At 48.3% G+C, this 57,671-nt stretch carries 48 protein-coding genes (2 of these 48 cut by a window edge); 18 read left to right on the top strand and 30 right to left on the bottom strand.

Annotation, left to right across the window (positions count from 1 at the left end; all coding sequences use genetic code 11):
- The 4 genes in view from cobA to BUB73_RS05210 are tightly spaced (at most 45 nt apart) and all read right to left on the bottom strand, a layout consistent with a single transcriptional unit that may run on beyond the window.
- Positions 1-834: the beginning of a uroporphyrinogen-III C-methyltransferase gene (cobA, locus tag BUB73_RS17645; RefSeq protein ID WP_254795004.1), read on the bottom strand. 909 nt of this gene lie to the left of the window's left edge; 834 of the gene's 1,743 nt are visible here — the first part of the coding sequence; its start codon is at positions 832-834; its stop codon lies beyond the left edge, outside the window.
- 45 nt (positions 835-879) lie between these two features.
- Positions 880-1,881, bottom strand: a complete 1,002-nt coding sequence (hemC, locus tag BUB73_RS05220; RefSeq protein WP_073159442.1) for a hydroxymethylbilane synthase — start codon at positions 1,879-1,881, stop codon at positions 880-882.
- A gap of 32 nt (positions 1,882-1,913) precedes the next feature.
- Positions 1,914-3,140, bottom strand: a complete 1,227-nt coding sequence (hemA, locus tag BUB73_RS05215) for a glutamyl-tRNA reductase (RefSeq protein WP_073159395.1) — start codon at positions 3,138-3,140, stop codon at positions 1,914-1,916.
- Between the two features lie 30 nt (positions 3,141-3,170).
- Positions 3,171-4,409 (bottom strand): CotH kinase family protein, encoded by a 1,239-nt coding sequence (locus tag BUB73_RS05210; RefSeq protein ID WP_158535417.1) that lies wholly within the window; start codon positions 4,407-4,409, stop codon positions 3,171-3,173.
- A 61-nt stretch (positions 4,410-4,470) separates the two neighbouring features.
- On the opposite strand from BUB73_RS05210, the gene BUB73_RS05205 reads away from it, so the two are divergent.
- The gene (locus BUB73_RS05205; protein WP_158535416.1) at positions 4,471-5,313 is read left to right on the top strand and encodes a hypothetical protein; all 843 of its coding nucleotides are present in this window, start codon (positions 4,471-4,473) and stop codon (positions 5,311-5,313) included.
- On the opposite strand, the gene BUB73_RS05200 is transcribed toward BUB73_RS05205, so the two are convergent.
- From BUB73_RS05200 to BUB73_RS05170, 7 genes are all read right to left on the bottom strand, one after another.
- Positions 5,310-6,374 carry an Lrp/AsnC family transcriptional regulator gene (locus tag BUB73_RS05200; RefSeq protein ID WP_073284133.1) on the bottom strand — a complete coding sequence of 355 codons (1,065 nt, stop codon included), beginning with the start codon at positions 6,372-6,374 and terminating at the stop codon, positions 5,310-5,312. The genes BUB73_RS05205 and BUB73_RS05200 overlap by 4 nt on opposite strands.
- A 73-nt stretch (positions 6,375-6,447) precedes the next feature.
- Positions 6,448-7,620, bottom strand: coding sequence for a putative heme d1 biosynthesis radical SAM protein NirJ1 (nirJ1, locus tag BUB73_RS05195; RefSeq protein WP_073235308.1), 1,173 nt, complete (start codon positions 7,618-7,620; stop codon positions 6,448-6,450).
- Between the two features lie 27 nt (positions 7,621-7,647).
- Positions 7,648-8,256 carry a penicillin-binding protein activator LpoB gene (locus tag BUB73_RS05190; RefSeq protein ID WP_073284131.1) on the bottom strand — a complete coding sequence of 203 codons (609 nt, stop codon included), beginning with the start codon at positions 8,254-8,256 and terminating at the stop codon, positions 7,648-7,650.
- Between the two features lie 95 nt (positions 8,257-8,351).
- The gene (locus tag BUB73_RS05185) at positions 8,352-8,684 is read right to left on the bottom strand and encodes a hypothetical protein (RefSeq protein ID WP_073284128.1); all 333 of its coding nucleotides are present in this window, start codon (positions 8,682-8,684) and stop codon (positions 8,352-8,354) included.
- A 90-nt stretch (positions 8,685-8,774) separates the two neighbouring features.
- Positions 8,775-10,691 (bottom strand): tRNA uridine-5-carboxymethylaminomethyl(34) synthesis enzyme MnmG, encoded by a 1,917-nt coding sequence (gene mnmG / locus BUB73_RS05180; RefSeq protein WP_073159409.1) that lies wholly within the window; start codon positions 10,689-10,691, stop codon positions 8,775-8,777.
- Between the two features lie 151 nt (positions 10,692-10,842).
- The gene (locus tag BUB73_RS05175) at positions 10,843-12,147 is read right to left on the bottom strand and encodes an FKBP-type peptidyl-prolyl cis-trans isomerase N-terminal domain-containing protein (protein ID WP_073159411.1); all 1,305 of its coding nucleotides are present in this window, start codon (positions 12,145-12,147) and stop codon (positions 10,843-10,845) included.
- Between the two features lie 15 nt (positions 12,148-12,162).
- The gene (locus BUB73_RS05170; protein WP_073235305.1) at positions 12,163-13,857 is read right to left on the bottom strand and encodes a proline--tRNA ligase; all 1,695 of its coding nucleotides are present in this window, start codon (positions 13,855-13,857) and stop codon (positions 12,163-12,165) included.
- A 123-nt stretch (positions 13,858-13,980) separates the two neighbouring features.
- Between BUB73_RS05170 and BUB73_RS05165 the strand changes: the two genes are divergently transcribed.
- Together BUB73_RS05165 and BUB73_RS05160 are read left to right on the top strand one after the other, a co-directional pair.
- On the top strand, positions 13,981-15,453 hold the full coding sequence (locus BUB73_RS05165) for a DUF2914 domain-containing protein (protein ID WP_073284125.1): 1,473 nt from the start codon (positions 13,981-13,983) through the stop codon (positions 15,451-15,453).
- A 322-nt stretch (positions 15,454-15,775) separates the two neighbouring features.
- Positions 15,776-16,912, top strand: a complete 1,137-nt coding sequence (locus tag BUB73_RS05160; RefSeq protein ID WP_073284122.1) for an FISUMP domain-containing protein — start codon at positions 15,776-15,778, stop codon at positions 16,910-16,912.
- Between the two features lie 422 nt (positions 16,913-17,334).
- Here the strand turns inward: BUB73_RS05160 and BUB73_RS05155 are convergent, their stop codons facing one another.
- Positions 17,335-18,735 (bottom strand): carboxylesterase family protein, encoded by a 1,401-nt coding sequence (locus BUB73_RS05155; RefSeq protein WP_112131790.1) that lies wholly within the window; start codon positions 18,733-18,735, stop codon positions 17,335-17,337.
- A 62-nt stretch (positions 18,736-18,797) separates the two neighbouring features.
- Between BUB73_RS05155 and BUB73_RS05150 the strand changes: the two genes are divergently transcribed.
- Together BUB73_RS05150 and BUB73_RS05145 are read left to right on the top strand one after the other, a co-directional pair.
- A complete protein-coding gene (locus BUB73_RS05150) occupies positions 18,798-19,661 on the top strand; it encodes a carbon-nitrogen hydrolase (RefSeq protein WP_073161616.1) in 864 nt (287 codons plus the stop codon).
- 79 nt (positions 19,662-19,740) lie between these two features.
- Complete coding sequence (locus tag BUB73_RS05145; RefSeq protein ID WP_073284119.1) at positions 19,741-20,766, top strand: agmatine deiminase family protein; 1,026 nt, start codon at positions 19,741-19,743, stop codon at positions 20,764-20,766.
- 195 nt (positions 20,767-20,961) lie between these two features.
- Here the strand turns inward: BUB73_RS05145 and murC are convergent, their stop codons facing one another.
- Genes murC through BUB73_RS05130 form a run of 3 tightly spaced genes read right to left on the bottom strand, consistent with a single transcriptional unit; the run spans position 20,962 to position 24,771 of the window.
- On the bottom strand, positions 20,962-22,398 hold the full coding sequence (murC, locus tag BUB73_RS05140) for a UDP-N-acetylmuramate--L-alanine ligase (RefSeq protein WP_073284116.1): 1,437 nt from the start codon (positions 22,396-22,398) through the stop codon (positions 20,962-20,964).
- Positions 22,398-23,450 carry a hypothetical protein gene (locus BUB73_RS05135; RefSeq protein WP_073284113.1) on the bottom strand — a complete coding sequence of 351 codons (1,053 nt, stop codon included), beginning with the start codon at positions 23,448-23,450 and terminating at the stop codon, positions 22,398-22,400. The genes murC and BUB73_RS05135 overlap by 1 nt, the downstream gene beginning before the upstream one ends.
- Before the next feature lie 34 nt (positions 23,451-23,484).
- Positions 23,485-24,771, bottom strand: coding sequence for an RluA family pseudouridine synthase (locus tag BUB73_RS05130; RefSeq protein WP_073161619.1), 1,287 nt, complete (start codon positions 24,769-24,771; stop codon positions 23,485-23,487).
- Positions 24,772-24,864: 93 nt separating this feature from the next.
- On the opposite strand from BUB73_RS05130, the gene BUB73_RS05125 reads away from it, so the two are divergent.
- Positions 24,865-25,431, top strand: coding sequence for an OB-fold protein (locus tag BUB73_RS05125; protein WP_073284111.1), 567 nt, complete (start codon positions 24,865-24,867; stop codon positions 25,429-25,431).
- Positions 25,432-25,434: 3 nt separating this feature from the next.
- Here the strand turns inward: BUB73_RS05125 and BUB73_RS17195 are convergent, their stop codons facing one another.
- The 7 genes from BUB73_RS17195 to BUB73_RS05095 all read right to left on the bottom strand — a co-directional run bounded on the left by BUB73_RS17195 (position 25,435) and on the right by BUB73_RS05095 (position 34,120).
- Positions 25,435-25,596, bottom strand: a complete 162-nt coding sequence (locus BUB73_RS17195) for a hypothetical protein (RefSeq protein ID WP_170932252.1) — start codon at positions 25,594-25,596, stop codon at positions 25,435-25,437.
- 137 nt (positions 25,597-25,733) lie between these two features.
- Positions 25,734-27,596, bottom strand: coding sequence for a DUF262 domain-containing protein (locus BUB73_RS05120; protein ID WP_073284108.1), 1,863 nt, complete (start codon positions 27,594-27,596; stop codon positions 25,734-25,736).
- Positions 27,597-28,907, bottom strand: a complete 1,311-nt coding sequence (locus tag BUB73_RS05115) for a DUF262 domain-containing protein (protein ID WP_073284107.1) — start codon at positions 28,905-28,907, stop codon at positions 27,597-27,599.
- Positions 28,904-30,160, bottom strand: coding sequence for a restriction endonuclease (locus BUB73_RS05110; RefSeq protein ID WP_073284104.1), 1,257 nt, complete (start codon positions 30,158-30,160; stop codon positions 28,904-28,906). Before BUB73_RS05110 ends, BUB73_RS05115 begins: the two co-directional genes overlap by 4 nt.
- A gap of 112 nt (positions 30,161-30,272) precedes the next feature.
- Positions 30,273-33,524, bottom strand: a complete 3,252-nt coding sequence (locus tag BUB73_RS05105; protein WP_083539649.1) for a type I restriction endonuclease subunit R — start codon at positions 33,522-33,524, stop codon at positions 30,273-30,275.
- A gap of 49 nt (positions 33,525-33,573) precedes the next feature.
- Positions 33,574-33,894 (bottom strand): CopG family antitoxin, encoded by a 321-nt coding sequence (locus BUB73_RS05100; RefSeq protein ID WP_249269271.1) that lies wholly within the window; start codon positions 33,892-33,894, stop codon positions 33,574-33,576.
- Positions 33,887-34,120 (bottom strand): hypothetical protein, encoded by a 234-nt coding sequence (locus tag BUB73_RS05095; RefSeq protein ID WP_073284099.1) that lies wholly within the window; start codon positions 34,118-34,120, stop codon positions 33,887-33,889. The genes BUB73_RS05100 and BUB73_RS05095 overlap by 8 nt, the downstream gene beginning before the upstream one ends.
- 423 nt (positions 34,121-34,543) lie before the next feature.
- On the opposite strand from BUB73_RS05095, the gene BUB73_RS05090 reads away from it, so the two are divergent.
- Together BUB73_RS05090 and BUB73_RS05085 are read left to right on the top strand one after the other, a co-directional pair.
- Positions 34,544-35,917, top strand: coding sequence for an AAA family ATPase (locus BUB73_RS05090; protein WP_073284359.1), 1,374 nt, complete (start codon positions 34,544-34,546; stop codon positions 35,915-35,917).
- Entirely contained in the window at positions 35,907-36,623 is a 717-nt protein-coding gene (locus BUB73_RS05085) for a hypothetical protein (protein ID WP_073284096.1), read from the top strand. The genes BUB73_RS05090 and BUB73_RS05085 overlap by 11 nt, the downstream gene beginning before the upstream one ends.
- Positions 36,624-36,625: 2 nt before the next feature.
- On the opposite strand, the gene BUB73_RS05080 is transcribed toward BUB73_RS05085, so the two are convergent.
- Positions 36,626-37,000, bottom strand: a complete 375-nt coding sequence (locus BUB73_RS05080) for an ASCH domain-containing protein (protein WP_073284093.1) — start codon at positions 36,998-37,000, stop codon at positions 36,626-36,628.
- 147 nt (positions 37,001-37,147) lie between these two features.
- On the opposite strand from BUB73_RS05080, the gene BUB73_RS05075 reads away from it, so the two are divergent.
- A complete protein-coding gene (locus tag BUB73_RS05075) occupies positions 37,148-38,227 on the top strand; it encodes a TIR domain-containing protein (protein ID WP_073284090.1) in 1,080 nt (359 codons plus the stop codon).
- Positions 38,228-38,736: 509 nt separating this feature from the next.
- Here BUB73_RS05075 and BUB73_RS05070 read toward each other — a convergent pair.
- A complete protein-coding gene (locus BUB73_RS05070) occupies positions 38,737-39,351 on the bottom strand; it encodes a restriction endonuclease subunit S (protein WP_073284087.1) in 615 nt (204 codons plus the stop codon).
- A gap of 110 nt (positions 39,352-39,461) precedes the next feature.
- Here BUB73_RS05070 and xerA point away from each other — a divergent pair, with 110 nt between their 5' ends.
- Both xerA and BUB73_RS05060 read left to right on the top strand, forming a co-directional pair.
- A complete protein-coding gene (xerA, locus tag BUB73_RS05065) occupies positions 39,462-40,457 on the top strand; it encodes a site-specific tyrosine recombinase/integron integrase (RefSeq protein ID WP_073284084.1) in 996 nt (331 codons plus the stop codon).
- 5 nt (positions 40,458-40,462) lie between these two features.
- Positions 40,463-41,005: a restriction endonuclease subunit S gene (locus BUB73_RS05060; protein WP_073284082.1), complete on the top strand. Its 543-nt coding sequence runs from the start codon at positions 40,463-40,465 to the stop codon at positions 41,003-41,005.
- Here BUB73_RS05060 and BUB73_RS05055 read toward each other — a convergent pair.
- The 5 genes from BUB73_RS05055 to BUB73_RS05035 all read right to left on the bottom strand — a co-directional run bounded on the left by BUB73_RS05055 (position 41,002) and on the right by BUB73_RS05035 (position 45,988).
- Entirely contained in the window at positions 41,002-42,123 is a 1,122-nt protein-coding gene (locus BUB73_RS05055; protein WP_073284079.1) for a restriction endonuclease subunit S, read from the bottom strand. The two genes, BUB73_RS05060 and BUB73_RS05055, sit on opposite strands and share 4 nt — an antisense overlap.
- Positions 42,124-42,257: 134 nt before the next feature.
- Entirely contained in the window at positions 42,258-43,616 is a 1,359-nt protein-coding gene (locus tag BUB73_RS05050; protein WP_073284076.1) for an ATP-binding protein, read from the bottom strand.
- Positions 43,617-43,827: 211 nt separating this feature from the next.
- The gene (locus BUB73_RS05045) at positions 43,828-45,354 is read right to left on the bottom strand and encodes a type I restriction-modification system subunit M (protein WP_073284073.1); all 1,527 of its coding nucleotides are present in this window, start codon (positions 45,352-45,354) and stop codon (positions 43,828-43,830) included.
- A 72-nt stretch (positions 45,355-45,426) separates the two neighbouring features.
- Entirely contained in the window at positions 45,427-45,750 is a 324-nt protein-coding gene (locus BUB73_RS05040) for a hypothetical protein (RefSeq protein ID WP_139259119.1), read from the bottom strand.
- Complete coding sequence (locus tag BUB73_RS05035) at positions 45,689-45,988, bottom strand: hypothetical protein (RefSeq protein WP_073284069.1); 300 nt, start codon at positions 45,986-45,988, stop codon at positions 45,689-45,691. Before BUB73_RS05035 ends, BUB73_RS05040 begins: the two co-directional genes overlap by 62 nt.
- 479 nt (positions 45,989-46,467) lie before the next feature.
- Between BUB73_RS05035 and BUB73_RS05030 the strand changes: the two genes are divergently transcribed.
- From BUB73_RS05030 to BUB73_RS05015, 4 genes are all read left to right on the top strand, one after another.
- Positions 46,468-47,238: a DUF6261 family protein gene (locus tag BUB73_RS05030; protein ID WP_088658511.1), complete on the top strand. Its 771-nt coding sequence runs from the start codon at positions 46,468-46,470 to the stop codon at positions 47,236-47,238.
- 264 nt (positions 47,239-47,502) lie between these two features.
- A complete protein-coding gene (locus tag BUB73_RS05025; protein ID WP_249269272.1) occupies positions 47,503-48,780 on the top strand; it encodes a CE1 family esterase in 1,278 nt (425 codons plus the stop codon).
- 17 nt (positions 48,781-48,797) lie between these two features.
- Positions 48,798-48,980 carry a hypothetical protein gene (locus BUB73_RS05020; protein ID WP_073160657.1) on the top strand — a complete coding sequence of 61 codons (183 nt, stop codon included), beginning with the start codon at positions 48,798-48,800 and terminating at the stop codon, positions 48,978-48,980.
- Between the two features lie 105 nt (positions 48,981-49,085).
- Positions 49,086-49,292: a hypothetical protein gene (locus BUB73_RS05015; RefSeq protein ID WP_073160655.1), complete on the top strand. Its 207-nt coding sequence runs from the start codon at positions 49,086-49,088 to the stop codon at positions 49,290-49,292.
- Between the two features lie 211 nt (positions 49,293-49,503).
- Here BUB73_RS05015 and gap read toward each other — a convergent pair whose 3' ends face one another.
- Positions 49,504-50,529, bottom strand: a complete 1,026-nt coding sequence (gap, locus tag BUB73_RS05010; RefSeq protein ID WP_073160653.1) for a type I glyceraldehyde-3-phosphate dehydrogenase — start codon at positions 50,527-50,529, stop codon at positions 49,504-49,506.
- A gap of 130 nt (positions 50,530-50,659) precedes the next feature.
- Here gap and BUB73_RS05005 point away from each other — a divergent pair, with 130 nt between their 5' ends.
- From BUB73_RS05005 to BUB73_RS04995, 3 genes are all read left to right on the top strand, one after another.
- Positions 50,660-54,541, top strand: coding sequence for a DUF3857 domain-containing protein (locus BUB73_RS05005; RefSeq protein ID WP_073284063.1), 3,882 nt, complete (start codon positions 50,660-50,662; stop codon positions 54,539-54,541).
- 83 nt (positions 54,542-54,624) lie between these two features.
- Positions 54,625-55,902, top strand: coding sequence for a histidine--tRNA ligase (hisS, locus tag BUB73_RS05000; protein ID WP_073284356.1), 1,278 nt, complete (start codon positions 54,625-54,627; stop codon positions 55,900-55,902).
- A 133-nt stretch (positions 55,903-56,035) separates the two neighbouring features.
- Positions 56,036-57,671: the 5' portion of an SGNH/GDSL hydrolase family protein gene (locus BUB73_RS04995; protein WP_139259118.1), read on the top strand. It continues 26 nt past the right edge of the window; 1,636 of the gene's 1,662 nt are visible here — the first part of the coding sequence; it begins with the start codon at positions 56,036-56,038; the stop codon falls past the right edge of the window.

The raw sequence follows: 57,671 nt of genomic DNA, 5'->3' as shown, positions 1-57,671 counted from the left end.
CTTGCCCAATTCCACTACGCCACCCATAATGGTAATGGCAGGAGCGGTTACGTTTTCACGAAGGATAGTCTCCCCTGCGGTTTCCAAGGTACACATAACGGTACGCTGGTAGGGGGTTGTTCCCTTTTCGATAAAAGCCAGAGGAGTCTTGGGATCCTTACCGCATTCAATCAGACGGCGAGAAATCATTTCCATATTGGAAATGCCCATCAAGAAAATCAGAGTGCCAGGGCACTTGGCAAGAGCGGGAAAATCGAGACCAGAAATGCTAGATTCTTCGACTCCGCCCTTCGTGCTTCTACCCAAAGGGCATAACTCAACTTGAGAACTAAAGTTCTTAGTTTCGTATAGCTCAGAATGACACGTCTGCATTTCCTGCTTCTCATGGCCGGTAACAATGTGGAAGCTGGTAGCAATTCCACGATGGCTTACAGGAATGCCTGCGTAGGCGGGCACAGAAATGGCACTTGTGATACCGGGAACCACTTCGAATTCCACACCGGCATCAATCAGTTCCAAAGCCTCTTCGCCACCACGACCGAACACAAAGGGATCACCACCTTTCAGGCGGGCGATTACGGCACCAGGCTTTTCCTGGGCAAACTTCACCAACAGTTTATTGATTTCGGATTGCTTAACCTTGTGATGTGTAGGCATCTTGCCTACATCCACCATTTCGGCACTTGCATTACAAAAAGACAAAATTGCCGGAGAAACCAAACGGTCGTACACAACAACATCGGCACGTTCCAAAATGGACTTGCCCTTCAAGGTAAACAGACCCGGATCACCGGGGCCTGCGCCAATCAAATAAACTTTACCAAAATTCTTCATTCCGTATTATAATTTAGAATTTATGGTAGGACGTAAAATCTTTTATTATTCAGCCAGCTGCTTTTTAATGAGTTCCGCAAGGGCAACGCCCAAAGCCTTGGATTCTTCGAGCGTATTGGATTCATTCATGTGGATTTCACGGGACGTTTCAGCACGAAGCAAACGAGAGGAAGATTCGTCCCAATAGATACCGCGAATTTTCAAAGTACGTACATCACCAATTGCGTCTTTTTCAAATTCTGCAAAACTTGCCACAGGGAATTGGCATCCTGCATCCAGAGCCTTCAAGAAAGCCATTTCGGCAACGGCAATACAGAAGGTGGGAACGTGGTTTACGCGGGAGAGGATCGTTTCGACACACAGCTCTTCGGGTTGGCGCAGGGTTTCAATGGCGAGGATGCCCTGGCCGCTGGCAGGGAGCATCTGTTCGGTGCTAAAATATTCAGTCACCTGATCCGTCAACCCCATTCGGTTCAAGCCGGCGGCAGCAAGGACAACACCGTCCAATTCGGCCAGCTTAGAAATGCGGGTCTGGATGTTTCCGCGAATGGGAACGTATTCCAAATCCGGGCGCAAGGCCTTCAGCTGAACGACACGTCGAATGCTACCCGTTCCAACCTTGGCTCCCGCAGGCAGGTCCATAAAGCGGATGCCAGCGACACCCCCGCGGGCCAAAAAAGCGTCACGGGGATCTTCGCGTTTTAACACGGCAGCCAACTTAAACTGGGGAAGCACTTCGGCAGGCATATCCTTCAGGCTATGAATCGCAATGTCAGCGCGCCCTTCCAGAAGAGCCACTTCAAGTTCCTTGATAAAAACGCCCTTGCCTCCAAAACTTGCCAGGGACTTGTCCAGACGACGGTCCCCTTCAGTAGTCATAGAAACCAGTTCGTATGAGAGGCCCGCGCAGTCCCCACCATCGGCGCAATTCCCACCGACCTTTTCGTCAGCGAAAAAACTGCGGTTGGCCGCAACGATTTCATCGGCAGCCTGGGTGGTCTGGGCAAGCGCCAAGGCGCTCTTACGGGTCGCGATTCTTAGCTTCATTACATAACCTTCTGCTAGATCCTTCGCTACGCTCAGGATGACACGTTGCAAAGGCATTCCAAATACTTCTGAACGTTTTCAGGAGAATTTTTGTCCTTTACCTTATAGAGGTACTCGCTGGCGATTTTCTTGGCGAACCGTTCAAACATCATCTGAATTTTTTCAGATTCCGCAGTTTCCAAATTCGGCAAGGAGCGGAGCAATTTCTCAGATTCCTCGGAAGCCATCCGCATCATCTTTTCGGCCTGGACATTAATAAGCTTGGCCACATCATCCATGCGGTACCACTGCAAAAATTCCTCGATACCTTCCTGAAGGATTTTCTGGGCGGCCTCCAGTTCGATAACGCGGAGGCGGCGGTTTTCATCCACAACTTTCTGCAGTTCATCGACGCAGACATAGGTAACGTCCGGAAGTTCGCCAATAGAGGCTTCACCATTACGGGGGCTTCCCAAGTCGATGACCAAGTGGGACTTTTCCTTTAAGGCGGCAGCGTACTCATCCCTGGTAATAATCGGGTCATGGCAAGCGCTACATAGAATGACCACATCGCACGTTCCAACCACATCGTAGCGGTTTTCAAACGGAACAGGAGTCAACACGTCGGCAAACTTTTCGGCATTAGAAAAAGTGCGGCTGCTGGCAAAAATGTGAGTCGTATATTCCTGAACATACTTCAACATCAGGGAACCCATTTCGCCAAGGCCGATAATGTAGACCGAACGGTTTTCAAGATCGTCAAAAGTCTTAAGGACCTGCTTCATGGCCAAAAAGGGAATGTTGCAGCTAAGCTTGCTCAAATTGGTTTCGGTCTTGATGCGCTTGGTGGTGTGAATGGCACTCTGAAAAAGCTTATTCAGGCTGTTGCCTGTAGCCCCAAGCTGGTGAGCCGTTTCGTAAGCACGATTAATCTGGTTAAGGATCTGGTCCTCCCCCACGGCCACGGAATCCAGGCCCGCACACACGTTCATCACATGATGGGCCACATCGTCACCACACTTCACATAGAAGAACTGTCCGAAGTCTTCAAACTTCTGTCCAACCAATCCGCAAATGTAGCGGACCAGTTCGCCTTCTTCAAGTTCCCTGTCGCTGGCCACGTAAAATTCAGTGCGGTTACAGGTGGCAAGAATCAAAAGTTCATCAAAAGGTTTGCGCTGGAGAGTTTCGGTCTTTATATCCATGGGGATATAGAACTTCTCGCGGACAGCAATATCCGCGACCTTATGACTCATTCCTGCCATGTAGATTTTTCGCATGGCCCAAATGTAGAAAAAACGTTCTGATCTTTAATGTTCTTCAATCCATTCGTACCGTTCTTTCATCCACTTCACCATGGCTTCAACCGCTTCATCGTAAGAATCATACGGTTCCTTCAAAGCCCAGTTTTCGGTATTGCGGATAATGGGCCAACGCTTGTATTCATTGGCAATAGCCTTCTCGATTCCCTTACGGTACAGGGGCACGCTATCGATCAAGTCATAAAAAAGTTCCTTGTGATCTTCCCAGAATTTTTGCGCTTCCAACAGAACGTAATAGTCATTGAAAATTAGACGGTTCCAGCGTTGAGAACGAATGTACCAACCATCGGCAGATTTATTCTGATCATAGGAAGCATTGCCGAAAGCCAGGTCAAAATCCCACAGGGGGCCAAAATGAATCAAGCCTCCCTTCGACCAAGTCATATAAACGCTGCGGGCAAAAGAGCCATCTTCATTCTTTGAATATTCCTGCACCCAATAGTAGCGCAGATAATCTTCCATATCAATCCATTTGCTCATGGTATCAGAATAACCATTGTGACCGCCATGAATAAAAATCTCAAATTCATTCAGGTGTTCCGTCAGCAGCGCTTCTGACTTTTCCGTCATATTCTTGGGCGACTTCACATGGAATGTGTATCCCAAATTCGTGGTCACATAAGGCGGATCCAATTTTTTACTGTCTTCCTTTTCAAACAAAAAGGTAGAATCGTTCTCTTCGATGTTCACCCGGTTCTTGCCCACCTTTACGGTTTCAGAAAAAAGGTAGAGGCCCATATATTTGCGATTTAGATAAAGCTCTACAAATTGCATCTTGGGAGTATATCTCGCCCCAAGCCATTCCGAAATTCTGGACATCATAAAATTCCGCAAATGAGTCTTGTCCCCATAATTGGCGATCAGGGCCCAGTCCCTATTCTTGGGCATGCCGAACATTTTTACCTTGTCTTCAAATTCCAGTTTCAGCCCGTACTTGGGCATCTTGGCGCTTGAATTTCCGCGGCCACGAACAGTCAGCTTATAGACACCGCTAACCGGAGCCGAGTCGCCATAAATCTGGAGCCGCGACGGGAATTCCGTTTCAACATCCCGGATCTGAGAAAAATTTTCGGTCTCGATAACCACACGGGGAATACCCGCATAAGGGTACTGCGAATCATCAATGGGCAAGTAATCCATTTCGTCATCCGTTCCATCATAAACACAACCGCCAAACAACAAGGCGATCAAAAGGAACATCAAACTTTTTACGAAAGACAACCGCATACGACATTTCAAAAATACAACATAAATCATCATTTGTTTAAATCTTTGATATATTTGGAGCATGATGCGAGGGACTTCCATTTTAATGTTGTTGGGCGCGGCCGCCATGGCCTACGCAACCGAAGTCCTGCACCCTATTTTACCCCCAAGCACCTGGGCCTCTGTAGAAGGAGCCGTCGATCTAGACGAAGACATCTACAGTGCCGACATGAATGTCTCTGCCGAGTTTGCCCTTCCTATGACCGGTGGCAAGGCCAGCCTTTATGTTGACGGAGCCTTCCGCTTCTTGAGCTTCAGCTACGAATATTCGACCAAGGGGTACGTCCACAATTACTGCAACCTTCACGTAAACGGTTTTAACGAAACCTACGTAGGCGCCAAGTTCATGCCCTTCGTCAACGAAGAAGCCGACATTCTGAAAGGTGCCGGCCTGAACGTCGGCTGGCGATTCCCTCCAGGAGAAGGTTCCCAGCGGAACCGATTCCACCGTCTGAACATAGAGCCCTTCTACGCGTTCAAGTTTACGCAAAGATTGATTTTGGGGACCGCATTCAGGTACAACAGATTTTTTGAAAAGAACGACTTCGCCCCAGGTGACGAAGTCGGCTTCAAGGCATCTCTGGCATGGAAATTCTGGTGGAACGAAAGCACACAGAGTGGCTGGATTTTTGACCAGGTGTTCCTATACCAGAACCGAATCCACGAATCCGAAAACCTGCACATGGACAAGCCCTACCGCAAAATGAAGGACGACTTCCATGGTTACAAGATGCGATTCGACCTTTCCAGAAGGTTCAGCGCCCTCCCCATTAGCCTAGGTCTCAATTACGAAATTCACGAAGGCACCCTCTTCGGTTTCGAGACGGGTCATCGCATCGGCATCTTCCTGAAAGCAGGAATCTAGAAGTACTTATAGCTGGTCTTCTTAAGTTCGCGTACAGAATGCAGTACCGCAAACTGAGGATTGCCAAGAGCCGCCACAGCCTCGTTCACAAAACGCAGAAGTTCTTCGCTTGTAGAAGCATGGAACATGGCATAAACATTATAGGGGAACCCCTCAAACGGAGGGCGTTCATAGCAATGGGACACGTGGGAATTCGCCGCGAGAACCGCACCGGCAGCAGACCCATCAGCCACATCAAAACAAACCATGGCATTGCACGGGAAGCCGGCATCCTGATGGCGAAGTACGGCCCCGAATCGGCGCATACGCCTGGACGTCAGGTCAGAACAAGCATCCTGTAAAAGATCCGCCAGAGACTTCGTCCCGCTAATGACATCCGCGAAAAGTTCGTTAAACGGAGTCAGGGAATGAGGCAAATCTCCACTCAGCAACCGGATGCGGGTTCGGTCAGAAACAGACAACGCCGAAACGTTCAAGGCATTCGCCGAACTTACCGAGTTCATCGCGCTAGCCGAAGGTTCGCCCTGCTTTGTCGAAGTCCTGGAACGCCGAGACATGACCGTGTTGATCTTGAACATCTTGCGGGCCGGCATGGAATGAACATCGTGCAGAGCGGTCTCCCCGCAAAGTTTATCGATTACAGCCTGCAAAGCCAATTCACTTTCGGCAATGACCGTAAACCACACATTATACTGGTGAGACCTGACGTAATTGTGGGTAATGGCAGGAATTTCCATAACCGCAGCAGCAAACTGTTCCAGGGCAGAATCGTCAGTGGCACCAGTCGCCACGCTAGGAACCTTGCCGGCACACAGGCGGCTTACCAGACCAAGTCGTTTTGTATCGTACACACCGCCAAGTCGACGGATAACGCCAGATGAACGAAGGGATTCAACCACATCAAATACAAGCTGTTCCGTAGTATGCAAATGTTGAGCATCATCCGCATGCTGCAACACGGCTTCGCGATTCAGCATATCGGCCAAGGCAGCATAAGGACGTTCCACAATGGGGAATCCGTCCTGGATGATGTCAAGGATTTGCTGTTCTAATTCAGTCATAATATAGTGGTTAATAAGCAGTGGTTAGTAAACAGGTTTATAATTCTAATCACTAACCACTAATCACTGTTGACTAGATAACCACTTCGTCGTCGTTCAGGTAGCAAGCCGGGTCCATTTCCCAGAAGTCACCTGTAACAGCTTCGGCGCGGGTACGGAAGTTACCGTTGCAAAGGTTCAGGAAGGCGCACTTGGGGCAGCGACCCTTAAGCAGCGGCTTACGGTTCTTGAGGCCCGCCATAATGGGATTGGATTCGTCGGTCCAGATATCGCCGAACTTGCGTTCGCGAACATTGCCCAGGGTAATGTACTGGGTGAACTGGTCGGGATGAACGTTACCGATACTGTCGATGTTACCGAAAGCCATACCGCTACGGTTACCGCCATTGCTCTGGATCAGTTCCAGAATCTTCTTGGCGCGTTCCGGATCTTCGCGCTTCATGCGCTGGTACAGATACACGGCGTCGGCGTGATTGTCGACAGTCAGAATTTCCTTATTGAGACCACGCTTCTTAAAATCAAGAACGCGGTCGATAATCAAGTCCATGACTTCACGGCTTTCTTCGTGGCTCAGGTCATGGTCAACAATGCCGCTGCCACGGCCGCTATAGACCAGGTGGTAGAAGCAGGCACGATCGATGTTTTCGGCTTCGATCAAATCGAAGATGGAATTCAGGTCGCGGAAATTGTCCTTGGTAATGGTAAAGCGGAGGCCCACCTTCTGACCGGTAGCCACACAGTTACGAATGCCGCGGATGGCAAGCTTATAGGCGCCCTCTTTACCGCGGAACTTGTCATGGGTAGACTCGTTACCATCAAGGCTAATACCAACATAGCCCACCCCCATGGCCTTCAGCTTTTCGGCCACTTCGGGAGTGATGCATGTACCGTTGGTAGAAATTGTAGGGCGAATGCCCTTGCTGGCCGCATAGTTGGCCAGTTCAAAAAAGTCGGGGCGAAGCAGAGGTTCGCCACCGCTGAACAAGATCACAGGAACCTTGAATTCAGCCAGCTGATCGATAAGTGCCAGACCTTCTTCGTGGGTCAGTTCGTTCTGATACTTGATGGCTTCAGAACGGGCATAGCAGTGTACGCACTTCAGGTTGCAGGTCTTGGTGCAGTTCCAAACCACCACCGGGCCGCGGCCTTCAGAAACTCCGTTCTTGGCTTCGTGAGCCTTGGGAGTATAGCGCAACTGGTCCCCATAATTTGGGGCATCCATCAAAAGCTTGGTAATACTGATCATCGTGAATTCTCGGTTCCTAAGGTCAAATTACATCTTCACAGAATCCTGGGAGACGAACTTCTTGATCTTCTTGTCGCCAATCCAGAGCTTCTTGTGAGACTGGAGGTCGGTAAGTTCCATATCAACCTGGTAGAAGATAACGGACTTGCCACCTTCCTGGTCGACGATGGTGTTGATGGTGCCGGTGAGCATCCAGTCGGCGCCCTGTTCCATGCCCAGTTCCTTGGCGGTTTCTTCGGTAGCGTTGCCGCGCTGGTCCATAACTTCCTGGCGGAGTTCTGCGCGTTCGTCGGAGTTGGCAACGAAGTCAACAGCACCGGAGTTCAGCAGGGCACGTTCCATGTCCTTGGTAAAGGTTTCGACACTGATATGTTCGTGGCTCTTGTTCTTGACCTTGCCGATTACGACAGTGGGAGTACGATCCATAGACTTGATGAGACGGTCGATCTTTGCGCTAGAAAGGCAGCTAGAGATCATTTCGTCAGCCACCAGGCGGGAATCGGTGTCGTTCCACTTGCCAGACAGGTCTGTAGTGGAATTTTCGTCGATACGGGTAACGGACTTGCCACCACCGCTGCTGCAAGCAACAAAGCAAAGGCAGCAACCAACGGCGAGAAGAGCGAACAGTTTACGCATAATTATCTCCTTTTAGATTTTATGACCCATATATAGAAAAAATACCCCCATCCGAGGACAGGGGCACTTTCAAGATTTTTTGAGATTCAGAAGAATTACTTATCAGCGAACTTCTTGGAAGCTTCAGCAACCTTCGGGTCCTTCTGAGCGTCCTTGATCTTCTGCTTGATACCATCTTCGATCTGCTTCTTCAGCTTTGCAGCGAGAGCCGGGAAACGATCTTCAAGAGAGTCGCTGAATACCTTGGGAGCCTTAGGAGCGGCCGGCTTGCCACCGAACTTACCACCCTTCTTGTTGAACGGGCGCTTGCCACCCTTACGGGGAGCCTTCTTCTTATCGGCAGCCTTAACTTCTTCCTTAGCTTCTACCTTAACTTCTGCAGTTTCTGCAGCTTCAACCTTAACTTCTTCGACTTTTTCTTCTGCCATGATATACCTCTTGAAAATATTGTTAATTGTCGGGCCAAATGTAGTAATTTTTTGATTTTTAGCAAAGATTGTAAAGCAAAAAATCCCTCTTTAGGCGTAGCGATTTTCCAACCAGTGGGCCAAAACCGTAATATCGGCCGGTCGGACCCCCGGAATTCGGCTTGCCTGGCCCAATGTGAGGGGCTTCTGGGCGTTCAGGCGCTGACGACTTTCGATACTGATGGCCGAAATCTGCATGAAATCCAGGTCCGGAGACAGCTTTACAGACTCCATCTTCTTCTGGTCGTCGATTTCTCGGGCCTGACGGTCGAAGAAACCGGCATAAATCTCTTCGGCATACATATACCACTGGTCGCGGCGGGAAATGTTCAAATCGGGAGTAGCCACCTTGAAAAACACTTCAGGGTCGATGCCGGGGCGGCGCAAAACGTTAATCCAGCGGGTACGTTCCGTTGCCAGGGCCTGACCACCTTCGGCCAGAATGCTGTTTGCCTCTTCGGGGAGGGCGCTGGTAGTTGCAAGACGTTCCTTTACAGTAGCCATCAGTTCCTGACGGCGGACCCAGTCGGCAAAGTCGGATTCCGACAGCATGCCGATCTTGCGGGCCTTTTCCTTGAGGCGGGCTTCGGCGTTATCGCTGCGGAGGAACAGACGGTATTCGGCACGGCTGGTAAACATACGGTAGGGTTCGTCCAGCAGAACGTTCACCAGGTCATCCACCATGACGCCCAGGTAGCTTTCGGAGCGGCCCAGAATCAGAGGTTCTTCGCCTTTAACTTTAAGGGCAGCATTAATACCAGCCATCAAACCCTGGCCAGCAGCCTCTTCGTAACCGCTGGTGCCACAAACCTGGCCGGCAAAATAGAGGCCGGGCACCTTCTTGCATTCAAAGGTGGGGTAAAGCTGGGTCGCATCTACGGAATCATACTCAACCGCATAACCGATCTGCAGCACCTTGGCGCGGGTCAAGCCAGGAATGGTATGAATGGCCTGGAGCTGAATATCCGCCGGCAGACTGGAGCTGAAACCGTTGATATACACTCGACCAATATCGGCCTGTTCCGGTTCCAGGAACAGCTGGTGGCCATCACGGTCGCCAAAGCGGTTGATCTTGTCTTCGATACTGGGGCAATAGCGGGGGCCCTTGCCGTGGATACGTCCACTGAACATGGGGCTATCCTTAAAGCCGCTACGCAGAATATCGTGAGTCTTTATGTTGGTGCGGGTAATCCAGCAGACGCAATCGTTGCGGACAAAGCTGTTCTTGGGGTCGCCCCAGAAGTAGTTCGCATCGCGGCCGGGAACGGCATTGTCCAAGTGGCGGTCGCTCATGGGCCACGGGGAATCGTCACCACGCTGCACTTCGCATTCGTTAAAGTCGATGGAATCCGGATCCAGGCGGCTAGGCGTACCCGTCTTAAGGCGACGGAGCTGCACCCCTTCGCGGGCCAGGCATTCCGAAAGCTTGTCGGAACTAGGCTCCCCGACTCGCCCACCGATGCTGGTATCCAGACCGGTAAACATCTTAGAAGCCAGGAAGGTTCCGCTCGTCACCACGATAGACTTGGTAATGTAACGCTTGCCGTCCAGCAAGGTCAATTCCAGACGGCCATCAGCCATACGTTCAAAGGCAGCCAGTTCCCCTTCGATTACATCCAGCCCCGGGAGGTTCGTAATCACTTCCTTCGCCACTTCGCTATAATACTTCATGTCGCACTGGGCGCGGGGTCCCCAAACGGCAGGCCCCTTGCTCATGTTCAACATGCGGAACTGAATACCGGCCTTATCGGTCAGCAAGCCCATCAGGCCACCCAAGGCATCGATATCGCGAACGATCTGGCCCTTGGCCACACCGCCCACAGCCGGGTTGCAACTCATGCGACCGATGGCATCAATTTCCATAGTCAGCATGGCCGTCTTTACGCCAAGTTTCCAGGCAGCATGCGTGGCCTCGATACCGGCATGACCGCCACCAATCACAACAACGTCGTATTCAGCAATAATCATAGGTTAGGATAAAGCGGATAGCAGAAAGGATAAGGGTTAAAACGAGATTAAAGCGGAAAGGATAAAGCGGAAAGGATAAAGGTTAAAGAATCGAGCTCATTAGAATCAGCCAAATCCTTTAACCTTTAATCTTTAACCTTTAAACTCTAAACTACTTAGCTGCGGGAGCAGGTGCTGCAGGAGCGGCAGGAGCTTCAGCCGGAGCTTCGGCAGCCTTGGGAGCTTCGACAGTCCAGACAACCGGAGTGCCCTTCAGCAAGGCAGCGATTTCGGTCTTCAAAGTTTCCTTTTCGCTTTCGAAGGAACCGTACAGCTTGTAGGTACCATCCGGGTTCACCAGGTAGACCTTGGGAACGTAGCCATCGCTATAGAGTTCGCCGAATTCGCGGGTTTCATCCCACACAACGTTAATGGTTTCGTCCCACTTGGCGTTGTCCATGAACTTACGGATGCCAACCTTGTTGTTTCCGCCGCTAGCAACAGCCAGGGTGGTCAGGCCGGTAGAAGCAAATTCCTTGGCGATGTCGAGAATCTGGGGAGCAGCGTGCTGGCAGTGGCCGCAAGTTGCAGAGAAGTAGAACACCAGGGCAGACTTGCCGGCGATGTCAGAAAGGTCGGTAGACTTACCGGTAACACCAGTTACAGGAACCTTGTAGTTCATGAGCTTGGGCATGCCGTTAGCGAGAGTATCGCCACGGAGTTCAGCCACGGCAGCCTTCACCTTTTCCTGTTCTTCCTGCTGCTTCTTCATGGCAGCCTGACGGAGTTCCTGAGCCTTCTGCTGGTAGCGCTGGCCCACTGCAGCCAGAGAATCCTGGGGCAGCTGGAGGGTAAGGGTCGAGTCCTTCACCTTGGCGGCAGCTTCCTTGATACCGAGAATGAAGTAGTCTTCATCAAGAGAAGTATCAAACTGGCCACCAATAGCGTTCAGCTGGTTACCGAACTGCATACCGATCAGGTAAGAGAACTTGGCATTGTCGCTGGACTGTGCGTTAATGGTAACGTTAGCACCGGTAGAAGCCTGGGCTGCAACAACAGGCAGGGCGTTGGTTGCAGAATCCATCCAGGCACGCATCTTCTGCTGGTCGCCTTCGAAAGAAGCGAAGGTTGCGCTATCCGGGCGGGTTGCCTGGGCTCGGTTACGGGCGATAGCAGTGTAACGGCCACCCACAGCCTGCAGGGAATCATCGGTCATCTGCGGCTTGAAGCTGGTATCCTTAGAAGCCTTCACCATGTCGCGTACGCCCTGGACCACAGCGTCCATGTACAGTTCTTCGCCCATCTGGCGAGGAATGAAGGTAGCGTTCTGACCACCAAACTGAGCACCAAGCATATAGGCGAACTTCTGGTCGTCGGTAGAATTGGCATCGATGGCAACAACCTTCTTGGCAGCCTGTTCATTACAGGCAACCAGAGCGAGGGCTGCGGCACCCAGAGCAAACTTTTTCATGTTCATTTTGTAATCTCCTAATTATTCAGCAAAATATTCCTTGGCCTTGGCGACAACGTCTTCCACCTTGACCATGGTGAATTCCTTTTCGTTGCGGAACTTCCATTCCACTTCGCCGTTAGCAAGACCCTTCTTGCCGATAGCGATACGGACCGGGGAGCCCCACAGGTCGGCATCCTTGAACTTGACGCCCGGACGTTCGTCACGGTCATCCACGAGAACGTCGATACCATTAGCTTCCAGTTCAGCTTCGAACTTTTCAGCCAGTTCGACCAGTTCCGGTTCCTTGCCGATGGGAACGATTTCCACCTGGAAGGGAGCGATGGACTTGGGCCAGATGGGGCCGAAGTCATCGTGGCTATTTTCAACAACAGAAGCCATCAAGCGGCCAATGCCGATACCGTAGCAGCCCATGATGGCAGGAGCGGTGGTCTTTTCGGCAGTAAGATACTTGGCACCCATGGATTCAGAGAACTTGGTACCCAGCTTGAAGATGTTACCCAGTTCGATACCGCGGGTTTCAGAAAGTTCGCCACCGCAGCTGGGGCACTTGCAGCCGCCCTGAGCTTCGGCGATGTCGGCCACTTCGAATGCCGGGAAGTCGCGCTTCGGGGTGCAGTGCAGCAAGTGGTAGTTTTCTTCGTTTGCGCCCATAACGAGATCGCAAGCGTCAGCCAGAGCTTCGTCAACGATGATGCGGGTGTCGTGTGCGCCGATGGGGCTAGCAAAGCCCGGCACCATGCCGCAAGACTTGATGAGAGCGTCGTCTGCGGGGTAAAGTTCCTTGGCCTTCAGCAGGTTGTGGAGCTTGATTTCGGAAACGTCCAGGTTGCCCGGAACCATGACGGTAATGAGCTTGCCTTCGAAGTCGAAGAACACGCACTTGGCGGTGGACTTGGGATCGATCTTCAGGAATGCGCTCAGTTCTTCAATAGACGGGCAGTGGGGAGTTTCAACCTTTTCGGGCATGGCATTGGCGTCGCCCTTGTAGGTTTCGCGGGTAAACTTTGCAATTTCACGGTTAGCCTGGTAGCCGCACTTCTTACAGAGGATCAGGTAGTCTTCGCCGTTGGGAGTGTCCAGCATGAATTCGTGGGCAACCTTACCGCCCATGATGCCGGTATCGCTCTGCACCACCACCGGTTCAATGCCTACGCGGCGATAGATGCGGAGGTAGGCGTCATATTCTTCCTGGTAGTGCTTGTCCAGGTCTTCCTGAGAAGAGTGGAAGCTGTAGGCATCCTTCATGAGGAATTCGCGAACGCGGATCAGACCGCCGCGGGCACGGGCTTCGTCGCGGTACTTGGTCTTGAACTGGTACAGCATGAAGGGCAGCTGCTTGTAGCTGTTCAGAACGTAACGGGCCATATCGGTCATGGCTTCTTCGTGGGTCATGGCCAGCACCATGTTGTGGTTGTTACGATCCTTAAAGCGGAGAAGTTCTTCGCCAATGGCCTGGTAACGGCCAGATTCGCTCCACAGGTCTGCGGTCTGAACCACAGGCAGATCCACTTCGATACCGCCAATCTTGTTCATTTCTTCGCGAACAATGTTGGTGATCTTCTGGATCACGCGGAAACCCATGGGCATCATGGAATAGATACCGGTGGAAACGGGCTTGATGTAGCCGCCGCGCATCAGGAAGATGTGGCTGGGCATGGTAGCGTCGCTGGGCGTTTCGCGGAGCGTGACGTAGAAGTACTTAGAGAGTTTCATAACGATCCTTTAAATCCGTATGGACTATAAGACAAATTTTTCGGGCGAAAATTTAGCAATATTACAACAGCTATTTTTTTAAATGTCAGGGTTTGGCACCGCCAATTTTGTATTTTTTCGGCCATGGAATTTATAGATAAAGTTCGCAACAAGCCTTCCGTTCAAAAAATCATGAAGTTTTTCCCGGCAATCGCCTTTTTAGGCGGTTTCGGCTGGGATTCCATTACCCTGGGAATGTCTATCGATGATTCGGACCTGTGGTTTCTGCTGGCCTACTACACCGGCGCCCTGATCCTGGTCATTTTGCTGTCTGCCCGCCTGGAACACCCTGAAGGATGGACCAAGGAGCGCCTGGCAGCCGCTGCCGCCGCACAGCCTGTAAGGCCCGCCGCCAAAAGCACGGCAAAAACCGACAGCAAGGCCGAAGCAAAGGTTGAACCCCCTGCCGAAATCAAGGCAGAAGCCCCCAAGCCCGCAACTGCCGCCAAGGCCGCCCCCACCGGAAAACTGGGCAAGGCCGCCGAAATGGCAGCAGGAGTGGCCGCAAATGCAGCAGGTGTAGCCGCAAACGCCGCGGGAGTTGCCGCCAAGGCAACTGCAAATGCCGCCGCAAACGCCGCAGGAGCTACCGCCCGAGCCGCAGCAAACGCCGCCGGGAAGCTGGCCGACAAGGTGGGCTACGAAAGTACCGCCATCCCCCAGAACGCCATCGTCGTAGAGCACCACTTCCTGGACCGCGAATGGAGTCCCGTCTGGAAGGACCGTTTCACTTGGGCCCTGCAGTTCTTCTTCGGCGGCATGTTCAGCGCCCTGGTGGTCTGCTATTTCAAGAGCAGCGGTTCCATCGCCTCCTTCATCCTCGTTATTTTACTTGCAATCCTCCTGGTCGGAAACGAATTCCTCAAGAAGCATTACGAAAGTTTCGGCTTGAACCTGGCGCTGTTCTGCCTGCTGGGGACCATGTTCATGAACTTCACCATCCCCCATGTGGTTCACCGCATCGGTTTCGGATGGTTCTTCCTCTCTACACTTCTTTCCTTCGGCATCTGTACCGCCATCTGGAAGATTTCCCGCCGTTCCAAGGGCGTCCTGATTGCACCCGCCCTCATCAGCATCCTGCTGGTGGTTGCTTACCTCATGAACTGGGTTCCGCCTGTTCCCCTGGTATTAAAGCAACACATGGCCTGCCAGAATTTTGACAAGGCCACCTACACCTGCGACATGGACGAACCCACCTTCCTGCAAAAGATCGGCCTGGGCACCCCCACCGTCCATAAGCAAGAAGGTAACGAAGTCTACTTCCTGGCCTCGGTTTATGCCCCCGCCAAGCTCAAGGCCGAAATAGAATACCGCTGGTACTACGAAGACCCCACCACCGAAAAGTTCAAGCTGACCGACAAGATCTCTTCGGGCCGCATGGTCATTAACGGTGGCCGCGAAACCGGATTCCGCAGTTTCTCTCGCAAGAAGAACGCGCCCCCCGGCAAATACCGCGTAGAAATCGCCTACAAGAACGGCGCCGTGATTGGCGCAGGTGCGTTCGAGGTCTTTGACGCCACCCCCGAAGACACCTTCGTCCGCGATACCCTGCAGTAATCAACCTGACTCCCCTACATAAATATTGGCTATGTTCTTTCAAAGTGTAGATGTAATATAACTATCTAAAAAACACACCCTTTTAGAAACTGAGATTTACCTACCTAAAAACTGTATCTTAGATACTTGGTCTAACCTAATCTTTGTTGGGTTAGACCATTTTTTCAGTAAATTCAACATAAAATGGCAGTCCTACACTCTAATAGAACATAGCCTAAAAACAACAAGAAAAAGAACAAGTCTCGCAAGAACAGCTTCAAAATCGAGTCGCTCGAACCGTGCCTCATCAACAATTTCTATTTTCTTTCTTTGGAGTAAAAAAATGAATCGACTGTTACCTTTTGCCCTTGCCCTTGTTGCCGCTACCATGTGCTTTACCGCCTGCGGTGACGACGACAGCAGCAGCTTCGTTGAACCGGAAAAGGAATCCTCGTCTAGCGAAATCCTGAGCAGCGGCGACGAAATTTCCGTGAACTCGAGCGACGACGAAGGCCTCGACGCCGCCTCCAGCAGCGGGAAGACTTCCAAGAATAGCTCCTCGAGCAAGGGAAGCTCCGCAAAATCGAGCGAAAGTGCCGCCTCCAGCAGCAGTGTCATCCCCGGCACCGACCGGGGATCTAGCAGCAGCGGGGTGGCATCGTCGAGCAGCGTCTTTTTGCCCCGCCGTTGCGAGGAGGGCGCCAAGGACACAGTTGTAAAAGAAAATTCAACTGCGTATATGACGTGTAGGGATAACTATTGGCGAACGGATACGATAATTTACCCACCCAAGCCCAAGGTTTACCCGAACATGGACCGCCAATTCGAAAACCCGTACAGCACACTCAGCGAGTTCACGGACCCGCGTGACGGCCAGAAGTACACGACGCTGATACTCCACAAGCGTGATAGTGACAAGAAGATAATTGACGACGATTCCATCGAGGTTTTCGCGCAGAACCTGAACTACGGCGAGATGGTGGACTCGAGCGTCCACCGGCTGGACGACGGCAAGGTGGAGAAGTACTGCGAGCTGAACGACGAGTGGTTCTGCGAGAACGGCTGGGGCGGCCGCTATACTTGGAGCGAGGCGATGGGGATATCGTCGAAGTACGATTCCGTGCTCTGGAAGGATACGACCGGCGGCAACACCCGCATACACCAGGGCATCTGCCCGGAGGGCTGGCACATCATGAACGGCTACGAGTGGGAAAACTATACGGCGGGAGGCGGATTGAGCATGGCGTCGAAGGCGAACTGGACAACGGACAAGACCGGCGCGAACCTGCTCGGCATGTCCGTGCTGTTCGACATGCGCGACTATGAACTCAGCTGGATGCTGACGAACTTCTTTACACCCGCAGAAGAATCCGCAACGATTGCTTATAGTGTCCATGTAAATGACGTTTATGTTAAAATGGGGGCTGCTCAGAAATCTGAACTCAACAGATTCCCTGTCCGCTGCGTCAAGAATTACTAGCCGCCTGACATAATCCAGGCCAAATTCAAGAAATTTTAAACAAAAAAGGCACGGCGATACACCGTGCAGGGGGGAATCTTTGTCCAATATCAATAAAAACAGGCTATGTTCTTTCAAAGTGTAGATGTAATATAACTATCTAAAAAACACACCCTATTATAATCTGAGATTTACCTACCTAAAAACTGTATCTTAGATACTTGGTCTAACCTAATTTTTGTTGGGTTAGACCATTTTTTAGTATTTTAGCCTAAATATTAAAGGTCAGACGAACTCTTTCGCGGATCAAACCCATAAAAACAAAACGGACTAAACCTGCATCAAAGCAAAGTTTAGTCCGTTTTTTTTGCGCCATTCCGAGGTCTACAGCCCCGAGGGAGCCCGCAGCAATTACTTACTCGGGCTGATTTTGTTCAGGCCGATTACTTGCCCAGGCCGAAGCGGATAGCGCGTTCACCCTGCACGCGGAGCACATACACGCCGCTATTCAGGGAGCTCAGGTCAACCATCTGACCGGCAGAAACATTGCCGCTCATGGCTGCACGACCGCGAAGGTCCACAACTGCATACTGCAGGTCCTTGCCGCGAGAAACGCTGAAGTTCATGTTGCCTGCGCCCATGCGGATTGCAGAAGCCTGGGCAAGCATAATGGGCTTGCGTTCGATACCCACCACAGGTTCGCTCTGGGTCAGCTTGTAAAGGAACTCGAAGGCTCTCTTCTGCACTTCCTTTTCGTACTTGGGATCGTCATCGTAGAATTCGTGGGCAACACCTTCGACAAAGTAAGTTTCGTGTTCAATCTTCTTCTTGGTCAGCAGGGAGTCAATCACATAGCTGCCATACAGAGTGGGAGCGTGCAAATCCAAGGCATAAGAAGCCACAGTGGCACCCAATTCAGAAGGAATCAGGTTCTGCAGCACCTTGGCCACATTGCTCAGGGGGCGACCCGTCTTGAAGTAAACGGTTTCATCCTTGGTGCCGTGAATCAGGAGCACCGGAGTCTTGTTGTCACCAATCATCTTCAGGTTGTGAACGGCACCCCACAGGGCAACCACACCGTTGGCAAAGGGATTTCCCTCAGAACCGTAATCATCCAGGAGACCCAGGTCAGGAGCGCCCTTCTTCTTGATATAAGAGGGGAAATCATCTTCGGTACGGGCATAAACATCTTCCAGGGAGATGATTGCGCCGGCGCTATTTCCGAGGAGGTAGATACGTTCGGGGTTGATGCCGTACTTGTCGGCGTTGGCACGGAAGTAACGAACGGCGGCACGAACGTCCTGAACGCCACGGTAAACGGCGCGGGCGAAGTCAACGCTATCGATGCTGAGCTGCTTATCCTTACCGGTCAAGGTTACGCCCAGGCGGTATTCAATGGAAGCGGCCACGTAACCGCGGGCAGCCAGGGAGTCGCAATAGTTCACGGACTTCTGTTCGAAATCGTCCTTGGCACCGGCCACCATGGCACCACCATGACTCACGATCACCAGGGCACGATCCTTGGCCTTGTCATCCTTCGGTTCATAAAGGTCCAGCTTCAGGTCGCGCTTTTCGGTATCATTTTCGTTGTTGTAGAAGTAGGCGACCGTCGTGGGGTCCTGCTTCAGAATTGAAGCTGCCTGATTGTACTTCAGCAGGGATTCCGTAATGGTATGATAGGAGCTGAGGTGCGGCACCTTGGTAGCGAAGCTAACGTCAGTAGTCTTCTTGACCTTGAACTGGCGATCCTTATAGCGTTCTGCGGCAGTTGCAGACGTCGAAAGAACCAACATAGAGAGCGCAACGGCGGCTACGCCCCATGTTTTTGATGAAAAATAGTTCATATTCTCTTCCTTTCTTAAAAATTCGGCGGGAAATATAGACAAATTTTCATAAATTTGTAGGTATGACAAAGATTAAAACCGCAACTCTGCAAGGAAAGTGGACTGGTGATACCAAGTCCAACAACGAATGGTACAAGGCCGAAGCCCGCAAGCTCAAAGGCCAGGGTGTTGATATCATCATCCTCCCCGAAATGTTCCACACGCCCTACTTCCCCTTCGAAGAAAACGCCGACTTCTTCGACATGGCCATCGAAAAAGATGACGTCCTTGTTCAGGAATGGCAGAACATCGCCCGCGAATTGAACGCCGTCGTGGTGTTCCCCTTCTTCGAAAAGCGCGCCCGCGGCATCTACCACAATTCAGCCTTTGTCTTTGAACGCGACGGAAGCATCGCCGGCCTTTATCGCAAGAGCCACATTCCCGACGATCCCGCCTTCTACGAAAAGTATTACTTCATCCCCGGCGACACCGGCTTTGAACCCATCCAGACTTCCGCCGGCAAGATCGGCGTGCTGATTTGCTGGGACCAGTGGTTCCCCGAAGCCGCCCGCATCATGAGCCTGAAGGGCGCAGACCTTCTGATCTACCCCACCGCAATCGGCTGGATGAAATCCGAACCCGCAGAACTTTACCCCCGTCAGCAGGACAGCTGGACCACCGTCATGCGCGGCCACGCCATCGCCAACCGCACCTTCGTGCTTTCTGCAAACCGCATCGGCACCGAAGGCGAACTGACCTTCTGGGGAACAAGCTTTGTTGCAGCCCCCGATGGCTACCTGATCAAGAAATGCGATACCGATTTCCTGGGAGCCTCCATCGTCGAAATCGACCTGGGCGAAACTGAATTCAATCGCCGCTGGTGGCCGCACTTCAGAGACCGCCGAGTAGACCTGTACGGCGACATCCTAAAAATCTGGTGCGACTAGGACGCACCTTCGGTGCGTTGAGGTTTAGGGAGGCGTCGCCGACCGACCTCATCGCTCAAACCTAAAAATGGATTTATCTATGGCTACATCTAATTCTCTCCGATATCCCGCTGAATGGGAAGAACAGGCAGCCACCTGGCTCGCCTTCCCCCACAATCCCAAGAACTGGAACGGCGAACGCGGCGTAAAAATCCGCGCCTTCTATTTCAAGCTGATCAAGACCATTACCGATTTCCAGCCGGTCAACGTCATTGTCCCCAGTCAGAAGTTCTTCTCTGACGAAGAAAAAAGTATCCTGGCCTCCTGCAAGCACCCGGCCAACGTCATGGTCATCAAGAACAACGACATCTGGATCCGTGACTACGGTCCGTTCTTCATGCAGAAGGGCAAAAAGAAAGTCATCGTAGAAACCCAGTTCAACGCCTGGGGCGCCAAGTTCCCCCCTTGGACTCTCGACAACAAGATTCCCGCAGCCATCGCCGAAAAGACCGGAACCAAGCTGGTCAAGAGCGTTCCCTACATCTTTGAAGGCGGCGCCATCGAAGTGAACGGCGACGGTCTGGGCATCACCACCCTGGATTGCCTTATCGGCAAGAACCGCAACGCCGACAAGGACCTGCCCAAGGTTGTAAAGGCCCTCTGCAGCGCCTTTGGACTCCGCGATCTGCTGGTCCTCCCCCACGGCCTCCACGGCGACCACACCGACGGCCACATCGACAACGTCGCCCGCTTCGTAGAAAAAGACCGCGTGGTCATGTGCTGGGCCGAAGGCAAGTCCCCCAATGCCCCCATCCTCGCCGAAGCCAAGTACCTGTTGGAAGCCTGGCTCAAAAAGCACTACGGTGATTCCGCCAAGGTCGACACCCTCCCCATGCCGCCCCAGCGCACCTTGCCCACCGGCGAAATCATGCCAGCAAGCTATATGAACTTCATTTATGCAAATGGAGCATTGATTTTCCCCAAATACAAGTCTCCTAACGATGCCGTCGCTATGAAGTATTTCCAGAGCGTCTATCCTGACCGCAAAGTTATTGCGATCGATAGCCGAACCGTTCTGGAAGAAGGCGGAAGCCTTCACTGCATGAGCAAGCACGAGAACGCGTAGTTCAAGCGAACTCTTTGAAATATGGGCCGCAGAAAAAAACTGCAACCTGTAAGAAAAGCCTCTTGATTCAAGAGGCTTTTTCTTTTGGACTTGTAGAAAATGCAGAACGTTTGTGCAAAGCAAAAAAAACGTCCCCCCCCCAAAAAAAAAGAGGAACGTTTCTCAGATTTTTTACTTGAAATTTTCAAGTAGTTTCTATGCGTTTTCCAGCAGTTTCTGGACGCTCTGGGCAAACTTTTCCAGGCTGGGGTCGCGGGCGCCCATCAGGAGGATGGTATCACCGGGCTTGGCGTCGGCGACCATAGCCTTGGCACATTCATCACGCTTTTCAATGTAACGAGCATCTGCGCCAAGGGCCACCAGGTCGTTGGCCAGATCGCCTGCGGAAATGTCGCGAGTAACCGTTCCACCAGCGTAGTAGATTTCGCTGAAGTACATTGTGTCGGCGGCACGTTCCCCGTCTGCGGAGGCTGCGTCGGAACCGCGCAGAGCCTTGTTGATGAATTCAACCAGATCGTTACGCAAGAAGCGAGTAGGTCCAAATCCATGAGGCTGGAACCAAGCCAGAACGCGGCCCTTGGTGAAACTCTGGGCGCTCAGGATACTTGCAGAAATCTTTGCTGGATTGTGGGCAAAGTCATCCACCAGGGTAACGCCATTGAAGGTGCCAAGAATCTGATGACGGCGGAACACGCCCGGGAAGGAGCTGAGGGCGTCCGCGCAGGTGCGGAGGGAAACGCCGGCCTTGAGCGCGGCTGCGGTTGCAGCCAGGGCATTTTCCATATTGTGGCGGCCCGGCAGCGGTACCGTAAACTTCACCAGTTCATTATTGTGACGGCAACGGAAAATGATGCTGGGGCCTTCCGTGCGGAAATCAATTCCCTGGACGCCCACATAGCTTTCAGTACCGAAGTCGTTATGACGATCCTGGCTGAAAGGCTTTGCCAGCGGATGGGCGTCATTCACGATCAAGGTCTTGCCGTTATTCAAAATGTTGTCGCGGAACTTGCCGAAGATTTCCTGCAGTTCGCTCATTTCCTTATGGTCCTTATCCACGTTGAGAATAAGACCTACTTCAGGTTCGTAGCGGACCAGCGTTCCATCGCTTTCGTCAGCTTCAACCACCAGCCATTCGCCCTTGCCGCTGACAGCATTACCGATCTTACCTTCCTTCTGCAAATTCACAAGGCCAGCGCCAGTCATTACAGAAGGCTGCAAACCGGCGTACTGCAGAATGTGGTAAATCATGGCAGTCACAGTGGACTTTCCACTAGTACCGCTCACAGCAATGGTCTTTGCTTCCTTGGAAATCTTGGCCAGCATTTCACTGCGGTGCATCACCTTCACACCAAGTTCCTTGGCACGCTTCAAATCCGGATTGGAATCTTCGATGGCGGTGCTGACCACAACGGCGGTCAAGTCTGCGGAAACACCTGAACCATCCTGGGCAAAGCACTTGATACCGCACTCCTCCAGCTGCTCCATAACCCGGGGCTTCTCGCAGTTGCCAGCAAGATATTCACCAAACTGACGATCAGATCCGCGAACATCAACACCGCGGCCAACCAAGTACTGGCCAATGGCACTCATGCCAACACCAGCAACACCAATAAAGAAATAAGATTCCATCATTACAAAGCCTTCTTCCGTTTCCTAGAAACCTTTTTTTTCAAAACTTTTTTCTGGTAATTTGAATAATACAAATGATCCACCGTATCATTCACGAAATATACATCTGCATGTTCATATCGCAACGTTAATGAATCAGAATTTTCATTAAACCAATCCCCCAAAAGTGTATCCATCTTATTATAAATCCAATGATCCTTGTTTCTAAAATCAAACTCGGCTTTATACATTCGGTCTCGCGAATAACCAACATCCATCCAATTTCCAGTTCGAAGTCCATTTTTGCACCGAGGTAAAGATTCATCAAGACCTTTCTTGATATACACTGCTGAAAGGGTATCTTCTACGGTGTTAGAATCGGAAATCAAGCGATAAGTTACACTATCAAAAGAGCATTCAAAATACTGAATGGAGTCATTTCGAGATTCAACAGAATCTTGTAACGAACATCCTTCACAAAGGAAATCACTGAGTCTGGGGATTTTTAAGCCATTTCTCCAGGAAAAAATAAACTCAGGTTTTTGGGTATTTTCAGGAATAGAATCTACAACGGCAATGGACTTGACAACCTGTTCACAAACCGCCGAGTCAGACTTCGTAGGATCGTAAACCAACTCGTAATAGAAAGGGTGCTTTGGGGCCGCCTTATTTTTTCCTTTAAGAAGAACTCTCACTAAAGAAATATTCAATCGCCTAGGCACGCCATCCAAAGTATCCTCATAGACTCTCTGTCTAACAAAAAGGACATCATCCGTATTTTCATTTTCTAAATCACGGGGACCTGCCATCAGCGGGACCAATTGCATTTTAGATCCAGACGGTCCTATCAGGAAATAACCCGGGCGTTCCCAATGATCTAGGATTCTAAAGGTCCAATCCTTAGGTATTTTCAATGTGACATGCTGAGAACGGGAACTGAAGAAAGGAGTCTCCATTACCACAAGTTTCGTATTGGAGACAGAAGGTTTTTGAACCTCATTCTTCGGAGTCTCATCCTCACAGGCACTTAAACAAAATGCCAAAGTCAAAAGAATGTAGACGATAACCCTTTTCATGCCCAATAGAAACTTAGCGACCTTCAATCATCAATTATAAAAGGTTCGGATCGATTGTGGGTTCGTAACCGGGTTCTACGAAGTCTTCCTTGGCAATTCCCTTCTTGCGGGCGGCCTTCATCTGCTTGATAAGCTTGCGTTCGGCAGCCTTGGCCTTACGGGCAGCGGCACGTTCCTTACGTTCAGCAAAACGCTGGGCACGAGTCTTACGTTCCTTATAAGGAGCAGCTTCTTCCGGAGTGATGGCCAGGAGTTCGTCGCTTTCGTATTCGTCGATGTAATCGCCCTCGTCCTCAAAACGCATTTCGGGATCCAGTTCGCGGAAGGCGGTATCGTCTTCAGAGAAGTTGGGAGCGTCTTCGGGGCATTCCTTCTTCAAGAGTTTCAGCACCTTGTCGAAAGGCTTTTCCAGAGGAACCTTGAACTTCATCTTCTTGCCGGTAGTCGGGTGAATCAGTTCAATCTTCACAGCCTGCAACAACTGGGCCGGAGCAATTTCCAGAACCTGTTCTGCATATTCGCGCATCAAGGGAGACACGCGGTTCAGGCAACCTTCGCGACCATCGTACAAGGGATCGCCCACCACAGGGTGGCCCATGTAACGGCTATGCACGCGGATCTGGTGAGTACGGCCGGATTCCAGCTGCAGTTCCAGAAGGGTTGCAAAATTAAAGAACTTCTTGGCGGTATAATGGGTACGGCTTTCCTTGCCGCCATTGACCACAGCCATCTTCAAGCGGTTCTTGGGATTACGACCAATGGGCGCATCGATAGTACCTTCCAAGTCGCGAACATGGCCCCACACCAGAGCGTTATAGGTGCGGTGCAAAGTGCGGGTTTCCAACTGATGTGCCAGATGACGGTGAGCGTTGTCATTTTTGGCAACCACCATCAAACCCGGAGTGTCCTTATCCAAACGATGGACAATACCCGGGCGCAGAGCGCCATTGATGGTAGAAAGGTTTTCCTTGAAATGGTACAGCAAACCGTTGGCCAAGGTACCGCCCTTTACGCCGGCACCCGGATGCACCACCAGATTACGGGGCTTGTTGATCACCACAATATCGTCATCTTCGTAAACGATATCCAGAGGAATTTCTTCCGGTTCCAGGGTAGAGGCTTCCTTTTCGGGAACTTCACCGCAAACCACCACCATACCCGTTTCTACACGGAAGTTCTTGGGAGTGGCCACCCCACCCACCTTCACTTCGCCGGCAGCGATCATCTTCTGCACATCGGTACGGGAAACATTTTCAAGAACGCCAACAAGGAACTTGTCGATGCGTTCACCATTCTTCTTTTCGTCTACGAGATAATTCATACAAGGGTAAAGATAGAAAAAAGCCAAATCCCATTTAAGATTGGAATACAGCAAACAGTACAATTCAGACTTTTTGGATTTATATTAATCGGTATGCGATACTGTATACGATGTGCAAGGGATATCGGTGAAGGGCACGAGTATTGCCCTCACTGCGGGACTCCGCAAAAGAGCCCCCTGCCTCGCCCAGTACCTGCAAAAAAGAAAGCGATCTGGTTTAAGATCGCAATTATCGTGGGAATCGTGCTGGTATTGATTATCGCGGTCTGCGTATCCATGGCACTCACCGTGTACGAAGATTCGAAAACCAATCCCGACGCCATCATCCACAACGCAAACGGGTCCATCACCACCACTGCAAAGACACTGCTCAAGGAATTCAACGACAACGAAATCCGCGCCGGCGAAATGTTCAACGAAAAGCGGGTCTCTTTCTCGGGATGCGTGGAATCCGTCAACGACATGCTCCTCTTTTCGACGGTTCACATCAACAACTGCGGAATCCTGGGCTCAAAAACCATCAAGGCCATCTTCCCCACCTCGGCCAAAAAAGACCTGGCCACCCTGGTAAAAGGGAACAAGGCGACCATCACCTGCACCATCGTAGATGGCGGCAACATCATGGGCGTCCTGGCAAAGGAATGCCTTGTAAATCGCTAGAAGTTAACGGTTCCAGCCGGAATGGCCGTCTCCATAAAGCAGGGGGCCGTTATCATCGGGGTGACCTCCCCCGGTAACCGCGCCCTTCACTCCAAGCCAGCCACGCATCCTTTTGATACGTTCGGCCTTGCGCTTTTCGTCATCAAGTTTCTTCTCTTCATCCATAATGGCCCAAATATAGCCAAATCGGCCCCTAATTGAGAAATATCGCCTTCGTAAACGCCCCCAATGGTCAGTTCACTATTCTGATAAACACGAATACCGTTGGAGCATCAAGGTATTTAAACAAATTCGAAGACATTTTAAAGGTTCAACTTTAAATCATTCTGAATAATAGAGAACATATCATCCTTATGAATCGCAGCCATTTCTTGCGTCCAATTTCCGTTATTAGACTTTGTCATCGCAGCCATAACCTTCAGTTTCATACTTTGTTCTACAACACTTCCAAAACTGCTGATTTTTCCAACCGGTTCATTGTTAGAAAACTTAGAATTTCCAGAAACGGTAACCAAGGCTAGATTGCCAAATGAATTCAAGTCTCCATCATCCCAAGCTTTTCTTTCAGCAGGATGCTGTGGTGAGAAATGTTCAATGGAATTACGATATTGATACTGATAGTTTTCCATTTTACTTATAACAGAAGATCCATTATAAGAGAAGCCATCGCGCCAAAGCAAGTAGTCTAAATACGTGAATACGATTCGTTCAATACCAAAGCCAGAGGCGTTTTCATAATTGCTTTCCTGAACTTTTGTACAGCAATACTTTTCTAGCAAAGGAATCAATTCTACATTTTCATTTTTATACAGTGCAAGTAAAACATCAGTAATCCAATGCATCATCTTGGGAGAAGTATAGGTAATCCTCAGGCAAGATTCCAGCATTCTTATACTTTTTGTTTTTTCGGTATCAAAACGAGTTTTATCTTCGATACTTTCAGAATCTGCATCTGTTTGCGTATTGTATGTTCCGAAATACTGAGGCTTTAGAGAATCTTTTTTCTTATCATGATAGGCCTTTATGCCCTGAAGCATCCAACGGCCCTCTTCGCGGTAATCCTTGTAGAATTCGCGTTTGATTATATATTTGTCCAACAAATAACGGCACTTTAGTAAAGTGAAAATAAAAGTCTTGGCTTTTTCAGAGTTTTCCCAGTAAACCATTAAAGATTTAAGAAACTTTTTATCATCAAGGCTATCCAAATTGGAGAAATTTGGGCCAGAAATAACAGCATTTACATGTAACAAAAAATTAGGGAACGAAATTACCGATTCAAAACGTTCTTGTTCATCCTTTGAATCGTTCTTAAGTTTATCACCATCTTTTAAAACGGCTCCACCTTTTAAAAATTCGACCAATTTAAATGTTACATCATCTTCTTCAGATTTTACTGTAGAAGTGCAATTTGCCGCGGCGCTTTCAAAAGAATCACAATTAAAGCCAGTCCAGTCTTCGCCAAATAACTTTTTTCTAGATTCCGTATCAAAATTCATTTGAACGTATGAATCCATTAAAGCACAGGCATCCCAAATCTTGGCGGCAACAACGGCATCATTCTTATCGAGAATTGCAAGAATTCTTGCCTTAACAATTTCGTGAGGAGTCAGCTGTTCTCCTCGAGTATTCATTATTTCAAAATAATGATTAAGGTCTATTCCTTCTGGAACCTGTACACGGGCAATCTTGATTTTAGATAATTTTTCGTAGAAATTATCGTACGCAGCAGAATCTTTCATTTTTGATTTAAAGAAATTTTCAATGATATCGTAGCCAGTTTTCAGTTCCGTCGACAGCCATTCTGAAGAAGGGGCCCCCGTCTTCATTTTTTTGAAGGTGTCATTAGATTTATCGCGTGCTTCAAAGGTTAGTGCATCTTCAGCCACACTCTTTTTCAAGCAAAGCATCATTAAATAAAGAGTGGTCAAACGTTGCTGTCCATCGATTACTTCAAAATTATTGCCTGACTTATTGACAATCAAATTTCCCAAATAATAATCATCAGTTACATCAAGAATATCTTGAAGTAATTGTTCTATCTGATCCTTTTCCCACGCATAGTTTCGCTGGTAAATAGGAACCACATAATGAACATTTTTAAAAATATCTGCAACACTCAACATTTGTGGTTGCACAACATTCTTCGTATTGGGATTAATCTGCATTTACGCCTCCACCCCAGAATATTTATCCCAAAGATCAAAATAGGATTTGACACGATTTTGATAACTTTTCTTTTCGCTAGGGGTTGCCTTGGTTTTGTCAGGTCTTGCCAACGCAACAGAAAACAACTCGTTGGGATTGTTCATCATACTGATTTCATAAAAGATATTGAGTCCGTAATTGATAGAATGTTCGCCTCTGGCATACTTATTCACAGATTCTTCATAAACACTATACAAAGAGATCCTTAATACATACACCCACGAGAACAAAGTACAAAAGACAGAATCATTCAAACAATTCATTCCAAATCTATCAACAAAAAACATGACTGCATTAACAAAAAGATTTCGAACTAGCCAATCACCGCGGCCACCGTTAGAAAGTTCCGGATACTTGAATGCAATTTGTACATTAATCTGTTTGTACAGTTCTAGATAATGTAAGGTATATGCAAAAAAGCGCTTTCCCGCAATTATAGGCTGAGTCAACTGAAATTGACAAATCTTTCGATCCGAAAGCAATTCATAAACATTGCTTTGGTTAGCCTGTTCTATGTAAAGATTGGCTGCCTTATGGTAAACAGAGAAATTAAAACCGGAATTTCTTTGAATGCCCTTGAAAGTGTTAATGTCCTTGGATGAATATCCAAGACCATTTAAGCGACGATGCCATTGCACCAAGGGATAAAGCGAATTTTCAAAGAGCGCAGCAAGCTGTTTTTGGTCAGAATTTTCCCAGGTGTTTATGATCTGAGTTTTGGTCTCCACAGAATCGTCATTCATTTCCCTTAAATGATAAGACTTAAGCAAATCATGGGGAGCCAGTTCCTTGCCTCTTGAATTCTGAGAATCGAAAAACTGAAAAGCAGATTGTTCACTTGGAGCTGAAATAACAACCAATGAGCAATGCTCCTGAACATAGTCCATCAGTTTTTTTCGTTTGTCTTCTGTAAAGTTTCCACATAGCTGACTCAGAATTATAAAATTCTGAGATATAGCAGGCTTAGAAGCCCTGCCATATTCTTGAGACAACAATCCATTTACGAAATTATTATCCAAACAATAAAAAAGGATGGACAAGGTCGTTAAACGTTGCTGTCCATCCACAATTTCCATTTGTTCTCCATTTTCATAGAGAATAACCGATCCCATACGATATTCCTGAATGGAATTTTCGCACGCATTCACTACATCATGAAATAAGGTTGATGCAGCCTTTACACTCCAAGTGTACGGTCGTTGATAAGGTGGAACGCACAAAGGCCAAGTCAGTAATTCCTTAAGCCAAACAATTTTGGGATCAACATTCATAGCTTACTATACCTTCCATCTTCATTGCGTTGAATTTTACCAAGATTCCAAAGCCACAGAAGCCTAAATGAAGCCTGCGCATTTGTGGACCAATCTACATTGAAATTATCATTGAGATAGATACGAACATCATTGTCCGATACGGGGTTTTCAGAGTTTTCAACAAAAGACAATGTTTCTTCAATTCCAAAAATTCGTTCGTTCAATATTTCAAAAGCAGCATCTTTTGAAGGGTTTTCTATGAAAGATTCTGCAGAAGGCGTTAGTTTATATTTTTTATCGACAAGTTGAACTAAGCCGAGATTTGAGAAAATCGTACTCATGTAGCTAGCAATTGTTTTATCACTATTTACAGAATCATATTGTGTTTTAAACCATTTCACCATATCTTCTTTTGACTTGGGCTGGCTTTTTAGTGCATTCAAAACATCAAGCAAAGAATCATAATAATGATCGATTCCGCCTGGCAAAGGCCAAATAGACATCCTTTTTTCCAAAATCAAACTAGAATCATCGTCCTCTAAAGATTCAAAATAGTCTTCATCCAAAGAAATCAATTCTGTCTTTTTGGACTTGACACCTATTTCATACTTAATCAGCAACTCTAAAAGTTTTTTCCCATTAACAAGGGAAACCGGCATTTTATTTGGAGCGGAAGCCTCTTCTTTAGCAGCCTTTGTGAAATCAGCAGTTGTAATAATCAAACCTCTCTGATCAACTTCTGCAGCGCCGCGAAGTTCTCTAACAACATTGTCACTAACATTGTGAGAATATCGTTTAACTTGAACGGCGGTTTTAACATTTGTAAAACCATAAACAGTAAGATTCGCTTTTACATCTATGCCTCCATCTCCAGACCGCTTAGTCACTTCTACATTCTCATAACCAAGTTTTTCGAGAAGATCTCCGATGAGATGTTCAAAAATAAACGGATCTGTATTCAACAGGCGTTCTTTCAAAGCTATCGTCTGAGCCTCATTATATTCAAGAATCAGCTGTTCAGGACTTTTTTCTTTATTAGACTTAGTCGCAGCAGTGAACAAACCCTTACCCACTTGGACAAAAGGAGAATTAGCTCCGTTCTTTTTAATATCTGTATAAATTTGCGCACCCATTGTAGCTTCCGGAGTTTTACCTGAAGTTTTTACCAACTGCTGCTTTGCTGCAATTTGATAAATTTCAATGGGAGTCATGGGATGTTTTGATTCGTGAAGAATCTTTATAGCAGCATCTTTAAAAGAGAGAGTGGGCATATAAATCCATCGCGTTAAATTTTATTTCAAAAGTAAATATAACCTTATAAAAAGAGAAAAAGTCTCCAAAGGGGCGACTTGTTCCACATAACAGACAAATTTCACAAAAAAGCTAATTTATCCCTTTATCCGCAGCAATTCCGTAGCTGGTCACATCGTCTCCGGGTGCGAAGTATAGCTGATTACCGGCGATGTTCTTATTTGCGTTTGCACTTCCTTCTGCGGAATTCGCGGCGCGCATGCTGTCAAACATTTCTTCGTTGTCGGTCCAGAGTTCGCACTGGGTGATTACGGTCTTGATGGCACTTTCCCAGCCTTCGGGCGGGTACTTGTATTTCTTGAGGAGTTTCTTGATGGCGGTGCGCATGGAGGCGCGGGCGCTTTCCTTTCGTTGCCAGTCGATGGTGCGGCTCTTACGAAGCTTTTCTGTAAGCTCCTTAGTAAGTGCGATAAACTGCTCGTCGCTATACGCCTTACGAATCCCTTCGGGGCTTGTAAGGGCATCGTAGAATGCGGTTTCTTCCTTGGTCAGGCCAAGCTTTTCGCCAGAAGCAGCGGCGTCGGAAATGCTACTTGCCAACTTCAGCAATTCCTGGATTACTTCTTCGTTGGTTAGCTGACCGTTCAGGTAACGGTTCATGGCCTGATGGAAAAGCTCCGAGAACTTCTGGGAGTTCACGATATTCGTTCTGGAATAAACCCGAACTTGTTCCTCGATAAGTTTCTTCAAGATTTCCACCGCGATGTTCTTGTGTTTCATCTTGGCCACATCTTCAAGGAACTTGGGATCAAACAGGGAGAAGTTCTCCCCTACACTACTGAACAGATTTAGAACGCCTTTAGATTTTACGCTTTGCTTCAGCAATTCGTTGATTCGTGCGTTTACATCCTTGAGGGTAACCTTGCTCTTGCCTGCGCCATACATAAAGCGCATGAGCTGCACACGAACTGCTTCAAAGAAGTTCGCTTCGTTTCGCATTTCTGCAGGAGCTATGGAAGAGCATAGTGAGAGGGATTGGCGAAGCATCAAGGCTTCTTTGACAAAAGACTTCTTCTGTTCTTCGCGGCTTTTCTCTAAAATAAAGTTCAATGCATCGGTAATGCATACACCCATCTTCAGCGAGGAATTGCTGAAGAAATCGGAGTAGTCGAATCCATGGAACAGGCTACGGCAAATTTCCAGTTTTTCCTGGGCCTTGGGCAAAGCCTGTTTTGCAATGTCCATTTCGCCATAGTTCTTACGGTCACGAACGGTATAGTCGTTCATGGCACGTTTTAATGCGCTGGCGATACCGATGTAATCTACCACCAGGCCGCCTTCCTTGTCTTCGTAGACTCGGTTTACGCGTGCAATGGCCTGCATCAGGTTATGGCTTTCCATCGGCTTAAAGACGTACATGGTCGCAAGGGACGGAACGTCGAATCCCGTAAGCCACATGTCCACCACAATCACGATTTTCAACGGACCTTTATTGTCCTTGAATCTTACAGCCAATTCCTGGCGGTGAGTCTTATTGCCCACAATAGGATGCCATGTTTCGGGATCCTTGTTGCTTTCGGTCATGACCACGGCAATCTTTGCATCTTCTCCGGGAACTGTTACGGTTTGATCACCCACCATCACTTGAGATGTGGTTCCTGCCCATTCAGGACGCAGTTCCAGAATACGATTAAACATCTTCATGGCAATGCCACGAGAATAAGCCACAATCATGGCCTTGCCAGTATAAAGATCCTGACGATTAGTTTCGTAGTGTTCCAGGATGTCATCAACCAAGGAGTTGATTGTCTTTTCGTGACCGAGAATTGCTTCTAGCTGGCCTAATTCATGCTTGCTTTTCTCAATGATTTCCGGAGAGGCACCCCCAGCCAACATATCATATTCAGAATCAATCTGGGCAAGGACCTTGTCGTCCAACTTTAGGCGGACAACTCGGCTTTCATAATAGACAGGGCGAGTTGCACCATCTTCCACAGCCTGGGTCATATCGTAAATATCAATATAGCCACCAAAAACTTCCGTGGTGTTGCGATCTTCACGGCTAATGGGCGTACCCGTAAAGCCGATGAAGCTTGCATTGGGCAGACTGTCACGAATAATGCGAGCTGTACCCTTTATGGTGCGGACTACTAAATTACCAGAAGCATCTTCGGAAGTCTTTACCTTTTCTGCTAAACCATACTGACCGCGATGGGCTTCATCAGCCATCACAATGATATTGCGGCGATCAGACAGAGGTTCGTCGGATTCCTCGAACTTCTGCATGGTGGTAAAGATGATGCCGTTGGCCTTACGACCATTAAGCAACTTCTTCAGGTGCTCGCGAGATTCAGCCTGAACAGGTTCCTGACGTAGGAAATCCTTACAGTTGGCAAACTGGCCATACAGCTGGTTATCCAGATCGTTTCTGTCCGTAATCACCACAATGGTCGGGCTTTCGATGCTGGACTGAAGCAAGTTGGCATAGAACACCATGGAAAGGGATTTTCCGGAGCCCTGGGTATGCCAGAAAACGCCGATTTTGCCATCGCCACTTACAGCTTGCTTAGTTCGTTCTACAGCCTTGCGCACTGCAAAATACTGATGGTAGCCAGACAGAATCTTAAAAGTCTTTAATCCATCGTTATTGAAGCAGATGAAGTTCTTGATAATATCAAGAAGTCGATCCTTCTGGAAGATTCCTTCAAAGAAGGTGGAAAAGTCTGCAATAGCACCAGATTCACGGTTACCATCCTTGGTTTTCCATTCCATAAAGCGGTCTTCGCCGCTGGTAATGGTACCGGCTTTTGAAATCAGCTGGTCAGACATGACGCAGATGCAGTTATAGATAAACAGCGTAGGAATCTCCTGCATATAATTGCGGATTTGCAGGTAAGCTTCGCTGGCGTCGGTCTCTTCGCGGCTGGGAGACTTCAATTCAAAAAGGCAAACAGGCAAACCATTCAAGAACAAGAGCACGTCGGGCCGCTTGTTGGACTTTTCGATAAAGGTCCACTGGTTTGCAAAAATGAAAGAATTGTTATCAACGTCCTTGTAATCCACAAGGTAGATGATATCGGACTTGGTCTCCCCTGCCTTATGATAACTGACCTCAACGCCACACTGGATGTAATCCATGAACAGGGCATTCTGCTTTACAAGATCATCGTTTTCGAAGTTGCGGACCTTATTCAGGGCCTCTTCGATAGCCTCGGGCGCAGCCTTGGGATTGATCCTACGGATCGATTCCTCAAGTACAGAATCCAGTAACGGGCTATGGAAATCTCTATCTACGTCGGGGCCATAACGGTAATCCCATCCCAGAACATCCTGGAATAGTTCCTTTAAGCACTGCTCGTAAGCATTTTCGTCGTAGATTGGCATTGATTATCTCTCTTTTATACGAAAGATAATCAAATTTTACAAACATGATTTATGCGAAAGCGGCTTTATCCAGCAAAACGTTCACATACGTCTGGTACGGAATACCCGCTTCGGCCGCTTTTTTCTTGATTGCATCAACCGTTTTGACTTTAAGCCGGATAGAATACATTTTCTTCTCTTCTTTGGAATCTGCAATAGCCTTCTTGATGCGGGCAATGGATTCCTCAAGAGTTTCCGATTCATGCCCCCCGGTAATTAGGGTCATCGGCTCTCTCACGGAGGTGTCATTTTCGAGTTCCTCAATTTCCTCCTTAGAAAGGAAATCATCAACCAGCTTAAAGCCTTTGGGCAGTCTAGTCTTCTTATGCATTTTGCACCTCGTCTTCATGAGCCCTCCTTACAGTAACCAAGGTAGACAAATCGTCTGTGACAATTAAAGTCCAATACAATCCATCTACTTCCGCAACAATCTTTGACATTCCATCTCTTTTTGATGGAGCTCTTCTAATCTCTTTTTTGTGCAGGACCTTTCCGAGCATTTCTACGGTAAAGCCCCTTTCACGCATTCTTTCAAAAGCGTGTTTTGTAATATTCATCTATTACCTTCATCATGATAGCAAATGTATAGACAAATGTCAATACACATTACAATACACAAATGGAATTGTTCCATTTACAGCTATTTCGTGATATTTGGAATGTTCTAGCCATGCTGTTGGCGGGGGCATTCCCCGGCGTTACTTGTCAGCGTTTCTGCTGAACTCGAGCAGGCTGCGTCTCCTGCCAGCTATCCAACAACATCAACCAGATGGTTAATGAGCCTTGCCGCGAATGCACGTACGGACTTTACAAGTCTATGTCGACTGTCGCAAGGATTGGTGAAATACGGAATGAAATATAATTAAAGATTTTGACAGTAAAGTGTCAAAAACAAAGCGTTAAAACATAATTTTGACATTTTTTATTTCATTTTCACATTTGGCATTGCATTTTTCAACAGGTTAAGCTATTTTATGGGTATGAAAAACTCAACCGTTAGCTTAAAAAGAATTCTCCTGGAGAACTTCAAAAATGTCAAAAAAGGTGAAATTTCCCTAGTTCGCAAGGTGGAAAATGGAGCCTGCATTGTCGGCATTTACGGGCAAAACGGCTCCGGTAAAACGGCTATTATCGAAGCAATGAGTTTGCTGAAGCATTGTCTTCTGGGGTATCCTATGGACCCCACCATTACGAATTATTTTGCATCCTGCATTAACGTAGATAGCGAATCTGCACGTCTTGAATTTGAATTTGCCATTGAAGACGTTGAAGCCGAAACCAACTACAAGGTTGTCTATTGCTTCACATTGAAGAAAGAAGATAGCAACCGCAATACCAAGCTGATCATTTGCAACGAAAAGATTTCCTATTCCAGCAAGAATAAAGACACCTCAACAAAGTTTGTAGACTATATAGATACCGATAGCGAAGCTCCTTTTGTGCCGAAATCAAAATACGACGCACTTATCGGCAAAGACAAAAACAAGAAAACCGCTTTGCTTGTCGCAAAAAAGATGGCAGAGGCAAATACAGCATCCTTTATCTTTTCAAAGGAAATGCACGATGCCATACAGTCCGAAGAAACAAACTTCATTTTGGAACGTTTGGCAAATTATGGCGCACGAGAGCTCTTTGTGATTAGAACAGCATCGACAGGGCGAATCACCTTGAACGACATGCCCATCCACATTTCTCTGGACCACAATGAGGATCATAAGTCAGGAAGTTTGCTGTTGCCCTTGAACAGGCCCAATACGGTCGCACCGCATATCCTTCAGATTTTGGAACGAACCATCAGCAGTTTGAACATTGTGTTGCCGCAGATTGTTCCCAATCTTAAAGTAGGCTTGAAACATCTTGGCCAGGAACTCATGCAAAACGGCATACCGGGCCATATTGTGCAAATGACATCCAGCAAAGATGGCCACGAATTTCCTTTAGCTATGGAATCCGACGGCGTCAAGAAAATTATATCTATCCTGTCGTTACTCATCGACGTTTACAACAACCATTCCATTACAGTCGCCATCGACGAACTGGACTCCGGTATTTTTGAATACCTGCTTGGTGAAATTCTCAGAATCATTTCTGAAAAGGGTAAAGGCCAATTGCTATTTACGTCCCACAACTTGCGCCCTTTGGAAACGCTGGACAAGAATTTTATCGTGTTCACCACCACAAATCCAATGAACAGGTACATTCGCTTTAGCGGAGTCAAGACAACCAACAATTTGCGAGACTTCTATTACCGCGACATTATTCTTGGCGAGCAGAGCGAACCCGTTTACGAGACCACCAACAATTCCGAGATTGCCTTGGCATTCAAGATTGCAGGAGGCTCCAATGGCTCGTAAAAAGGTCGTGTTTGTCATTGTAGAGGGCCCCTCCGATGAAACGGCCCTGGGCGTGATTCTTTCCCGCTATTTCAACAAGGATTCCGTTTACACTCATGTGATGCATTGCGACATCACAACGGAATTCGACAAGGACACCCGTCAAAAAGTCGGTTCTGCAGACATTACAAAGAAAATCGCAGAAGTTGTTAAGAGATGGGCTGACACCAACCGCTTAAAGCCGGAACATTTTGAACGTATCATTCACATAGTAGACACAGATGGCGCTTTCATTCCCGAGGACAAAGTGGAGCAAAGTGACATTGCCTACCCCTTCTATACCTTGGAAAAAATCCTTTGCCCCGTCCGCGAAAACATTATTGAACGAAATTCCAGAAAGTCAAAGAACCTTTTGAGACTGGCTAGCGCACCGACCATTTGGAAGGTTCCTTACAACGCCTACTATATGTCTTGCAACCTGGATCACGTGCTGTACAACAAGCAAAATTCCAATGACCAAGACAAGGAAAAAGACGCACTGGAATTCGCCCTGCATTACAGAGACAACATCCCCGAATTCGTCAATTTCATTTCAAAGTCCGATTTTTCATTCAAGGCAGATCCGAAACTTCTCCTTGCTGAGAACTATAAGGAGTCCTGGAAGCAAATCCAAATTGGATGCAATTCTCTGGAAAGACGAACGAATTTTGGGTTGGTATTTGGGTAGGTTTACGCGTCAATATATGCAAAGGACTGCGGGGCGGTGGTGATTCCGTAGTCGGAAAGGCTTTTGGGCTCTTTGAACATCGTCACTTCGCCCAGCTGGTACGCATAGGCGAATTCCCGCTTCGAGAAGTATTCCATATACTTGCCATGGGAAATTCCGGAGAAGTCCTTCGTCTTTTGCCAAAGCTTTTTGGGGGTATCCTTCAGCACGCCCAGAACGGAAACCGAGCCCACGACCTTCATTTCCGGCGAAGTTGAGTAAATGAGAATCCGGTCCACATGGCGCTTGGCCACGTTGCGACGGAACTCGAACTTCTTTGAACCGGCGAGGATTTGCCGAACGTATTCGGGATGGATGGAAAGAAGGATGGTGGACATTTTTTATTTTTGAATATTTTTTTTAATTCTTTTTCTCTATCGCCAATTTACAGTATAAATCTGTATAAGACCCTTGTTCTTTTCCTTTAGAAAGCGTAAAAAAAAAAAAATATATATTTAATAAAAATATTTTAAAGGATTAACAAAATGAAAGCATTTATTGTTCACGCATGGAATAACGAAAAAGCATCGCTCTATCACCCTATTTGCGATGGAATTGAGTATATCAACTCAACTATAAAGACCATAAAAAAAACCTTTGAATCAGCAGATATTGAAATAAACTATGATGCGAACTCATTTAAAGCGGACGATACGATTAGACGAAACTTTCAAAAACAAATTAAAGATGCCAATTTAATCATTGTATTACTTGATGGCCTACGACCAAATGTTGTTTACGAAATGGGGTACGCTGCGGCACTTGAAAACAAAAAAATTCTTTGTTTATGCGAAAAGGATGCTACAATTTTAGTAAGGAACTTGTATCCAGACCCTTTATCTGTTCCGGCGATTAATGGAGAAAAATATACCATTATCAATCCAAAACTTGATATATACACAGCTCTTTCAGATTGTTCTGACTTATTCATTTTAAAATACAACCGTTTCGATATGGATGATTTAGAAGAGCAATTAAAAAATTATCTTGACGAAAATCCAATTCAAACAAGCAAAGAACAGAGAATTCAAACAACCATACAAAATCAAGATTGTGAAAATTCTGAAGACCCTGAGGAATCAATTTCTCGGAAATCAAACAACGCAATTTCTGAAAAAGATTCTAAAAACCCTATCCTTGACAAATCAGCTTCAGACGATTGCACATCTTCAAGCAAAACCGAAAACTTGCCCCGCAAATATGTGTGGGAGCTGTTTAAAAATGGAAAAGATGAAGAAATCCAAAAAATTGACAATGCTAAATTAGATCCATACAGCAAAAAAACAAAAGCTCTTTCTTTCTTCAGACAAAAAAAGATTAGCGACGCAATAGATGCGTTCAAACTTCTACTTAACGAAAAAGACGCATTAAAACATTCAGCTTATTATTTTTTAGGAGTATGTTATTTATTTCAAAACAAATACTTTGAAGGATTCACCTACCTTTTAAACGCAAAACTCAACAATTACACTCCAAAAACAGGATCTATTGACGATCTACTAGATATGATTGCTGATGAGATTCATTTTCCCGGCTGGAAAAAATTATTCCAACAAAATAGTTAAAGTTTTTTTGGGTGATCAGCACAAAAAGAGTTTCTTTTTCGAGGAACTCTTTTTTTATTTGATGGGATGCAACATTCTATATTACAACAAGTCATATCATTCCTAATGATGTTTTGACTTTTTGAAATATTGAATATTCCGGTGCGGTGGAGCCGCCAATCCAGAAAAAAACACCATTCTCAACCTGTAGAGCCTCCTATTCCAAAATCATTTATTTCTTTAAATTCAGTGCATTGTATTCGTGCGGGATTTCATAAGCCTATTCGTGCGAAAGAAGCGCTACCAAACGTATTAAAAGACACAATGTATATGCGAATGAAAGAAACAAATTTTATTCAGCCGTAAGCAAATTTCATAAACAAGAATGGTGGCTTTTCCAAGGAACCGATTTCCATTACTCCGGTCGCATTACTATGGTCCGACATATTCAATTTGTACAAAAAATAGTTCGACAACTTTTAGGGTCTTGTTTAAGATTCTTGTTGAACAATAAACGATAATTTAGCAGCCTAAATCTGGATATTTTCCACATCTATTTCGCCGGACATGAGTTTTGGGAGAAGGGTGTCGCGGAGGGTGGTTAGGCGTTGAATTTCTTGTTGATTTTTTGAGATTTGTTCGTAATATGGAGAAATAATTACTGTGTATTTTTCCATATAATCTGATGTCGGCAATATTGTTTTGAAGTCGCCAATGTCAGACAAAAAGAGACATTGCTGAACGGCACCATGAGCTGCATTTGTAACCATTTCTTTCTGCAAGTTCAATGAATTGTACAAGAACTCAGAGCTTATAACATCATAATTTGGCTTGATAATCGCAACACTTCGCTGAAACTCTATATTTTCTGGTTCTGTTTTCAACAAGAGCATTTCTCCAACAGTTCCTACGGATGAAAGCAGAATATCGCCCTTAGCTAGTTTTGTTCGTTTTCTAAGTTTATCAAACGTTTCTCGATTAATCTTACGTTCATCAGAACCAATTGACAGAACCCCACCCTTAATATTTTTACAGCTCAGCAAGAGACAATCCCCATTAGAATCATCAACAACAGTGTTATGAACACCATCAGTAATTGAAGAACAACATTCTCTCAAGGAAACTTCTCTCCAATCTTCTGGCATTACACCGCCGAAGGGGGCGTAGTCGATGAACCAGTTTTTGAAGAGAGCTTGGGCTTGTTTCTCTAAATTATCGTTTTCTTAAATATGGCACAAATCAAGGAGTTATATTTATGAAAAAAGTGATAAAAGATCAAATTATGCAGGATATGTTGAATTCTTTGGACAATGCTCAGCTTGAGATTTTGAGTAACGCATTAGATTCTGCATTCAGTTCTGTTGAAATTTTGTCAAATCAGCAAAGTGAGACATCTTTTAACGAGAATCTTGATCAACAGTTGGTAAAAGCGTTTATTGCAGCGAAGAGAATCGAGGGCTGTTCCGAGAAAACCTTGCAATATTATCAAAAGACCATCCAGGATTTCATTCTCGGCATATCAAAGAACATCAAGAAAATTTCTACAGACGATGTTAGACAATACCTGACCAGCTACCAACAGCGTAAAAATTCCAGCAAGGTTACAATCGATAATATCAGGCGCATTTTCTCTAGTTTCTTTTCTTGGCTTGAAGATGAAGAATATATTTTCAAGAGTCCAATTCGCAGGATTCACAAGGTAAAAACCGATAAAATCATTAAAGAAACTTATAGCGATGAAGAACTAGAGCGACTTCGTGATAGCTGTGCGACGCCTAGGGATATTGCGGTTATTGACACTCTTGCCTCTACTGGCATGCGTATTGGCGAAATGGTATTGCTGAACAAGCAAGACATCAATTTTACAGAGCGCGAATGTATTGTTTTCGGCAAGGGGAATAAGGAACGAGTAGTTTATTTTGATGCGAGGACCAAACTGCATTTACAGCAATATTTAGAGAGTAGGACAGATTCGAACGAGGCTTTATTTGTTTCTCTTAGAAAACCAGCAACAAGAATTACTATTAGCGGCATAGAAAGTCGTCTGCGAAAATTCGGAAGGCAACTCGACATCAACAGAGTTCATCCGCATAAATTCAGGAGAACTCTGGCAACAATGGCGATTGACAAAGGAATGCCTATTGAGCAACTGCAACGCTTTTTAGGACACCAACGCATCGACACAACATTGCAATACGCTATGGTGAAACAATCAAATGTGAAACTTGCGCACAAGAAATATATTGGATAATTATTATGGATAATTGGAAAAAATGTACAATAGCAGATATCGGCACCGTTGTTGGCGGTGCTACACCATCAACAACAAATCCCAATAATTACGATGGTGGCCAGATTGCTTGGATAACGCCTAAAGACCTTTCTAATCACAAAAGTCGTTTCATTTCTCATGGTGAACGTAATATTACCGAACATGGTTTAAAAAGCTGTTCAACTCAACTACTCCCTAAAAATTCCATTCTGTTCACCTCACGTGCACCCATTGGATATGTTGCGATTGCTGCAAATGAAGTATGTACTAATCAAGGATTCAAAAGCGTTATTCCGAATGAAAATACAGATTACATGTTCCTGTATTATCTTTTATTGTATAATAAAGACCTAATTGAAAGTATGGGTAGCGGAACAACCTTCAAAGAAGTTTCTGGAAAGACCATGCAACAGATTCCAGTTCAAGTTCCTCCATTTGAAGAACAAAAAAGAATATCAAAAATCTTATCGTCATTAGACGATAAGATTGAATTGAATGCTAAAATAAACGATAATTTAGCGGCCTAAATCTGGATATTTTCCACATTCATTTCACCGGACATAAGCTTCGGGAGAAGTGTGTCGCGGAGGGTGGTTAGGCGTTGAATTTCTCTTTGAATATTCAACATTTGAATAAAAAGAGATTCTACAATTTTTTGGAAGTCATCTAAAATTTTTTGTGAGGGTAAAGTAATTTCAAAATTTTTTAGAATTTCGGTCTTGAGATTGGTAAAAATACTGCCATTCCCTAAGTTGACAAGATCCTTGCGTATTTCTTTAAAGAAGAGATATAAAAATTCGTTTGTAAGTTTTGATTGTGGAAAATAAAGCCATCCATCATGAATGCAGGAATCTAAATCTAAAATTTTAGGAATTCCTGGCGTGGCACTATTTGACAATACCAAAGATCCCGCCTTCAAGAAAACAGTTTTATTAAGACCCGTTTCCTTAATATATTCTGCGATTTCAAGAATGAACGGAGAATTCAAAGAGGTTACATCAGATATTTTCAACCAGCGATAACCTGAATCGGACAAATATTCTTGAATGGGACGGGGCGAGCCACCTCTTTTGATTTCAACGAAATCACCAAGTTTTCCTTCTATCCAATCATCAGGCATTACACCGCCGAAGGGGGCGTAGTCGATGAACCAGTTTTTGAAGAGGGCTTGGGCTTGTTTCTCTAAATTATCGTTTATCTTATTGTTGAGTTCGATTTTGTCGTCAAGGGCGGAGAGGATGCCGGCGATTCGTTGCTGATCTGCAAGCGGGGGAACCTTTATCTTCAATGCTTGTATATGATTTCTATTCAATGTGGGAACTGCTGAACCACTACCGACATTTCCCGTTCCAAAACGTTGAAGAAAATACTTAACAAATTTCGGATCATTTCCCTTAAAATCGGAAACATAAAGTGATGTATTATGAGGCCAATAGTCGGATTCAACATACTGAACTTCACCCAATGTTCCTGAACGACCTATCACAACCCCTGGACCTTTCACTTTAAATTCATTATGATATCCCATGATAGAAGTTGAGCAAACAACAGGATACGGTCCTTTAACAATGGATGTTTTTGTTAAGTCATATCCCCTATGCAACTCAATAAAGTCGCCCAATAAACATTCTTTCCATTCACTCATATACTATTCAATATAAATACTTTCTAGATCCTGTTCCTTCAAACCTTAGAATTGCAAGGAACTAAAGTTCCAACAATTCTATATCGACTTCGTTCAGAATGACTCCAAGAGACACATCTGCTTCACTTTATACCTCAAGGCGATGCGACCTCACTTTTCATATCGAGTTTCTCAGCGGCCAGTCCAATGAGGCGCTTCGCCTGGTCGGCGAGATAAAGCGGGATGTTCAGAACGTTCTCGTCGAGGGCCAGGTTTTTCATGGAGAAGCGGACGCGTAGTTTTGTGATATCATCAAAACGACTCGCGTAGTTTTTCATGCTGGTCGAAACGATGTTTTTACCGGACTTCACTTCTACCGGGATAATGAGGTTTTCGTGTTGGATGATGAAGTCCACTTCGTATCTTGAATTTTCATCGGTCCAGTAGAATATATTTTTGCCGTATTGTTTGCGTAGCACCTGCAGCACATAGTTTTCGGCAAAAGCTCCGTGGAATTCAGTGTAGAGTGCATCGCCTAAGATGACGGTTTGCGGAGTCATACCCGAAAGTCTGCGCAATAGGCCTACATCGGCCATATAGATTTTGAAGGCGGACAAATCTTCGTACGCCAACAAGGGTATTCCCGGCTTCTTGATACGGGCTACTTTGTACGCAAGGCCAGCATTTACCAGCCACATCAGTGCATTCTCGTATTCGCGGGCGCGGGCTCCGGGTTTTGCCGCACTATACAAGAACTTCTTGTTTTCACGCGCAAGCTGTGACGGAACGGATTTCCAGATTAAGGATATTTTGGGAAAATCACCGCGATCGGCATGGCGTGCAAAATCACGTTCGTAAGAATCGTTTAATTCATCAAGCCCGTATTCCGCCTGGATGGAATCGTAATTTCGAACAAAGTTTTTGACAACGCCTGGCATTCCCCCGCTTACAAAATACTGCTTGAGTTTTTCTTCGAGCGGGGCTGCAAATGCAAGCGGAATATTTTCTAGAGAGTCAATGGTCTGCATGTAATATGCAAAGTTCTCTGCACCTGATGCAGTCAGAAACTCTTCGAAATCCATGGGATAGGCATCCAGGAACTGAACCTTCCCAACAGGGAATCCATCTTTCGAAAGCGATACTCCGAGCAACGAGCCTGCACTTGCCACCGCATATTCCGGAGCGTCTTCGCAAAAATATTTGAGGCTATTCAGCGCCTTGCCGCAGCATTGGATTTCATCAAATACAATGAGCGTTTTTTGCGGTTCTATGGGGACTCCGCTCAACAGGGAAAGTTGCGGAATCAAGCGCTTGGGATCCTTTGTGCTTTCGAAAACAGAAGCGAGGTTTTGATCAAAATCGAAGTTGAAATAGGCTACGTTTTCAAAGCAGGTGCGGCCAAATTCCTTTAATGCCCACGTTTTTCCGCATTGGCGAACACCCCGCAGTATGAGCGGTTTTCGGTCGTTGCGATTCTTCCATTGCAAAAGTTCGTCAAGAATTTTTCGTTTCATAAGACGCCTCGTTCAAGAGTCAATATACAAATTTTTGCAGAAAATGTGATTTTCCGCTCAAAATTCTTGCAGAAAACGTGATAAACATACACTTAAATCAACTTTTTGCGATTTAATGACCCTTTCCTGCATCGGGGTTTTAGGGATCTCCCTAGGAGAGGGGGTAGCGGAAGACGCGTTAGCGGCTGGAGCGAGGGGGATTCCTCCCCCACTAAATCTTAAATCCGAGGCCCTCCAGGTTTTTCTTGATTTGCTTTTCGAGGTCGTGGCTCTTTGCGAACATCTGGGAGAGTTCGGCGGTGAGGCGGGTCATTTTCTGGTCGAAGGGTTCGTCGTCCTGGGCGGTTTCCTCAATGCCTACGTAGCGGCCGGGGGTAAGGATGTAGTCCTGGGCAGCGATGTCCTTGGTTTCCACAACGGCGCAGAAGCCTTTTTCGTCCTGGAGTTTCCCTTTCTGGAATTGTTCGAAGGTGTCAGAGAGTTTCTGGATGTCTTCTTCGCTGAGGTCGCGGTGCTTGCGGTCCACCATGTGGCCCATGTTGCGGGCGTCCACGAAGAGTGTCTTGCCTTTCTGCTTTTTGCCGCGGGTAATGAACCAGAGGGTCACGGGGATGGTGACGCTGTAGAAGAGCTGGGTGGGCATGGCCACGATGCCTTCCACCAGGTCGGCCTCGATGATGCGCTTGCGGATGTCGCCTTCGCCACCGGTCTGTGAGCTGAGGGCTCCGTTTGCAAGGACCAGGCCGATTTTTCCGCCGGGTGCCAGGTGGTAGATCATGTGTTCGATCCAGGCGAAGTTGGCGTTGCCTGCAGGGGGCAGGCCGTATTGCCAGCGGACGTCGTTCTGCAGCTGTTCCTGGCCCCAGTTCTTGAGGTTGAAGGGCGGGTTGGCCATGATGAAGTCGAAGCGTTCGTTGACGTGGAGGTCGTGGAAGAATGAGTCTTCGTGGTGTTCGCCGAAGTTTGCGTCGATGCCACGGATTGCCATGTTCATCTTGGCCATTTTCCAGGTGTCTGCGTTGGCTTCCTGACCGAATACGCTGATGTTATTGCGGTTGCCGCTATGGGCCTGTATGAACTTGACGCTCTGTACGAACATGCCGCCGGAACCGCAGGCGGGGTCATAGACGCGCTTGCCTTCGGTGGGCTTGAGGATGTTCACGATGGTCTTTACGATGCTTGCGGGGGTATAGAATTCACCGCCCTTGACGCCTTCGTAGCTTGCGAACTGGGCGATGCAATATTCGTAGGTGCGGCCCAGCAAATCCTTGCTTGCCTCGGTGTCGCTCATGTCCATGTTGCTGAACACATCCACCACGTTGCCGAGCACGCGCTTGTCCAAATCGGGTGCGGCGTAGTTCTTGGGGAGAACGCCTTTCAGGTTCTTGTTTTCCTTTTCAACGGCGATCATGGCTTCGTCCAGGACCTTGCCGATTTCCGGGGTGTGGGCCGCTGCAGCGATTTTATTCCAGCGGGCGGCCTCGGGCACAAAGAACACGTTTTCTTCAGCGTAGAAGTCCGGGTCGTCTTCAAAGCCCTCCCCTTCTGCCACCAGCTCGTTGTAACGTTTTTCGAAGGCTGCGGAGATGTAGCGCAAAAAGATGAGGCCGGTAAAGATCTTGCGGTATTCTGCGGCGGGAATGTGACCCCACAGTTCGCAGGCGGCATTCCAGATTTGCTGTTCAAAGCCAATCGCTACAGTGTTCTCGGAAGAAGCTTTCTTGGAGATTCGTGCCATAAATGTACCTTAAAAAATGAGCCCCAAAACAAAACCTTTGTCTAGGGCTAAATATAAAATAAATTAACCGACTTAAGGCATCCGTCTTACGCCGAGGCCACCTGGAGAATCGATCCATTTGGATTTCGGCCAAAGATTATAGCTGAGGATGTGGATTCCGTCTTCTGAATCAAGGGTTTCGACTTCGCTAGTTTCGATTTCGCCGATAATTTTGCCACAGGCGTTGGTCAAATCCAGCAGTTTACGGGCCTTTTCACAGGCGGCCTTGAAGTCTTCGCCCTTAAGCAGCTTATTCTTCTTTTTCCAGTAGGCAAATTCCTCCAGAAGATAATCTTCATTGCATGCGCTCTTGAAAGTGGCAACCGCGCTCAAGATGCTTGCTAAGGGAATGTCCATTGCGGAAATCGTTGAGTTCGCCGCCACATTCTTCATCATCATAAAAGTCTGCGTAACCATCTCCGCTGTAAACCGAATTATTTTCGTTCAGATTTACCAAAAATTCGGTTTCAAGGTCGTTCCGTTCATCTATGGAGAGCTTGTCGGCTTCTTCTTCACTTTCGGCACCCTTGTTCATCATGCGGGTATACACCGATTCATCCGTCTTGTAGATGTTGGGGAAGCCCTCGAATTCCACACTGAATGTTCTTGACTACATATTTAGACATAAGCAACTCCTTCTTAGATTCCTATACCAAATATAGGAGCAAACCTCCGTCCGTTGGATTCAATCCGAAGCACCATCCCGCGCAAGGGATACCCATAGGATTCAATCCGACGCACTTTCCCGCGTAATGGATTTGCCTTGGGATTCAATCCGACGCACTTTCCCGTTTTTGGGACACCCTTTTGGATGCAATCCAACGTACTTCCCCCACTTTTTAGCTGCTAATTTGAACAGCATTTATTGTAAATTTTACTCATTTGTTCAGTATCAAAAATCAGAAAAATGCATTTTTTTCTTCATTCATACGCCAAAATGGCCAGTTCATACGGAACACCCCCCCAAAAATGTGGTTTTTTCGAAAACTTTTTTTGTACATTCTTTTGCAAGGAAATGTTCGAACAATTATCCTAAAAAAGACAAACAAACTTTCTTATATAAAGGATTAAAATATGAACAAAATCAAAAGAATTAATTTCCATAGTATGCGCAACGAAGAAGTTCGCGCATTCCACTACGAATGTCTGAAATTCACCAAGTATCTTTCGTCCGACATCTTTTCAAACAACGTAGCCGCCTACGAAAATGTATTCCAGAAATATAGTGATGCGTTAAAGTTGAACGCTACCGAGAACTTCGAAACCACCAAGGATCTTGATATCAAGCGCACCGATATCTATGTGGCCTGCCGACGTATCGCCCTGGGATTGCAGCAGTTCCCCAGCCAGGATCCGGTCATCCAGAACACAACGGCAAACATCGTTGAGTTCTTCAGCAAGGCTCCCACCATCCACAAAATTGCCCAGAATCAGACTAGCGGTATAATCAAGGGGATTGTGGAGAGTTGCTACGCCCTGGATTCCAACGCTCTGGAGGCTTGCGGTTTCAAGGTTTACCTGGATCAGCTTAAGGAAGCCAACGAGCGTTTCATCGAGGTTTCTGCCGAGCGCGCAGCCGCCTTGGGGAATCGCGAGACGGAGCTGGTCAAGCACACCCGCGATGAGTTGAACGAAATTTTCGACCGCGTGTGCTCCGGCGCCGAAGGCCTTGGCGCATCAGGTAACGAAGACTGTCTGAACTTCGTCAACAACATCAACGGAATCATCGAACGATTCAGTTCCGTCTACAAGTTGCGTCAAACCCTCAAGCAAAACGCCAAGGAAAAAACAGAAGAAAAATCTGAAAACAAAACCGTGATTGCCTCCGCAGTGAAAGCAGCCTAAACCCAAAACTAATTAAAGGAGTTCGCCCGGCCCATCAAAAAAAATGGCCGGGCTTTTTTACACAACAAATTTCTTACAAAATCATAAAATATGTATAACCTACGATTATGTTTCTAGGTTAACACTTGTTTACCTGATGTTCATCCAAGGTATGCCATAGACAAATCGTCTATGGCATTTTTGGTTCGGCCAGATTAAGGGGGTTCTTTTTAGGGTAGATTATATTTGGGCGAATTTTTGCCCGGGATACAATAAGGAGTTCTTGTGAAGCACAATTTCCAGAAAACTTTTGTGGCGGGGCTTTCCGCCTTGGGTTTGGCCATGTTCATGGCCTGTAGCGACGATTCCACCCCTCATGCGGCCGCCCCTGTGGTTGATCCCTCTGCCGGATTAGAGGAACAGCCGCAAAGCGGCATCAACCAGCCCGAAACCCCGGCAGACCAGTTTCCGGCCGAAAATCCCGACCCTAGCGAAAATACGGTCCCGGCAGAAAGCTCCGAATCCGGCGAAATTGCAGACCCGGCCCCCACATCCAGCGAAATTGCAGAAATTTCAAGTTCTTCCGAAGAGGTTTCCAGCTCCAGCGAAGAGGAACCCGCCTCTTCCGAAACGGTTCCTGCCGAGCCTTCCTACGCATTCGGCTATGCCCTCAAGAACGCCCCCACCCCCAGTAAGGGTTGCGGCAGGGAAACCACCCTCAAGACCGACAAGTTGGTCGAAAATGGCGAGCATCATGTGGTCAACGTTAACGGTACCTACCGCGAATATTTTATCACCCTGCCCAAGAATTACGACAATACCAAGCCCTACAAGCTGCTGATCGCCCTCCACTGCTACGGCAGTTCCGCCGAGGACTTCGTCCACCACACACCGGACTACGACCACCCCACTCCCTATTACAGCCAGCAGGCCCAGGATACCGAGGGTAACTACATGTTCGCCTCGCTCCAGGCGGTAAATGGCCTGTGGAACCAGGGTCAGGCAGACCATGATTTCTTCGGTCAGGCCCTCACCACCATCGAAGACAACTACTGTATCGACACCAGCCGCGTGTTCATTACCGGTTTTAGTTTCGGAGCCATGTTCTCTTACTCCCTGATGCAGGACTACCAGGAACGTATCCGCGCCGCCGCCACCTATGCCGTGGCCGATTACAACATCTGGCTTCCCCAGGATGCGGGTACCGACAAGAACCTGCCCGTGGCCTGGATGAATGTTCACGGCCAGAACGACGACCGCTGCCTTTACGACAAGGCAAAGAACAGCGCCCTCCCCCGAATTTTAAAGAAAAACGGCAAGGCCTCCGACGGAGATAGCCAATTTACCGACGCCAGCGGCGAAATCATGGCCGAAAACCAGGGCAGCACGGGCCACACCTGCCACGACTTTACCACGGTAGACGAACGATTCCCCGTAAAGTTCTGCAGCTGGCCCGGAAACCACCAGTGGACCGCCCACGACACCGGCAACATGGGTATCGGCTGGGGCTGGGAAGACACCTGGGTCCCCGAAGAGGTCCACAAGTTCTTCGAGCAGTTTTAATGACCGTCTAATTTGGAATGAAACTATATTACAATCCCAACAGCAATGCAAATCCTGATGACGAACTGAACGAAGATCAGCTGGACCAGGTTTCTGGCGGCGGAAAATTCGGCGGTTTGGATATTGCAGGTTCCCTCGGCGACGTCAGCAAGGACTTCAATAAGGGCAAAAACGGCGAACCGAAGTGTAATAGATTCTAATAATGGTGTAAATTTCTATAAAAGTAAGAAAAAAAGTGTTTTTTTCTGTACAAAAGAGTTATATATAGCGATAGAAATCTTAGACGCCATCATCAAGGAGAAAAAATGGCACGTAAAAAGGTTAATAACGACCTGGACAACGAACCGATCGTACCTAACGAAGACGTTGAGCTTGAAGAAAACTCCATCTTCGAAGAAGAAGAAGACGAATCCGAAGACAAGGGCATCGACGAGATCCTGGGTGGAGCAACCCTGGGCCGTGCCGCTGGTGACCTTGACGGCTGGGGCTCTTCTGAATACGAAGACAACTAAGCGCCAGGTTCTTATCGCTTAAAAGAAGCGTTCCTCCAGTGGAGGAACGCTCTTTTTTTATTCAGTCTGCCCTAGCCGGTCTAAGCCGGGCCGAGTCTAAGCCGGCCCTAAACCAGGCCAAGTCCGGCCCGCGAAAACGGCATAAAAAAAAGAAAACCCTCGTTTTTCAACGAGGGCTTCCTTTAAGTTTTCTTAAGCTAGAAGCTTAAAATTACTTGGTGATGACCTTGGCCATTTCGCAAACCTTGTTGGAATAGCCCCATTCATTGTCGTACCAAGCGCAAACCTTCACGAAGGTCGGGTCGAGCTGGATGCCAGCCTTGACGTCGAAGATGGAGGTGCGAGCATCGTTGCGGAAGTCGGTAGAAACGAGAGCTTCGTCGGTGTAACCGAGGATGCCCTTCAGGCCGCCGTCGCAAACGCACTTTTCAGAAGCTTCCTTCATAGCAGCGCAGATTTCTTCGTAGGTAGCAGCAGTCTTGAGTTCTGCAGTCAGGTCAACGAAGGAAACGTCAGAGGTAGGAACGCGGAGGGACATACCAGTGAGCTTGCCGTTGAGCTGCGGGAGAACCTTACCAACAGCCTTTGCAGCGCCGGTGGAAGACGGGATGATGTTTTCGAGAATGCCACGGCCACCGCGCCAATCCTTCATGGAAGGACCGTCAACAGTCTTCTGAGTAGCAGTTGCAGCGTGAACGGTGGTCATGAGGCCACGGACGATGCCGAACTTTTCGTCGAGAACCTTGGAAATCGGAGCCAAGCAGTTGGTGGTGCAGGAAGCGTTAGAGATGATGTCCTGGCCAGCATAGGTGTTGTGGTTAACACCGTAGACGAACATCGGAGTAGCGTCCTTGGAAGGAGCAGACATGATAACCTTCTTGGCACCAGCCTGGATGTGCTTGCGAGCCAGTTCGTCGGTCAGGAAGAAACCGGTGGATTCAACAACGACGTCAGCCTGGAGAGCGCCCCAAGTGATGTTCAGAGGATCGCGTTCTGCGAAGATCTGGATCTTGTTGCCATCAACGATGAGGTAGTTCTTTTCGCCCTGTTCGAAGGAAACTTCGTGTTCGAACTTGCCGTGCACGGAGTCATACTTCAGCATGTATGCGAGGTAGTCGACAGTGAGGAGGTCGTTGATACCAACAACCTGGATGTCGTTAGAGAAGTTTTCCACAGCAGCGCGGAACACCATACGGCCGATACGACCGAAACCATTGATACCGAGTTTGAGAGCCATTATTGGATCCTTTTTTAGTAGTGAATTGTTTGCACCCCCTACAATAGGGAACGCTCAACTGACTCCAAATTTATTAAAATTGCGAAAGTTGAAAAGAGTCTTTTGAAAATTTTTTGCTTTTTATTGGCTTATGAATTTGAAAATTGCCCAAATGTTCCGTTTTGCCCCCCTTTTCGGGCTGTTTTTTCTGGTTTCCTGTGCCGGTAACGGTGCTCCCCTGACCGAAAACACCCCCCAGTCCGCCCCCGAAGAGACTACCCAGGGTAGTTACGCCGACGATTATTTCGACGACGGCACCCCCACAGCCGCCTCGACCCTGAACAGCCAGGCAAAGTCCGCCCCCGCCGCTAAGAAATCAGCCCGTTCTGGCGCCATCGGTTCGGCCGGTTTCAATTTCAAGGTCAAGAACCCCGCAGACTGGGCCCTGATTAGCGGCCCCGAAGCCGGAGAATCCGGCGTACCCTACGAATTTTATAATGCTAGCACTGGGCGTCGTGCGGTCCTTATAGTAGTGGAACTCCCCCAGGGCGAACCTATGCGCCTGATGGACCGAGCCCAGGTAGAAATGCAGGCTTTCGAAAGTAGCGGAAAGAAGGCCACCCTGGCCGAAACCTACCCCGAAGAGGCTTTCGGGACTACCGGAGCCTTCTTTGACGTGGCCGGCAAGCGCTACGAAACCCCTTATGAGGCCGTAGGCTTTGTCACCGGCGGCGGCAACCATATTTATACTCTGACGCTGTCGGCTACCGACGATGTTCCGGCTCCCGGTGCCCTCAAGGAAGAATGGAAGGAATTCTTCGCCGACTTCCAGATGCTGGAGACCGCCCAGGAAACGGGCCCCGAGCTTTCTCCGGAGAACGTCCAGAGCTATCATTCCGACGCCCTGGGCTACGACTGGGCCGTAAAGGACACCCTCTGGCACCACTGGATGGGGATTTCCCGCCAGAACGAGGACCCGGACCTGGTTCTTTCTAATAAGGCCGAGGATGTTTCGCTGTTTGTGTACGGCGCCATGATTCCCCAGGACGAAGTGAGCCAGCAGGACCTGTTCAAGGTGCTTTTGGTGCGCCTTGGTGTGGATCCGGGGAACCCCACCCTGGACGTGCAGCGCCAGAAGATCAAGGATGCCGACGGTAATATCCTTTATGCCCAGGATTTTACCCTGACCCACACGGTGAACAAGTTCGACTTCTATTACACCGGTCGATATATATATAATGAGGGTCGCGGGATTTTGATCGTCTCCTGGACCCAGGGGATAAATAAGGGCAAGTACAGCAAACTGATGGATCGAGCCGTAGAAGGCTTGACTATGGGAGCCGCTCCTGCCGCAGACGCCTCTGCCGAGGCCGCCAAGAAGCAGGCCAAGTTCAACGCCGCCATCATGAGCCAGGTGGGCCTGCTCCGCCTGCTTGAAAATCAGCCCCTGGTGGCCTTGAGTTACTTCGAGCGCGCCAACAAGATGGACCCCGAGGAACCCCTTTACCTGATCAACTGCGGTTTCGTGTACCAGATGAAGGAACTGTACGGCCCGGGTATCAGCCATTTTGAAAGCCAGAAGGAACTGGTCCGCAAGAACGGAAAGCTCCTGAGCATTCTGGGTGAAATGTACGAGGCACTGTTCGACTATGGCCGCGCCCGCGAATGTGCCGAAGGGGCCCTGCGCTACACTCCCAACAATCCTGAATATGTAATCAACCTGAGCGACGCCTTGTGGGGCCTGGGCCAGCGCAACCAGTCCCTGATTGTGGTGCAGCGTCTTTACGATACCCAGCCCAGCAGCCGCCTGGGCGTGTACCTGGCCAAGACTTACATGGGGCTTGACCAGTACGCCGAAGCGGTGGACGTTCTTTATGGTGTCCGCGGACGATTCGGCATGAGCGTGGAACTGGGAACCGCCTTGATGGACGCCCTCATGTTCCTGGGCCGCTACGAAGAGGCACGCGCCATTAGCGAAGAGACTCTGGCCAAGGACCGCAACGATTATAAGATCTGGACCACCCAGGGTAAGATCCTTTTCTATTCCCGCAATTACCGCGAAGCCGAAAAGAGCCTGACCAAGGCCCTTTCCCTGCGCCCCGATAACGAAGATGCCAAGAGTTTCCTGTCGGCTACCAAGGCTTTCCTGGGCAAGGCTGACAACCGCACCCTGCAAAAGCCCATTACTCCGGTGGAAGACCGCACCTCTGACCTGAAGAAGCTGCTACGCCCCGAAGCCAAGGCCGAAGCCGTAGATGGGGACTTCCCCGCCGTGGTCCATTACAACAAGCACGCCCTCAAGGCCGACAAGGGCGCAAGCGACAAGGGGTTCGCCTGGACCCGCACCGAAGAAATGCTCATGGAAATCCTGGATGTGCGCGGTGCCGCCATCTATCGTGAGTTAACCTTCGACTTCTTGCCCGGTTTTGACCGCATTTATATTAACGCCCTGGAAGTCTACGACAGCAACATGAAGCTGAAGCAGAAGGCCAGCCTGAACGGTGCCTATATTACCTATGCAACCGAAGTCGGTGGCGGCAACGAATCCCAGACGGCCCACTTCCCCCTGACGGACTTGGAACCGGGAGACTTCGTGTACATGCAGTACAGCCGAACCAACATCGAAAACAAGGGCATGATCCCCTACACCAACTTCATCAGTTCCAAGGATGTTCCCGTTGGTGAATCCGTATTCCGCATCTACGCCGACAAGGACCGCTTCGTTACCGAAGAATATGGTCCTCTCGAACGTCAGGAAATCAAGGGTGGCATGGAATGGAAGATCAACAGCCCCGTGGTGATCCGCAAGGAACTCTACATGCCTGTTTACCGCGACTTTGGCGCTGGTGTCATGCTCACCGGCAAGCAGGAATGGGCTTCTGTTGGCGAAGATTACCAGAACTTGATCAAGCATCAGTTCAAGCAGGCCGTTTCTGTTCGCGAAAAGGCTTTTGAAGTCAAGGGATCCAAGGCAAACGACAACGCCGTCAAGGCCATCGTCAACTTTGTGCGCCGCGATATCCGTTACCGCGACATTCGCTTCGGCGGACACAGCCTGATTCCGCAAACAGCAGAATCCACCCTCAAGCAGCACCGCGGCGACTGTAAGGACATGGCCCTCTTGCTTAAGGAAATGCTGCAGTCCATTGGCGTCAAGAGTTATCTGACCGCCATCCACCTGACGGAAGAAGGTTTTGAACAGCTGCCCACCATCCAGCAGTTCAACCACATGATTCTTTATATTCCCAAGCAGGGGAACATCAGCGAAATGTGGGTAGACGCTACCGACAAGACGGGTAACGACCGCCCCGTGCCCCTGGATATGGAAGGCAAGGTGGCCTTGATCATTGACGACGACAGCAGCCGCGTGGTGACGACGCCAATCCTCGAAGATAATCAGGAACATCAGATTTCTGTAGACCATCGTCTGTTCATTGGCAACGACGGCGCTTGCGAATTTCGCGACTCCGTGGCTCTGGCAGGCAAGTTCGGAAGCGTCATGCGTAACCGTTTCTATGGCCGCGACGTCAAGGAACAGGAAAAGCTGATGGAAGACTTCCTGGCCTCCGGTATTCCCGACGTAAGTATCGGAAATATCAAGATCGAGAATCTGACGGAGTTCAACAAGCCCCTGGTTCTTGTGGTGACTTACGCCTCCAAGGGTTACTTCGGACAGGGCGGTTCCGAACTGAAGGGACGCTTCCCCAACGTGTGGGAACGCAGCCTCTTCAAGCTGCCCAAGGTGTCCAAGCGTCATCACCCCATCCGCATGCCTCACGAAACGCTGTTCAGCTACAGCCTGAATGTGAAGGCCGCCGGTGGCCGCGAAGTGGCCGTGAATGGCCCCAAGGCACTGACCCGCGCTCCCGACTACGTCAGCTACGAAAAGGGCTGCGCCGAAGGCACCAACGCCCAGAATTGCATCAAGTGGACTACCTTCGCCCTGTACGCCGACCCCAGCGAATACGAAAAGATTCGCGAGGAATGGACCTACCTGCTAAGCGAAACTAGCCCCATGATCATGGTGAAGTAAGTTCCTAAACGGTTCAATAAAGACCTTTTTTGGCCCCCGAGTTTTTCGGGGGCTTTTCTCTTTTTTCTAAATTTGCGCCCACTATGAGTATTGCAATTCCCCAGCTGCCGAAAGGCACCCGCGATTTTTATCCTGAAGCACAGCGCATTCAGAACTATATCTTTGACACTTGGCGTAAAACCGCAGAAGAGTTCGCCTACGAAGAATATGAAGGCCCCATGTTTGAACACCTGGAGCTGTACACCGGAAAGTCCGGCGAAGAAATCGTAAGCCAGCTTTACAATTTCGTAGACAAGGGTGACCGCGAAATCGCCCTCCGCCCCGAAATGACTCCGACTCTCGCCCGTTTGGTGATCCAGAAGGCCCGCGAACTGAAGAAGCCCTTCAAGTGGTTCTCTATGCCTCGCCTGTTCCGTTATGAAAAGGCTCAGAAGGGTCGCTTGCGTGAATTCTTCCAGCTGAACATGGACATTATCGGTACCGAAAGCATTTATGCCGAAGCCGACCTGATGGCAGCAATTGCCACCATGCTCCGCAAGTTTGGCCTGAAGGATGGGGAATTCGCCATTGGCGTTAGCTCCCGTAAGTTGCTGGCCACCTACCTGGACGAAATCGGCGCACCGAACCCCGCCCAGGTCTACCCCGCCCTGGATCGCCGTCTGAAAATTGGTCCCGAAGCGTTTGCAAAGGCTTTGGCTGACGCTGGCCTCACAGAAGCTCAGGTGGCAAAGCTTGACGCCTTCATGAGCTGCAAGTCCATCGAGGAAGTTGCAGCAGCAGTCCATAGCGAAGCTGCAACCGCAGCCCTTGACGAAATCAAGGACCTGTTCGCCACATTGGAAGCTGCCGGTTACGGCGAATGCGTGAACCTGGACCTTTCCATTGTTCGCGGTCTCGCCTACTACACTGGCATTGTGTTCGAAGTGTTCGACAAGGGAAAATCCATGCGCGCCATCGCAGGCGGCGGACGTTACGACAGCCTCACCGAAAAGCTGGGCGGCGACCGCATTCCGGGTGTCGGCTTCGGCATGGGCGACGTTGTGCTTGCAGACCTGCTCCGCGAACACAACCTGCTCCCCAGCCCCAAGCAGAGCGTAGACTTCTACATCGCAAGCTTCACCAACGACATGAAGAAGGTCTTTGAAGCAGCCCAGATTTTCCGCGCAAACGGAAATACGGTTTCCCACCCGCTCTCCTCCATGAAGATGGGCAAGCAGCTGGACCAGGCAAACTACCAGGGTGCAAAGATCGTTGTTTACGTTGACGGCGACAAGGCAGCCGCAGGCGAGTTCGAATACAAGGACCTCCGCGACGGCACCATGCACGTAGGCAACGTAGAAGCCATTAAAGCAGCACTGTAGCTTCGCAATTATGAATTATGAGTTATGAATTATGAGAAACCGCAAAAAAGCATTTGCCCACACGTTTTCTCTTTTTTCGTAATTCATTCTTCATTTTCTCGTACCTCGTAATTCATACCTCATACTTAACTACATGTCTCCTCTTAAAACCTTACTTAGCATCCTTAGCCTTTTCGTGGTCCTTGGCATTATTGCCATCGTTTACCCCGAAGGCGGAATTCATGTTGGCGATAAGACGCTCCGTTACCCCAAGCTGACGGACATTTTCGAGAAGGCTCCTGCCAAGGTCGAAGGCGACTCCTCTGCCGCCCAGGAAGATCCCGAAGCCGCCATCCAGGCCATGATGGAAGCAACCCGTCAAAAGGAATTCGCCGAATTCTCGGATTCTCTGAAGTTTTACGAGGACTTCTTCGAAAAGGGCAAGACCCGATTCGACCTGCCCAACAACGACGCCACCTGGTTCGACAGGTTCTTCTTGCATATGCAGTTGGCCGCCCTGGACAGCAACACCGTACACATCATTCACTACGGTGACTCCCAGCTAGAAGAAGACCGCATCTCTGCCACCATCCGCGAAGACCTGCAAGATGAATTCGGCGGTGCTGGCCCCGGCATGATGCCCGCCATGATGACCGTTCCTTCACAGACAACCAGCCACTCCAGTTCTGGCGCATTGGAACGTTTTATCTTGTTTGGACCCTCCGACGAAGAAGCGGACCACAGCCGTTACGGCCCCCTGGCACAGCTTTCTAAGCTAGATGGCGAAGCTTCCATTACCATCCAGAAGCGTAAGACTGGCCGCAAGAACGCATTCCCCCACGTTGGCGGTTACAAGAAGATCAAGTTGCTGGTGAACAAGAACGCCCGCATCAGAACAAAGCTGAACATCAGCCAGACTTTCGTAGACACCATCGTCAACGCCGACAGCACCATCAAGGAAAAGCGTTATTCCAAGATTGTGGAGATGCAGGCTCCCGCCATCGAAAAGTTCAACAAGCTGGCCGTGTACACCTGGAAACTCCCCGATACAACTTCCCTGGCCAAGCTCTACATTTCTGGTTCTGCAGAAATCTACGCCATATCTGCCGAAGGTTCTTATGGTGTGAACGTAGACAACGTAGCCATGCGCGGAAGCTCGGGTACAATATTCCACCGCATCGACAACGAACTGCTGGCCGAAAGCTACAAGGCCATGAACGCCCGCCTGATCATTATGGAATACGGTGGCAACATGGTTCCCGGCATGGGCTCCAAGACGGTTGAATGGTTGAAGAAGGTCATCACCCGCCAGATCCAGGCCATCCAGAAGGCCAATCCCGACGCCGACATTCTCTTTATCGGTCCTGCAGACATGGCCCGCCAGCAAGACGGAGAATGGCAGACTTACCCGGGCCTTGCCATTACCATCAAGACCCTCCGGGAAATCGCCCTGGAAAACGGTGTTGCCTACTGGGACATGCATCGCGTTATGGGAGGAAACGGATCCATGATGAAGTGGGTTCAGAAGGAACCGGCCCTGGGCTTTACCGACCACATTCACTTTACGCGCCGCGGCGCCGCCTATATGGGTGACCTGTTCTGTGCCGCACTGCGCATGCACTACGATTACTTCCAGTTCCGCGAACGCCATCACATTACCGATGAAAAGCTGAAGGACATTCATAAGTATGCCGACGGCGTGAAGGAAGAAAAGAAGAGAGCAAGGGCTGCAGCCAAGGCAGCTAAGGCTGCAAAGGCCAAGGCCGCCAAGGAAAAATCTTCCAAAGAAA

It is taken from the genome of Fibrobacter sp. UWH6 (assembly GCF_900142465.1).
Lineage (GTDB): Bacteria > Fibrobacterota > Fibrobacteria > Fibrobacterales > Fibrobacteraceae > Fibrobacter.
This window is presented reverse-complemented; position numbering and strand designations above follow the sequence as displayed.

Coding starts and splice junctions, on each gene's coding strand:
- hemC (WP_073159442.1), bottom strand. CDS start 1,881: ATGAAGCTAAGAATCGCGACCCGTAAGAGCGCCTTGGCGCTTGCCCAG.
- hemA (WP_073159395.1), bottom strand. CDS start 3,140: ATGCGAAAAATCTACATGGCAGGAATGAGTCATAAGGTCGCGGATATT.
- BUB73_RS05210 (WP_158535417.1), bottom strand. CDS start 4,409: ATGCGGTTGTCTTTCGTAAAAAGTTTGATGTTCCTTTTGATCGCCTTG.
- BUB73_RS05205 (WP_158535416.1), top strand. CDS start 4,471: ATGATGCGAGGGACTTCCATTTTAATGTTGTTGGGCGCGGCCGCCATG.
- BUB73_RS05200 (WP_073284133.1), bottom strand. CDS start 6,374: ATGACTGAATTAGAACAGCAAATCCTTGACATCATCCAGGACGGATTC.
- nirJ1 (WP_073235308.1), bottom strand. CDS start 7,620: ATGATCAGTATTACCAAGCTTTTGATGGATGCCCCAAATTATGGGGAC.
- BUB73_RS05190 (WP_073284131.1), bottom strand. CDS start 8,256: ATGCGTAAACTGTTCGCTCTTCTCGCCGTTGGTTGCTGCCTTTGCTTT.
- BUB73_RS05185 (WP_073284128.1), bottom strand. CDS start 8,684: ATGGCAGAAGAAAAAGTCGAAGAAGTTAAGGTTGAAGCTGCAGAAACT.
- mnmG (WP_073159409.1), bottom strand. CDS start 10,691: ATGATTATTGCTGAATACGACGTTGTTGTGATTGGTGGCGGTCATGCC.
- BUB73_RS05175 (WP_073159411.1), bottom strand. CDS start 12,147: ATGAACATGAAAAAGTTTGCTCTGGGTGCCGCAGCCCTCGCTCTGGTT.
- BUB73_RS05170 (WP_073235305.1), bottom strand. CDS start 13,857: ATGAAACTCTCTAAGTACTTCTACGTCACGCTCCGCGAAACGCCCAGC.
- BUB73_RS05165 (WP_073284125.1), top strand. CDS start 13,981: ATGGAATTTATAGATAAAGTTCGCAACAAGCCTTCCGTTCAAAAAATC.
- BUB73_RS05160 (WP_073284122.1), top strand. CDS start 15,776: ATGAATCGACTGTTACCTTTTGCCCTTGCCCTTGTTGCCGCTACCATG.
- BUB73_RS05155 (WP_112131790.1), bottom strand. CDS start 18,735: ATGAACTATTTTTCATCAAAAACATGGGGCGTAGCCGCCGTTGCGCTC.
- BUB73_RS05150 (WP_073161616.1), top strand. CDS start 18,798: ATGACAAAGATTAAAACCGCAACTCTGCAAGGAAAGTGGACTGGTGAT.
- BUB73_RS05145 (WP_073284119.1), top strand. CDS start 19,741: ATGGCTACATCTAATTCTCTCCGATATCCCGCTGAATGGGAAGAACAG.
- murC (WP_073284116.1), bottom strand. CDS start 22,398: ATGATGGAATCTTATTTCTTTATTGGTGTTGCTGGTGTTGGCATGAGT.
- BUB73_RS05135 (WP_073284113.1), bottom strand. CDS start 23,450: ATGAAAAGGGTTATCGTCTACATTCTTTTGACTTTGGCATTTTGTTTA.
- BUB73_RS05130 (WP_073161619.1), bottom strand. CDS start 24,771: ATGAATTATCTCGTAGACGAAAAGAAGAATGGTGAACGCATCGACAAG.
- BUB73_RS05125 (WP_073284111.1), top strand. CDS start 24,865: ATGCGATACTGTATACGATGTGCAAGGGATATCGGTGAAGGGCACGAG.
- BUB73_RS17195 (WP_170932252.1), bottom strand. CDS start 25,596: ATGGATGAAGAGAAGAAACTTGATGACGAAAAGCGCAAGGCCGAACGT.
- BUB73_RS05120 (WP_073284108.1), bottom strand. CDS start 27,596: ATGCAGATTAATCCCAATACGAAGAATGTTGTGCAACCACAAATGTTG.
- BUB73_RS05115 (WP_073284107.1), bottom strand. CDS start 28,907: ATGAATGTTGATCCCAAAATTGTTTGGCTTAAGGAATTACTGACTTGG.
- BUB73_RS05110 (WP_073284104.1), bottom strand. CDS start 30,160: ATGCCCACTCTCTCTTTTAAAGATGCTGCTATAAAGATTCTTCACGAA.
- BUB73_RS05105 (WP_083539649.1), bottom strand. CDS start 33,524: ATGCCAATCTACGACGAAAATGCTTACGAGCAGTGCTTAAAGGAACTA.
- BUB73_RS05100 (WP_249269271.1), bottom strand. CDS start 33,894: ATGCATAAGAAGACTAGACTGCCCAAAGGCTTTAAGCTGGTTGATGAT.
- BUB73_RS05095 (WP_073284099.1), bottom strand. CDS start 34,120: ATGAATATTACAAAACACGCTTTTGAAAGAATGCGTGAAAGGGGCTTT.
- BUB73_RS05090 (WP_073284359.1), top strand. CDS start 34,544: ATGAAAAACTCAACCGTTAGCTTAAAAAGAATTCTCCTGGAGAACTTC.
- BUB73_RS05085 (WP_073284096.1), top strand. CDS start 35,907: ATGGCTCGTAAAAAGGTCGTGTTTGTCATTGTAGAGGGCCCCTCCGAT.
- BUB73_RS05080 (WP_073284093.1), bottom strand. CDS start 37,000: ATGTCCACCATCCTTCTTTCCATCCATCCCGAATACGTTCGGCAAATC.
- BUB73_RS05075 (WP_073284090.1), top strand. CDS start 37,148: ATGAAAGCATTTATTGTTCACGCATGGAATAACGAAAAAGCATCGCTC.
- BUB73_RS05070 (WP_073284087.1), bottom strand. CDS start 39,351: ATGCCAGAAGATTGGAGAGAAGTTTCCTTGAGAGAATGTTGTTCTTCA.
- xerA (WP_073284084.1), top strand. CDS start 39,462: ATGAAAAAAGTGATAAAAGATCAAATTATGCAGGATATGTTGAATTCT.
- BUB73_RS05060 (WP_073284082.1), top strand. CDS start 40,463: ATGGATAATTGGAAAAAATGTACAATAGCAGATATCGGCACCGTTGTT.
- BUB73_RS05055 (WP_073284079.1), bottom strand. CDS start 42,123: ATGAGTGAATGGAAAGAATGTTTATTGGGCGACTTTATTGAGTTGCAT.
- BUB73_RS05050 (WP_073284076.1), bottom strand. CDS start 43,616: ATGAAACGAAAAATTCTTGACGAACTTTTGCAATGGAAGAATCGCAAC.
- BUB73_RS05045 (WP_073284073.1), bottom strand. CDS start 45,354: ATGGCACGAATCTCCAAGAAAGCTTCTTCCGAGAACACTGTAGCGATT.
- BUB73_RS05040 (WP_139259119.1), bottom strand. CDS start 45,750: ATGGACATTCCCTTAGCAAGCATCTTGAGCGCGGTTGCCACTTTCAAG.
- BUB73_RS05030 (WP_088658511.1), top strand. CDS start 46,468: ATGAACAAAATCAAAAGAATTAATTTCCATAGTATGCGCAACGAAGAA.
- BUB73_RS05020 (WP_073160657.1), top strand. CDS start 48,798: ATGAAACTATATTACAATCCCAACAGCAATGCAAATCCTGATGACGAA.
- BUB73_RS05015 (WP_073160655.1), top strand. CDS start 49,086: ATGGCACGTAAAAAGGTTAATAACGACCTGGACAACGAACCGATCGTA.
- gap (WP_073160653.1), bottom strand. CDS start 50,529: ATGGCTCTCAAACTCGGTATCAATGGTTTCGGTCGTATCGGCCGTATG.
- BUB73_RS05005 (WP_073284063.1), top strand. CDS start 50,660: ATGAATTTGAAAATTGCCCAAATGTTCCGTTTTGCCCCCCTTTTCGGG.
- hisS (WP_073284356.1), top strand. CDS start 54,625: ATGAGTATTGCAATTCCCCAGCTGCCGAAAGGCACCCGCGATTTTTAT.